Source organism: Streptomyces cinereoruber, from assembly GCF_009299385.1.
Lineage (GTDB): Bacteria > Actinomycetota > Actinomycetes > Streptomycetales > Streptomycetaceae > Streptomyces > Streptomyces bikiniensis.
In genome coordinates, this window is the sequence record NZ_CP023693.1 from 6,877,768 (window position 1) to 6,935,438 (window position 57,671).

46 protein-coding genes (2 of these 46 only partly in view) are annotated in these 57,671 nt (G+C 70.5%); 33 read left to right on the top strand and 13 right to left on the bottom strand.

All coding sequences use genetic code 11. The features are described from left to right. The 4 genes from CP977_RS30910 to CP977_RS30925 form a co-directional block, all read right to left on the bottom strand. A protein-coding gene (locus tag CP977_RS30910; protein ID WP_152371232.1) for a condensation domain-containing protein crosses the window boundary here: on the bottom strand, positions 1–943 show its 5' portion. The gene continues 467 nt to the left of window position 1, outside the view; only the first 943 of its 1,410 coding nucleotides appear in the window; the start codon lies at positions 941–943; its stop codon lies off the left edge, out of view. Between the two features lie 98 nt (positions 944–1,041). Further along, complete coding sequence (locus tag CP977_RS30915; RefSeq protein ID WP_152371233.1) at positions 1,042–2,433, bottom strand: condensation domain-containing protein; 1,392 nt, start codon at positions 2,431–2,433, stop codon at positions 1,042–1,044. Between the two features lie 242 nt (positions 2,434–2,675). After that, entirely contained in the window at positions 2,676–4,247 is a 1,572-nt protein-coding gene (locus CP977_RS30920; RefSeq protein ID WP_152371234.1) for a helix-turn-helix domain-containing protein, read from the bottom strand. Between the two features lie 126 nt (positions 4,248–4,373). Next, a complete protein-coding gene (locus CP977_RS30925) occupies positions 4,374–5,081 on the bottom strand; it encodes a GntR family transcriptional regulator (protein WP_152371235.1) in 708 nt (235 codons plus the stop codon). A gap of 125 nt (positions 5,082–5,206) precedes the next feature. Between CP977_RS30925 and CP977_RS30930 the strand changes: the two genes are divergently transcribed. The 6 genes from CP977_RS30930 (at position 5,207) to CP977_RS30955 (ending at position 12,495) form a co-directional block, all read left to right on the top strand. Beyond that, on the top strand, positions 5,207–5,683 hold the full coding sequence (locus tag CP977_RS30930; RefSeq protein WP_152371236.1) for a MaoC family dehydratase: 477 nt from the start codon (positions 5,207–5,209) through the stop codon (positions 5,681–5,683). A 27-nt stretch (positions 5,684–5,710) separates the two neighbouring features. After that, positions 5,711–7,657, top strand: coding sequence for an AMP-binding protein (locus tag CP977_RS30935; protein WP_152371237.1), 1,947 nt, complete (start codon positions 5,711–5,713; stop codon positions 7,655–7,657). Then, the gene (locus CP977_RS30940; protein ID WP_152371238.1) at positions 7,657–8,820 is read left to right on the top strand and encodes an acyl-CoA dehydrogenase family protein; all 1,164 of its coding nucleotides are present in this window, start codon (positions 7,657–7,659) and stop codon (positions 8,818–8,820) included. The genes CP977_RS30935 and CP977_RS30940 overlap by 1 nt, the downstream gene beginning before the upstream one ends. Positions 8,821–8,952: 132 nt before the next feature. Beyond that, positions 8,953–10,077, top strand: a complete 1,125-nt coding sequence (locus tag CP977_RS30945; protein WP_152371239.1) for a CaiB/BaiF CoA transferase family protein — start codon at positions 8,953–8,955, stop codon at positions 10,075–10,077. Between the two features lie 62 nt (positions 10,078–10,139). After that, entirely contained in the window at positions 10,140–11,333 is a 1,194-nt protein-coding gene (locus CP977_RS30950) for a CoA transferase (protein WP_152371240.1), read from the top strand. Between the two features lie 178 nt (positions 11,334–11,511). Beyond that, a complete protein-coding gene (locus CP977_RS30955; RefSeq protein ID WP_062759840.1) occupies positions 11,512–12,495 on the top strand; it encodes a TIGR03557 family F420-dependent LLM class oxidoreductase in 984 nt (327 codons plus the stop codon). A gap of 146 nt (positions 12,496–12,641) precedes the next feature. Here CP977_RS30955 and CP977_RS30960 read toward each other — a convergent pair whose 3' ends face one another. The 3 genes from CP977_RS30960 to CP977_RS30970 form a co-directional block, all read right to left on the bottom strand. Then, entirely contained in the window at positions 12,642–13,469 is an 828-nt protein-coding gene (locus CP977_RS30960) for an HpcH/HpaI aldolase/citrate lyase family protein (protein WP_152371241.1), read from the bottom strand. Further along, on the bottom strand, positions 13,466–14,335 hold the full coding sequence (locus tag CP977_RS30965; protein ID WP_183953262.1) for an HTD2 family dehydratase: 870 nt from the start codon (positions 14,333–14,335) through the stop codon (positions 13,466–13,468). Before CP977_RS30965 ends, CP977_RS30960 begins: the two co-directional genes overlap by 4 nt. Before the next feature lie 138 nt (positions 14,336–14,473). Further along, positions 14,474–15,421 (bottom strand): LysR family transcriptional regulator, encoded by a 948-nt coding sequence (locus tag CP977_RS30970; protein ID WP_062759842.1) that lies wholly within the window; start codon positions 15,419–15,421, stop codon positions 14,474–14,476. Between the two features lie 275 nt (positions 15,422–15,696). On the opposite strand from CP977_RS30970, the gene CP977_RS30975 reads away from it, so the two are divergent. The 6 genes from CP977_RS30975 to CP977_RS31000 all read left to right on the top strand — a co-directional run bounded on the left by CP977_RS30975 (position 15,697) and on the right by CP977_RS31000 (position 22,921). Then, a complete protein-coding gene (locus CP977_RS30975; RefSeq protein ID WP_152371242.1) occupies positions 15,697–16,881 on the top strand; it encodes a CaiB/BaiF CoA transferase family protein in 1,185 nt (394 codons plus the stop codon). Positions 16,882–16,946: 65 nt separating this feature from the next. Next, positions 16,947–18,113 (top strand): acyl-CoA dehydrogenase family protein, encoded by a 1,167-nt coding sequence (locus tag CP977_RS30980; protein ID WP_152371243.1) that lies wholly within the window; start codon positions 16,947–16,949, stop codon positions 18,111–18,113. Between the two features lie 69 nt (positions 18,114–18,182). Then, complete coding sequence (locus tag CP977_RS30985) at positions 18,183–18,965, top strand: electron transfer flavoprotein subunit beta/FixA family protein (RefSeq protein ID WP_208421508.1); 783 nt, start codon at positions 18,183–18,185, stop codon at positions 18,963–18,965. Between the two features lie 53 nt (positions 18,966–19,018). Then, positions 19,019–19,993: an electron transfer flavoprotein subunit alpha/FixB family protein gene (locus CP977_RS30990; protein WP_152371244.1), complete on the top strand. Its 975-nt coding sequence runs from the start codon at positions 19,019–19,021 to the stop codon at positions 19,991–19,993. An 85-nt stretch (positions 19,994–20,078) separates the two neighbouring features. Beyond that, positions 20,079–22,229 (top strand): (Fe-S)-binding protein, encoded by a 2,151-nt coding sequence (locus CP977_RS30995; protein WP_062759845.1) that lies wholly within the window; start codon positions 20,079–20,081, stop codon positions 22,227–22,229. Next, complete coding sequence (locus tag CP977_RS31000; RefSeq protein ID WP_062759846.1) at positions 22,226–22,921, top strand: nitroreductase; 696 nt, start codon at positions 22,226–22,228, stop codon at positions 22,919–22,921. The genes CP977_RS30995 and CP977_RS31000 overlap by 4 nt, the downstream gene beginning before the upstream one ends. 25 nt (positions 22,922–22,946) lie before the next feature. Here CP977_RS31000 and CP977_RS31005 read toward each other — a convergent pair whose 3' ends face one another. Both CP977_RS31005 and CP977_RS31010 read right to left on the bottom strand, forming a co-directional pair. Next, a complete protein-coding gene (locus CP977_RS31005) occupies positions 22,947–23,813 on the bottom strand; it encodes a helix-turn-helix domain-containing protein (RefSeq protein ID WP_152371245.1) in 867 nt (288 codons plus the stop codon). Positions 23,814–24,026: 213 nt separating this feature from the next. After that, complete coding sequence (locus tag CP977_RS31010; RefSeq protein ID WP_062759848.1) at positions 24,027–25,202, bottom strand: CaiB/BaiF CoA transferase family protein; 1,176 nt, start codon at positions 25,200–25,202, stop codon at positions 24,027–24,029. A gap of 182 nt (positions 25,203–25,384) precedes the next feature. Between CP977_RS31010 and CP977_RS31015 the strand changes: the two genes are divergently transcribed. The 4 genes from CP977_RS31015 to CP977_RS31030 all read left to right on the top strand — a co-directional run bounded on the left by CP977_RS31015 (position 25,385) and on the right by CP977_RS31030 (position 30,155). Then, complete coding sequence (locus tag CP977_RS31015) at positions 25,385–27,193, top strand: CoA-transferase (RefSeq protein WP_062759849.1); 1,809 nt, start codon at positions 25,385–25,387, stop codon at positions 27,191–27,193. Beyond that, positions 27,177–28,355, top strand: coding sequence for an acyl-CoA dehydrogenase family protein (locus CP977_RS31020; protein ID WP_062759850.1), 1,179 nt, complete (start codon positions 27,177–27,179; stop codon positions 28,353–28,355). Before CP977_RS31015 ends, CP977_RS31020 begins: the two co-directional genes overlap by 17 nt. Positions 28,356–28,410: 55 nt before the next feature. Continuing rightward, positions 28,411–29,202, top strand: coding sequence for an enoyl-CoA hydratase/isomerase family protein (locus CP977_RS31025; RefSeq protein ID WP_152371247.1), 792 nt, complete (start codon positions 28,411–28,413; stop codon positions 29,200–29,202). 62 nt (positions 29,203–29,264) lie between these two features. Further along, complete coding sequence (locus CP977_RS31030; RefSeq protein WP_152371248.1) at positions 29,265–30,155, top strand: HpcH/HpaI aldolase/citrate lyase family protein; 891 nt, start codon at positions 29,265–29,267, stop codon at positions 30,153–30,155. 237 nt (positions 30,156–30,392) lie between these two features. On the opposite strand, the gene CP977_RS31035 is transcribed toward CP977_RS31030, so the two are convergent. Beyond that, positions 30,393–31,739 carry an MFS transporter gene (locus tag CP977_RS31035; protein ID WP_062759853.1) on the bottom strand — a complete coding sequence of 449 codons (1,347 nt, stop codon included), beginning with the start codon at positions 31,737–31,739 and terminating at the stop codon, positions 30,393–30,395. Between the two features lie 261 nt (positions 31,740–32,000). Between CP977_RS31035 and CP977_RS31040 the strand changes: the two genes are divergently transcribed. Genes CP977_RS31040 through CP977_RS31050 form a run of 3 tightly spaced genes read left to right on the top strand, consistent with a single transcriptional unit; the run spans position 32,001 to position 36,476 of the window. Further along, a complete protein-coding gene (locus CP977_RS31040; RefSeq protein WP_062759854.1) occupies positions 32,001–33,515 on the top strand; it encodes an aldehyde dehydrogenase family protein in 1,515 nt (504 codons plus the stop codon). Then, positions 33,508–35,010, top strand: coding sequence for an aldehyde dehydrogenase family protein (locus CP977_RS31045; protein ID WP_062759855.1), 1,503 nt, complete (start codon positions 33,508–33,510; stop codon positions 35,008–35,010). The genes CP977_RS31040 and CP977_RS31045 overlap by 8 nt, the downstream gene beginning before the upstream one ends. Before the next feature lie 38 nt (positions 35,011–35,048). Continuing rightward, positions 35,049–36,476: an MmgE/PrpD family protein gene (locus CP977_RS31050; protein ID WP_062759856.1), complete on the top strand. Its 1,428-nt coding sequence runs from the start codon at positions 35,049–35,051 to the stop codon at positions 36,474–36,476. An 89-nt stretch (positions 36,477–36,565) separates the two neighbouring features. Here the strand turns inward: CP977_RS31050 and CP977_RS31055 are convergent, their stop codons facing one another. Beyond that, positions 36,566–37,555, bottom strand: coding sequence for an AraC family transcriptional regulator (locus CP977_RS31055; RefSeq protein ID WP_063915266.1), 990 nt, complete (start codon positions 37,553–37,555; stop codon positions 36,566–36,568). 250 nt (positions 37,556–37,805) lie between these two features. Here CP977_RS31055 and CP977_RS31060 point away from each other — a divergent pair, with 250 nt between their 5' ends. The 11 genes from CP977_RS31060 to CP977_RS31105 all read left to right on the top strand — a co-directional run bounded on the left by CP977_RS31060 (position 37,806) and on the right by CP977_RS31105 (position 51,146). Further along, positions 37,806–39,272 (top strand): aldehyde dehydrogenase, encoded by a 1,467-nt coding sequence (locus CP977_RS31060; protein WP_152371250.1) that lies wholly within the window; start codon positions 37,806–37,808, stop codon positions 39,270–39,272. A gap of 46 nt (positions 39,273–39,318) precedes the next feature. Beyond that, positions 39,319–40,368, top strand: a complete 1,050-nt coding sequence (locus tag CP977_RS31065) for a zinc-dependent alcohol dehydrogenase family protein (protein ID WP_152371251.1) — start codon at positions 39,319–39,321, stop codon at positions 40,366–40,368. 71 nt (positions 40,369–40,439) lie between these two features. After that, positions 40,440–41,441, top strand: coding sequence for an ABC transporter permease (locus CP977_RS31070; protein WP_159057825.1), 1,002 nt, complete (start codon positions 40,440–40,442; stop codon positions 41,439–41,441). Between the two features lie 88 nt (positions 41,442–41,529). Next, the gene (locus tag CP977_RS31075) at positions 41,530–42,612 is read left to right on the top strand and encodes a sugar ABC transporter substrate-binding protein (protein ID WP_062759860.1); all 1,083 of its coding nucleotides are present in this window, start codon (positions 41,530–41,532) and stop codon (positions 42,610–42,612) included. Between the two features lie 103 nt (positions 42,613–42,715). Continuing rightward, complete coding sequence (locus CP977_RS31080) at positions 42,716–44,782, top strand: ABC transporter permease (protein ID WP_167309009.1); 2,067 nt, start codon at positions 42,716–42,718, stop codon at positions 44,780–44,782. After that, positions 44,779–45,897 carry a hypothetical protein gene (locus tag CP977_RS34515; RefSeq protein WP_199834661.1) on the top strand — a complete coding sequence of 373 codons (1,119 nt, stop codon included), beginning with the start codon at positions 44,779–44,781 and terminating at the stop codon, positions 45,895–45,897. Before CP977_RS31080 ends, CP977_RS34515 begins: the two co-directional genes overlap by 4 nt. After that, a complete protein-coding gene (locus CP977_RS31085) occupies positions 45,894–47,435 on the top strand; it encodes a sugar ABC transporter ATP-binding protein (protein ID WP_199834662.1) in 1,542 nt (513 codons plus the stop codon). The genes CP977_RS34515 and CP977_RS31085 overlap by 4 nt, the downstream gene beginning before the upstream one ends. 103 nt (positions 47,436–47,538) lie before the next feature. Next, complete coding sequence (locus CP977_RS31090; RefSeq protein WP_062759863.1) at positions 47,539–48,735, top strand: acetyl-CoA C-acetyltransferase; 1,197 nt, start codon at positions 47,539–47,541, stop codon at positions 48,733–48,735. Positions 48,736–48,785: 50 nt separating this feature from the next. Continuing rightward, positions 48,786–49,241 (top strand): MaoC family dehydratase, encoded by a 456-nt coding sequence (locus CP977_RS31095; RefSeq protein WP_062759864.1) that lies wholly within the window; start codon positions 48,786–48,788, stop codon positions 49,239–49,241. A 53-nt stretch (positions 49,242–49,294) separates the two neighbouring features. Continuing rightward, positions 49,295–50,065, top strand: a complete 771-nt coding sequence (gene fabG / locus CP977_RS31100) for a 3-oxoacyl-ACP reductase FabG (RefSeq protein WP_152371253.1) — start codon at positions 49,295–49,297, stop codon at positions 50,063–50,065. A 115-nt stretch (positions 50,066–50,180) separates the two neighbouring features. Next, positions 50,181–51,146, top strand: a complete 966-nt coding sequence (locus CP977_RS31105) for an MBL fold metallo-hydrolase (RefSeq protein ID WP_244412636.1) — start codon at positions 50,181–50,183, stop codon at positions 51,144–51,146. Positions 51,147–51,254: 108 nt separating this feature from the next. On the opposite strand, the gene CP977_RS31110 is transcribed toward CP977_RS31105, so the two are convergent. Beyond that, the gene (locus tag CP977_RS31110) at positions 51,255–51,596 is read right to left on the bottom strand and encodes a nuclear transport factor 2-like protein (protein WP_062759867.1); all 342 of its coding nucleotides are present in this window, start codon (positions 51,594–51,596) and stop codon (positions 51,255–51,257) included. 205 nt (positions 51,597–51,801) lie between these two features. Here CP977_RS31110 and CP977_RS31115 point away from each other — a divergent pair, with 205 nt between their 5' ends. Beyond that, positions 51,802–53,859 (top strand): ATP-binding SpoIIE family protein phosphatase, encoded by a 2,058-nt coding sequence (locus CP977_RS31115; RefSeq protein ID WP_152371255.1) that lies wholly within the window; start codon positions 51,802–51,804, stop codon positions 53,857–53,859. Between the two features lie 61 nt (positions 53,860–53,920). Here CP977_RS31115 and CP977_RS31120 read toward each other — a convergent pair whose 3' ends face one another. Next, positions 53,921–54,793, bottom strand: coding sequence for a helix-turn-helix domain-containing protein (locus CP977_RS31120; protein ID WP_062759869.1), 873 nt, complete (start codon positions 54,791–54,793; stop codon positions 53,921–53,923). Between the two features lie 248 nt (positions 54,794–55,041). Between CP977_RS31120 and CP977_RS31125 the strand changes: the two genes are divergently transcribed. Then, the gene (locus CP977_RS31125) at positions 55,042–56,436 is read left to right on the top strand and encodes an MmgE/PrpD family protein (protein ID WP_062759870.1); all 1,395 of its coding nucleotides are present in this window, start codon (positions 55,042–55,044) and stop codon (positions 56,434–56,436) included. 73 nt (positions 56,437–56,509) lie between these two features. Continuing rightward, positions 56,510–57,671 carry the 5' portion of an aldehyde dehydrogenase family protein gene (locus tag CP977_RS31130; protein ID WP_062759871.1) on the top strand. 326 nt of this gene lie beyond the right edge of the window, so only the first 1,162 of its 1,488 coding nucleotides appear in the window; the start codon lies at positions 56,510–56,512; its stop codon lies beyond the right edge, outside the window.

Consider the following 57,671-nt stretch of genomic DNA (forward strand, 5'->3'; position numbering starts at 1 on the left):
GCACCACGGAGAGTCCGCGGTACTCGGCGCGGCCGGCCAGTTCGCGGTGGAGGAGGCCCAGCACGGCCATCACGCCGGCCGAGAAACCGGCCCCGTGCCCTCGGCACACCTTGGTGAACGCGTCCGCCTCGGCGCCGGTCAGCAGGTCGAGGTCGAAGGAGCGGCTGGGGCGCGACTCGCCCGCCGGCACCCCGAGTTCGAGAGGGAACGACGGCATCGGGCCGGAGAGCAGGAAGGTGATCCAGCTCTGCACCTCGGGGGAGTCCGCCTGGAGGGCGGCGGCCCGTTCGCGCTCCTCGGCACCGGCGTCGATGTAGCTGCCCGCCTCGGACAGCACGGCCTCGCCGCCACTGACCTCCGCCTGGTATAGGGACCGCAGTTCGTGGAAGACGAGGACGACGGAATAGGCGTCGCTGTGGGCGTGGTCGACGGCGAAGTAGACGGTGGAGGAGGTTTCGCGCAGGATCACGCCCGCGGTGAACGGCGGCCAGGCCAGGGGATCCGTGTTCTCGCGGAACTGCTCGCCCAGGTGCTCCCTGATCGCGTCGCCGGAGTCGAAGTCGCCGACCGCCACGGGCCGGATGTCCACGTCCTCCGCGGTGACCTTGTGTCGCACGAGGGTCGCCTCGCCGGTGGCGTCCGGTTCGGCGGAGAACCAGGTCAGTACGGTCTCGTGGCGCAGCACCCATTTTCTCAGCGCGGCGGCCAGCGCGTCGGCGTCCACCCGGCCGGGAAGGTCGAAGGCGAGGCCCACCCACGGCGCCTGGGGGCGGCCCGCCGCCACATTGGCGAGGCGGCGCCGGAGGTGGTTCTCCTGGACGGGGGAGGGAGGCTCGGGGTGCACGGGAGCGTGCTTCGCGCTCCCGATCACGTGGTCGGGCACCCGCAGTTCGACCAGCGTGCCCGGCCGGGGGCGGTAGTCGCTCAGGAACGTCATCAGCATGGGGTCGGGGATCCTTTCCGTTGCCGCCCCGGCGGGGACGTGCCGGGGCGGCTCGTGGGGGGTGGGACATGGCTCGCGGTGCGGGAGGGAAGCGGTCCTCACAGCCCCGCGGCGATCAGCCGGACGAGGCGACGGGCCTCTTCCAGATAGACGGGAACGACCGTCCGGCCGAGCTCCGAGTCGGGAAAGCGGAAACTGAGGTAGACGCCCTCGTGGCTGCGCACGACCCAGAGGTAGACCTCGTGGGCGTCGAACCGGCGGCTGCGCAGCGCCCGCGCGTTCCAGTCGCTCCACCGCCGGGCCCCCGGGACCCAGCGCGTGTCCATGTACGAGACCATGAACCGCGGTTCGAGCGGATGCCCGAGCGACTCGCCGAGCAGGTCCAGGGGCGCGTCGGCGAGCGGGCGGGCGGTCCGCAGGGCTTCCCCGGCCTCCTTCATCACCTGCGCGAAGCCGTCCTCGGCGTGCACGGGGAGGCTGACCGGCGCGATGCCGACGTACCAGCCCAGCGAGCGGAGGTAGCGCCGCTGGGCACGCGTGTGGACGGGGACCAGCGTGCGGAACCGCTCCTGGCCGTAACGGTTCCGGGCGGTCATGGCCAGACAGGCGAGGATGCCGGAGAAGAGGTCCCCGCCCTTCTGCTTGCAGACCACGTCGAGGGCCCGTGCCTGCGGGGCGTCGAGCAGCCAGTCCAGGCCACCGTTCTGCGCCGTGGCGGGCCGTTCCGGGCCGTCGGTGACCGGGGCGGGGAACTCGGGAAGCCGGCCGCTGCCCTCTGCGACGAACTCCCGCCATCCACGTACGGCGTGGTGTTCGCCGTGCAGCCGGTCGGCGGCCTCCCGCTCGGGGCCCGTGAAGTCCAGGTAGCTGCCCACTGGTGTGAGACCGGGATCGGACTCCTCCACCGCCGCCCGGTACAACTGGACCACCTCGTAGGCGATCAGCAGGACCGAGTAGCCGTCGGCGTTCAGGTGGTCGAGACCGACGCACACGGTGGTCGAGTCGCCGTGCTCCACCGTGAGAAAGACGAACGAGGGCCAGGCTAACGGGTCGGTGTCGCCGTCGAGCACGCTTTCGATCCGGGCGCGCAGGGTACCGGAGTCGGTGAAGGTGCCGAAGTCGTCCCAGGCGAGGTCGACCTGACCGGGCGGCAGAGTGGCGCGGTCGGTCCGGGGGGTGCCCACCCCGTCGATGATGAGGCCCAGCCGGCTGCGGAGCGTCTCGTGGCGGTCGATCCAGCCGAGGAAGGCGGTCCGCAGGGCGTCCGGGTCGAGAGGGCCGGGCAGCTCGAAGGTGGTGGCCAGCCAGGAAGGGCCTCGGCCGCCCTCGGCGGCGGTGCGCAGGGCGCCGCGGAGATGCGCCTCCTGGAGGTGCGAGGCGGGCCGGCCGTCGGGGATCCAGCCGGCCCCGCAGGAGGAGTCGGTCTTGGGCCGCCACGCCGTTAACTGTCCGGGGCGGACGTCGAGGTCCCACATGTCGATGAACTTCATGGACCTGCCTCACTGCTCGGGCGGTACCGGGTGGGGGATTTCGCAAGCCTGAACCGGCTTCGCCACCAGGACTCAGTGGCGTGAGCGCGTCAATGCACGGTCCACGGTAGAAAGGATTTTCGGATGAGTGTGTCCAGAGAATTGGACACGCCTTTCGAGGTTCTCCCGGGCGTGGAAAATGGGCACGCCGAATCGGCGCTCTGCTCATCAGGGCGATTTACGGCAATGGGCCGCAACCCCTGTCAGTAGATGCGGAGCGCCCGCATCCTGTTGTAGAGCGTGGAACGGCTCACGCCGAGAGCGCGTGCTGCTTGGAGCTTGTTTCCGCCCGCGGCCTCGATGGCGGTCAGGATGATCTCGCGCTCCGCCTTGTGGAACGGAGAGGAAGGCTGCGGAGCGTTACGGTGCGAGAACGGAAGATCCGAGGGGGTGATGTCACCGACGGATCGGATATCGGCGAGAGCCTGAACGACTTCGCTCAATTCCGCGAGATTCCCGTGCCACGGTTGTTCGGCGAGAATGCGCACGGTCTCGTTGGTGAGTCGTACTCGGCCGGTGCCGACGATGTCCGCGAGCATCCTCGCCGCGAGCGGGGCGATCTCGTGCCGGCGGTGCCGAAGGGGCACCAGGTCGCGGCGCGCGGCACAGACCGCCACGATCGGCGCGTGCGTGCTCTCCAGGTGGTCGCCCGGTGTGGTGGTGAGCACGACCTCCCGCGGCGTGCCGCGGAGGAACCGCGCGAGCAGCGCCACCAGGCGTTCGGACAGGTACGGGAGGTTCTCCACGACGACCGCCGCCCCCGGGGACCCCAGAAGTCTCTCCGCGGCCCTGGCCCATACCTGTTCACCCTGGTCGACGACGTCCGACGCGTCGAGCGTGCTCGCGCCGATCCCGGCGGCCCGTCGTGCCTCCGTGGTGCGGCCGCTCCCCGGCTCGCCGACGATGAGCAGCGGCCGGGCCGCGCCGAGGGGGCGGTCGGCGTCGCCGCGCGGCACGTTCTGTTCGGGCGCGATGTGGATCAGCACTCCGTCGATCCCGGCCGGTCGGGATCGCTGCAGCAGGACCGTGCGGCCCGAGGCCAGGGTCAGCCGCCGAGCCGTCTCGTCGGGCGGCCCCGTCGTCTCGGCCCAGGCCCGGACGGCCGACTGGTCCGCGGGCTGGAGGAGGTCGAGGGCGGAGGGAGTGGAGAGGACGAGCCCTTGGCCGATCGCCATGACCGCGTGGCCGCGACGGCGCGCCGCCGTCTGGAAGGCGGCGAGGAGGTGCTGCTGCGCGTGGTCCGCGTCGAGCCGTAGACGGTCCTGGATGTCCAGGGCCACACGCCGGCCCAGGGGGCGCAGGAGGGGATGCTCGTTCTCCGTGCGGTAGCTGATGCTGAAGACGCCTTCGAGGCGGTGTGTCACCGGATGGACCACGGGATGCCCGTAGCAGACGAACGGGCTGAAGGCGGCCACGGAGTGCTCGTGGCCGCGCAGGAGCACGTCGCGCCCCGTCACGGCGGGAGTGGCCAGGGCGTTGGTCCCCAAGCGCTCCTCGCCTACCCGGGTGCCCACCGCGATCCCCGCGTCCCGCATCATCCGGCCGACGGCCCGGTCCGCGTACTGGATGTCGATGACCGAGGCCGAAGCGTCACCCAGGACGAGGACTGCCGGAGCGCCGTCGAGTTCGCGCCCCACCTGCTCGAGGACCGGCCGCGCGGCGCGGATCAGCGGGCCGTCGAGGGCGGTTCCAGCAGGGGTGGAAGGTGGGGGTTCGACGATGGGGCATCCGTATAACCGTGAACGCACCCATGACGACTCGGTCTTCGGTCGCATCTGCCCACCGCCACCCCGCGTTTCCGTCCGGCCATCCGTCGGGAACAAGCCCGAAATAAAATATAACAGTTAACGGGAGTGGGGGAGTCCGCCGATCGCACGGGCGGGCGCCGAGCCCTCGTGCGATCAGGCGGGCTCGTCTCCGTCGCGCCAGAGCCCCCGTCCCTCGAGCACCTCGACGAGGCGATCGGCACCCGCCAGGATGTGGCGTTCCATGAGGGCGCCCGCTCGGTGTGCCTGCCGCCTCCGGAGGGAGTCCAGTAGGAGCGGATGCTCGATCCGGGTGGCGGCGACCTGGCCCTCGATCGCGGCGTAGAAGCGGTTGGGCAGGTGCTTGACGACGGAGCCGAGCAGGAGGGTGAGCCGACGAGAGTCCGCCGACAGGTTGATCTCACGGTGGAAGGCGTGGCCCAGGTCGGCGACGAGGACCGCGGCGCCGGAGTCGACGGCGTCCTGGTACGCGTGGTGGGTGCTCTCCAGTCGGGCGATCCCTTCCGGTGAGATCCGCTGCGCAGCGCGTGCGGCAAGTCGCGCGGAGAGCTGCGCCTGGGCCCAGAACAGGTCCCGGACGTCCTGGCGGGTGAACGGCGTGACTACGAACCCCCGGCGGGGGACGAGCCGGACGAGGCCTTCGGCCTTCAGGATGAGCAGCCCTTCGCGGGCCGGCGTGCTGCTGACGCCGACGGCCTCGGCGACGCGTTCGATGCGCAGGAACTCACCCGGTCGCACCGCCCCCGAGATGATCAACTCGCGTACGTGGCCCGCCACCTCGGCGGGGAGGGGGCGATGTCGGGAGGATCGGCCCCTCTCGGTGTCCGCGCGATCGACCGCCATGATTTCCGCCCACCCTTCCCGGGTGATCGCCGGGTGCCCCCTGTGAAGCCGCACCCCACCCTTGCTTGTGCATAATATATTTTGTATCTTCACGTTGCCAGGTAAGCACAGCGAAAGGACCTCCCATGGCCGGCCTCTACTTCGAGGAGTTCGAACCCGGTGCCGTCATCGAGCATGTCAACCGGCGGACGGTCACCGAGACCGACAACGTCCTCTTCAGCACCCTCACGCTGAACCTGGCTCCCCTGCACCTGGACGCCGAGTACAGCAAGAACAGCATCCACGGCCAGCGCCTCGTGAACAGCCTCTTCATCCTGGGGCTCGTCTCGGGCATCACGGTCCCGGAGACGACCCAGGGCACCACCCTGGGCAACCTCGGCTTCCAGGAGATCAAGTTCCCGAAGCCCGTCTTCCACGGCGACACGATCCACGTCCGCACCGAGATCGTCGCCACGCGCGAGTCCAAGAGCCGTGACGACTCCGGCATCGTCACTTTCCGCCACCTCGGCATCAACCAGCGCGACGAGATCGTCTGTGACGCGGTCCGGGTCGGTCTGATGATGAAGCGGCCGGTGGCCGACAAGGCGACGGCGGACTCCTGAGGACGCGGCTCGCGGAGAGGAGTCGGTATGGGAAACACGAGTCCGTTCGGTTCGCCGAAGGCCCCGGTGTGGGTACCCGGCGAGGCCGAACGCGAACGCAGCCGCCTGCTGACGGCCATGCGGCGCTGGGGCCACGACACGATCGAGGACCTGCACCGGGCGTCGGTCGACGACCCCGAGTGGTTCTGGCGGGCCGCGGTCGAGGACCTCGGCATCACCTTCACGAAACCGTTCGAGCGGGTCCGTGACGACAGCGAGGGCAAACCGTTCCCACGCTGGTTCACCGGCGGAGTTCTCAACGCGGCGGAGGTGTGCGCCCACCGTCACGCGACAGGGCCCCTCGCCGGGAAGACCGCCGTGGTCTACGAGGGTGACGGAGGACAGCGGCGCAGCCTGACCTACTCCCGGCTCGACTCTGAGGTGCGGCGGTTCGCGGCCCACCTCACCGCCCTCGGCGTGACGCGCGGGGACCGGGTCGTCCTCTTCCTGCCGGTCGTGCCCGAGGCCACCGTGGCCTTCCTGGCCTGCGCGATGATCGGAGCCGTCTCCGTCCCGGCCTTCACAGGCTACGGCTCGGAAGCGCTCGCCACCCGGCTGAGGGACTCGGAGGCGGTACTCCTGGTCACCGCCGACGGCACCACCCGCCGCGGCAAGCGCGTACCGCTGAAGCGGACCGCCGACGAGGCGCTGGCGTCCGCCCCCTCCGTCCGGCACGCCGTGGTGGTCCGCCACCTCGCCGACGGCGTCGAGATGAAGGACGGCCGGGACCTCTACTGGGACGAGCTCGATCCGAACCCGATCCCGGTCGACACGGTCGCCACCGACCCCAACGACCCGCTGACCATCGTCTACACCTCGGGCACCACCGGTGCTCCCAAGGGCATCGTCCACTCCCACGCGGGCCTGGCGGTCAAGGCCGCCTCGGACTTCGGCTACGGCTTCGACGTGCACAGCGAGGACGTCATCGCCTGGATCAGCGACATGGGCTGGCTGGTCGGTCCTTTGCTGATCATGGGCGGTCTGCAGTTGGGCGCCACTGTCGTCTTCACCGAGGGCGTGCCCAACCATCCCACTCCGAAGAGACTGTGGGAGATCATCGACCGCAACGGCGTCACCGTGCAGGGAGTCGCTCCCACGGCGATCCGCGCGGTCATGGCGGCCGGCGACGACACCTTCGGTGACCTCTCCACCCTGCGCGCCTTCGTCTCCACCGGCGAGGCCTGGGACGAGCCGACCTGGCACTGGCTGTTCGGAACCGTCGGCGAGGCCCGGAGGCCGATCGTCAACTACAGCGGCGGCACCGAAGTCGGCGGCGGCCTCCTCAACAGCTACCCGTTCCTGCCCATGGAAGCGGCCTCGTTCAACGGCCCGCTCCCCGGCATCGACGTCGCCGTGCTCGACGAGGACGGCAAGCCCGCCGTGGGCGAGATCGGCGAACTGGCCGTGCTCAACACCTTCCCGGGCATGACCCATGCCTTCTGGCAGGACCGCGAGCGCTACCTGGAGACGTACTGGAACCGCTGGGACGGCGTCTGGGTCCACGGCGACCTCGCCGCCGTGGACGCAGACGGCACCTGGCGGATCCACGGTCGCTCCGACGACACCATCAAGGTGTCCGGACGCCGCGTCGGCCCGGCCGAACTCGAAGCCGCCATCCTCAAGGACCGCCGGATCGTCGAGGCCGCCGTCATCGGCGTTCCGGACCCGCAGCGCGGCCAGCGCGTGGTGGCGTTCGTGGTAGTCGGCGACCGCGACATCGATCAGGAGGCCCTCGCGGCCACCGCGACGCACAACGTCGGCCGCTCCTTCGCCCCGACCCTGTACGTCGTGGCGACGCTGCCGAAGACCAAGAACGGCAAGATCATGCGCCGCGCCATCCGCGCCCGCCACCTCGGGGGCCCGCCGGGCGACATGTCGTCGCTCGACCCCATGACCCCCCTCACCGACATTCCCGTGTACGAAGGAGACAAGTGATGGCCGTGACCGAACCCGGCGACCTGGAACTGATCCGCAAGTCCGTGCGTGACCTGGCCCGCCGCTTCGACCTGGAGTACTGGCGGGAGAAGGACAAGAAACACGAGTACCCCTGGGAGTTCGTCAGGGCGTTCGCCGACGGCGGCTGGCTCGGCGCGATGATCCCGGAGGAGTACGGAGGCCTCGGCCTCGGCCTCGCGGAGTCGGCCGTCATGATGACGGAGATCGCGGAGTCCGGCGCCGGCATGAGCGGCGGCTCGGCCATCCACTTCTACGTCTTCCCGCCCGCCCCCATCCTGCGGTACGGCTCCGAGGCGATGAAGCGCGAGTTCCTCCCCAAGCTCGCCAAGGGCGAGATCCTCATGGCCTTCGGCGTCACCGAACCCACGGCCGGAGTGGACACCTCCCGCATCCGGACGAAGGCCGAGAAGATCGAAGGCGGCTGGGTGGTCAACGGACAGAAGGTCTGGATCACCAACGCGCAGAACGCCCACAAGATCCTGCTCCTCGCCCGCACCTCGCCGCGCGACGAGAACAAGCCGCTGGACGGCATGACCCTGTTCTTCACCGACCTCGACCGGTCCAGGATCACCGTCCGCGAGATCGACAAGCTCGGCCGTGCCGCGATCGACTCCAACGAGCTGTTCATCGACAACCTCGAGGTCGCCGACGACGAGGTCGTCGGCGAGGTCGGCCAGGGCTTCCGCTACCTGATCGACGGCCTCAACCCCGAGCGCATCGTGGTCGGCATGGAGGGCATCGGCCTCGGCCGCGCCGCCCTCGACCTGGCCAGCAACTACGCCAACGAGCGGGTCGTCTTCAACCGGCCGATCGGCAAGAACCAGGCCGTCGCCCACCCGCTGGCCGACTCCTGGATCCGCTTGGAGGCGGCCGAACTCGTCTGCATGAACGCCGCCCGGCTCTTCGACGCCGAGCAGAACTGCGGCAAGGAGGCCGCCGCCGCCAAGTTCCTGGGCGCCGAGGCCGGCTTCCAGGCGTGCGACCGCGCGATGCAGACCCACGGCGGCTTCGCGTACGCCAAGGAGTACCACGTCGAGCGGCTGTGGCGGGAGGCGCGCCTGCTGCCCAACGCCCCGTTCTCCCAGGAGATGGTCCTCAACTACATCTCCACCAAGGCGCTCGGCCTCCCCAGGGCCTACTAGGGCCGGAGGCCGGCACACCGGACCCCAGGCGACGAGAGAACACGAGGAAGACATGCGCGATGTGCTGATCCGCGTACGGAACGACGGTCCGCGAGGCGGCGGGAGAGACGGTCTCGTCACCGGTGGTCCCGCATGAGCGGCCCGCTGGAAGGCGTGCGGGTGGTCACGCTCGCCGGCATGGGGCCGGTCCCCTTCGCCGGCATGCTCCTGGCCGACATGGGAGCACATGTCGTCCGGGTGGCACGCCCGGCGAACCGGGCCTCCCGCGCCCTGAGCCAGACCGACGGCCTGCGCGAGGAGCACGACCTGGGGAACCGGGGTGTCGACACCGTCGCCGTCGACCTCAAGGACCCCGGGGGAGTGGAGTCGGTCCTCCGCCTGGCGGAGGCCGCCGACGTCTTCGTCGAGGGGTACCGCCCCGGCGTGGCCGAGCGGTTGGGCCTTGGACCGGAGGTCGTGACGAAGCGGAACCCCACCGTCGTCTACGCACGTCTCACCGGTTACGGGCAGGACGGGCCGCTGGCGCGGACGGCCGGTCACGACATCAACTACGTGGCCCAATCAGGGGCGTTGCACGCCATGGCCCGCGAAGGAGAGGCTCCCCGGCCACCCCTCAACCTGCTTGGCGACTACGCGGGTGGCGGCACGATGGCCGCGTTCGGCATCGTGTGCGCCGTCCTGGAGGCGCGGGCCTCGGGACACGGGCAGGTCCTGGACGCCGCCATGATCGACGGCGTGGCCCTGCTGACCGCCAAGATCCAGGGGCTGCGTGCCGCCGGCCTCTACGACGACGTACCGGGGACGAACTACCTCGACTCCGGAGCGCCGTTCTACGACACCTACCGGTGCAAGGACGGCGGCTACGTTGCGGTGGGAGCGCTGGAGCCGGACTTCTACCGGGAGTTCGTCTCGCGCCTGGGCGTGGACGTTTCCGGCTGGCCGGACCAGGAGGACCGGAGCGGCTGGCCGCGACTGCGCGAACTGATCGGCCGTGCGCTGGCGTCCAGGACGCGGGCGGAGTGGGCGGAGGTCTACGCCGGCACCGACGCGTGCGTCACACCGGTCCTGACGTTCGACGAGGCCGCGGGCGACCCGCACAACGCGGGGCGCCGGATGTTCCAGCACGTCGGGGACGCCCTCCATCCCGCGCCCGCTCCTCGTTTCAGCCGGACGCCCGGGCGCCGTCCCTCGGCGCCGAGCGCCGAACGGCTCGACGTCCGTCAGGTGATCCGTTACTGGAACCCCGGGCGGAGCTGACAGAGGCGGCGGCCGTCGCGATCCGCCTCGGCGTTCCCCCGACACATACAGAAGGAATCGGCATGTCACTGTCCTCCGGAGAACCCCACGCCCTGCTGGCAGGGCTCAGGGTCGTGGAGATCTCGAGCTACGTCGCCACCCCGCTGTGCGGTCTCACCCTTGCCCAGCTCGGGGCCGACGTCCTCAGGGTCGAGCCCCTCGGGGGCGCGGCCGACCGCACCAGGTGGCCGCTGGCGGACTCCGGCACCAGCCTCTACTGGTCGGGGCTGAACAAGGGGAAGCGTGCCGTCGCCGTCGACATGGCGTCCGCGGAGGGCCGTCGGCGGGTGGCCGATCTGATCGTCGGGGGCGACCCGTGCGTGGTGGTCAGCAACACCGACCGCTACCCGGAACTCGGCTACGAGGAACTCAGCGTCCGGCGCCCGGACGTCATCCACGTTCTGCTCCAGGGGCGTGCCGACGGTGGTGCCGGGGTCGACTACACCGTCCAGGCCGCCACCGGGTTCCCCCTCGTCACCGGCCCCGCCGAGAGCGCGGCCCCGGTCAACCAGGTGCTTCCCGCCTGGGACATCGCGGCGGGTCTCTACCTTGCCGTCGGGCTCCTCGCCGCCGAACGGGAGCGCCTGCGCACCGGCCGTGGGCGGCGGATCCGGGTCGCGCTCGACGAGGTCGCGCTCGCCACCGCCGGGAACCTCGGCTACCTCGCCGAGGCGCAGGTCACCACTCACGACCGCGAGAAGTCGGGGAACGACGTCTTCGGCACGTACGGCCGGGACTTCACGACGGCGGACGGCGTGCGAGTGATGATCGTGATCCTGACCGGGCGCCACTGGACCAAGCTCCTCGCCGCGACCGGCCTCACCGCAGCCTTCGAGGGTCTCGCCGAATCCCTCGGAATCGACTTCTCCGGCGAGTCGCAGCGCTACGAGCACCGTGAACTCATCTCGACCCTGCTCTCGCGCTGGTTCGCCGCCACGCCGTACACCGAGGCGGCACGGCTCCTCGACGAGCACCGCATCCTCTGGGAGCGGTACCGGAGTTTCGCGGAACTCGGCCGCGACGGCGGTGCCGAGCTGCGCAAGAGCGACCTGTTCGCCGTCGTCGACCAGCCCGGCGTGGGGCCCCACCTCGCACCGAAGTCGCCCATCGTGGTCGACGGCGGACGCCTGGACCCGCTGCCCGCCCCCATGGTCGGCCAGCACGACGCGGAGTTCCTGCCCTCTGCAGGGAAGGTCGAGAGCTCCGCCGATCGCTGATCCGGCCGGCGCTCCGCAAGGAAAGCGAGCCCAATTGTCAGTTCGCCGAGTGACGCTTCACAGCCGGTCCCGAAATTTTCATGGGGGCCGGCCAGGCGTATTCACCTCAAATGAATTACGATTCAATATTCAGCGTGTTCGGTGTTTATTTCGGGTGTGAATGTGTCAGTATATATGCATGGTTAAATTCGGGTACATGTTGATGACCGAGCAATCCGGCCCACGGGAACTCGTCGCGCATTCTGCGGCGGCGGAGCGTGCAGGTTTCGACTTCGAACTGATCAGTGACCACTATTCCCCGTGGCTCAAGGAGCAGGGGCATGCGGCCTATGCGTGGAGCGTGCTGGGAGCGATCACGCAGGCCACCGAACGCGTCGAGTTGATGACCTACGTCACCGCGCCGATCATGCGTTACCACCCGGCGGTGGTGGCGCAGAAGGCGGCTACCGTCGGCCTGCTCTCCGGCGACCGGTTCACCCTCGGTCTGGGGTCCGGCGAGAACCTCAACGAGCACGTGGTCGGGGCCGGCTGGCCGTCGGTCACGGTACGGCACGAGATGCTGTCGGAGGCTTTGGAGATCATCCGGTCACTTCTCGACGGCGACCTGGTCAACTTCACGGGGAAGCACTACCAGGTCGACTCGGCGAAACTGTGGGACCTGCCGCAACGACGAGTGCCGATCGCCACCGCGATCTCCGGAGAACGGTCCATCCACCGTTTTGCGCCTGCCTCCGATGCGATGATCGCCATCGAGCCCAAAGCGTGGTTCTGCCCCGAGTGGGACTCGGTCGCACGCGAAACCGGGCAGCGCAAGATCGGCCAGATCGCGGTCGCATGGGACACCGACCGCGACGCCGCCGTCCAGCGGGCGTGGGAGAAGATGCGCTGGTTCGCCGGCGGCTGGAAGCTCAATACCGAACTGCGCAGCCCGGCCGCTTTCGCCGCGGCCGCCCGGGGCGTACAGCCCGACGACGTTGCCGGCGGCATCCCTTGCGGTGCCGCGGTGGAGCCGATCGTCGCCGCGGCGAGGACGTTCTGGGAAGCCGGCTTCACCGACGTGGCGATCTCCCAGATCGGTGTGGACAAGGATCCGCAGGGCTTCTTCCGGTTCGCGGAGACCGAGCTGCTTCCCGCCCTTCGTGAGGCGGCCACGGGCCGATGACCCGGCGGTCCGCCCCGGAGACACCGGCCGCTCCGCGTGCCGCGCCTCCGGGGCGGACCGCGTTGCGATGGCTCCGGCCACCATGACGGGACACGCTCGGTACGACAGACTGTTCCACCGGGCCCCGGGACCGGTGGAACGGACCGTCAGTGTGGGGCCGGTCGGTCCGCGCAGAGGATCCGGCGGGCGCGTTCGAGGACCGGCTTGTCGACCATGTGTCCGTCCACCACCGTCACCGAGTCGCCCGCGGCCACCACGGACCGGGCCCACTCCCGCTCGCTCTCGGTCGGTGCGAACCGCTCCGCCACGACGGCGACCTGCCCGGGGTGGATGCACAGCTTCCCCGTGAAGCCGAGTCGGCGCGCGTACGCGACGTCGGCGGTCAGGGCGGCGAGGTCCTTCACCGCGGTCGTGACCCCGTCGATCGGGGCGCACAGGCCGACCGCCGCGGACGCCGAGACCAGCCGGGAGCGGGCGTACGTCAGCGCCACGTGGTCGTCGTGGGCGATCCCGAGCTGCCCGGCGAGGTCGACGTTGCCGAGGGCGACCCGTACCGCGCCATTGGTGGCACAGACCTCCACGGCCCGCTCGATTCCCGCCGCGGTCTCCACCAGCGGGATCAGGAAGGACTCTCCGGCGGTACGGCGGGCGACGTCCGCGAGCACGGCCGGGTCATCGGACTTCGGGACCATCACCGGCGCTCCGAAGCGGGTCGCCACGGCCAGGTCGTCGTCGCACCACGGCGTGCCCGGCGCGTTGATCCGGACCACGGCGCTGTTCCCCGTGCCCAGCCAGGCGGCCACGTGCTCGCGTGCCCGGTCCTTGTCCGGGGCGGCGACCGCGTCCTCCAGGTCGAGGATCACCACGTCGGCTCCGGTGGCGACGGCCTTGTCGAACCGGTCCGGCCGGTCCCCGGGCACGAACAGGAAGCTGCGGCCCGCCTGCAGGCGGTCGGCGGTCAGCGGACGGCTCACGCGAACGTCACCTCCGCCGTGGCGTGGCGCTCCTCGCGATGGCTCGCGATGCGGAGGGCGGCTCCCTGTGCCTCGGGCGTTCCCGACGCGAGCAGGCGCTCACCCGCGAACGCGGGGCGTCGCAGCCGGTAGGACAGCGAGCGGACGAGCCGGTCGGGGGAGCCCCGGCGCACCAACTCCAGCATCGCGAGCACCAGGAGGGGGCCGTGGACGACGAGGCCGGGGAAGCCCTCCTCATCGGTGGCATACGGCACGTCGTAGTGGATGCGGTGCGCGTTCGCGGTCAGCGCGCTGAACCGGAAGAGCATCCTGGGATCCGTCTCCAGCGGGATCCGCCAGGCCTCATCCGTCTGTGCAGCCGTGGCCGTATCGAGCTCTGCGGGGTGCTGTGCGGCGCTCCGCCCCGACCGGTAGACGAGGTCCTGTTCCTCCACCAGGCACGTCGTGCCCCGCTGGAGGTACTCGGTGCGCACGGTCACGAAGAGCAGTTCCCCGCTGGAGCCCCGCTTGGTCGTCACCGGGCCCAGGCTGCTGACGCGCCGGGCCGGCTCGCCGATGATCAGCGGTCGGTTCACCGAGCAGCGGCCACCGGCGAACATCCGCTGACGGTCGGGGATCGGAGGGAGGAAACGGCCGTTCAGCGGATGCCCGTCGGAACCGAGGTCCCGCTGCGCGGGCCACCGGAGGAAGTACAGCCAGTGCCAGAGCGGAGGAAGGGGGTCGCCGGTCACGGCGACCGGCTCCGGCCGGTCGAGGACCGCCGAGAGCGCGGCGACCGGAGCGGGGGACAGGACGTCCTCGTCGGTGACGGCTTCGGGGTGCCAGGATTCCACGTACGGGCCCAGCCTGCCGGGCGTGATCTGCATGGCCTCTCCTCAACGACTTGCTCGAAAGGCCCATCATGCTCACTGATAGCTGTCAACAGATAATAGAAAAACGTGATGGGCGCATGTCGGAGGGGCATGGCGGGACCCGGTGGTCCCCGTGCCTGCCGTCGTAGGACGTCAGGTGTCCTTCACGGCCCTGTCCTGTAGCTCGGCGGAGGGCCACCGGCCCTCGCGCACGGCCGAACGGATCCTGTCGGTCAGTTCCGAGGCCACCGCCCGTGTCGCGGGGGAGACGCGACCCGCTCTCGGGGTGCCGAGCACGATCGAGCGCCACACCTCGGGATCGCACAGCGGGGCCGCGCTCAGGGAGCCGTCGGCGACGTCCTGCGCGATCCCGACGCCAGGGAGGATCGTCCAGCCGTGGCCGGCACGCACCAGCTGCTTCTGCACGTGCATCGAGTTGGTCTGCACGACCAGGTTCATCTCCACGCGGGCCTGTGTCGCGGCCGCGTCGATCACGGAGCGCAGCCCGTGTCCCGAAGCGGGCACGACCAGCGGATGGGCGACCGCCTCGCGCAACGGCACCGGTCGGTCCGCCCGCAATCCGGCCGAGGCCGGCGCGACCGCCCACAGCCGCTCACGTACCAGCGGTTCGGCGTTGAGCGACGGAGTGCTGGCGAGGTTGTACAACAGCGTCAGATCCAGGTCACCGTCGTCCAGCCACTGCTGGAGATGACCGGAGTACGCGGTGAGCAAGCGCAGATCGATCCCGGGATGATCGCGCAGGACGGCGGAGGCCAGCGGCTCGGCGAGCAGACCGGTCGCGCTGTCGAGCAGCCCCACCGTCACGATGCCCGTGACCACGCCCGCCGCCGGCCGGATCTCCGCGCGGGCGCGTTCCAGCTCGTTCAGCGCCCGGCGGGCCCGCTCCACCATCGTCGTACCGGCGGCGGTGGGCTGCATGCCCTGCCGGGTGCGCTCGAACAGGATGACGCCGAGCTCCTGCTCCAGCGTCCGGATCTGCCGGGTGACCGCCGGCTGGACCAGATGGAGCAGCTCCGCCGCACGTGTCACGCTCCCCGCCTCGGCCACCGTGACGAGCGCCCTGAGCTGTTTGAGGTCCATGTGTCTCCGCCGTCCTCGGCCATCGCCCCGCACCATCCGCAGCGCGTATGGATCCATCAGAAAACAGTATTTCACGCGATGTCCCATGACCATCCATGATGGATCTGCTGCCGGAATGAGGGTTCCCGGCATGTGTCCGCTCCGCAGGGACGCATGGGGCGGCCCGAGGACGCCCGCACTCGTCCTCGGCGTCGGTGGACCTCGCGTGGCCCCTTCGGGAGGTCCACCGACGACCCGCCCCCTCCCGCACCACGTACGTCCCAGGAGGTCGAACCATGACCGCGCTCCCTCTCTCCGGCGTCACCGTCGTCAGCGTCGAACAGGCGGTGGCGGCTCCCTTCGCCACCCGCCAGCTCGCCGACCTCGGCGCCAGGGTCATCAAGGTGGAGCGCCCCGGCGAGGGCGACTTCGCCCGCCGTTACGACACCACCGTGCACGGCCAGTCCAGCTACTTCGTCTGGCTCAACCGCTCCAAGGAGTCGGTGACCCTCGATCTCAAGACGTCCGCCGGACGGGAACTCCTGGAGGGGATCCTCGCCCGCGCCGACGTCTTCGTGCAGAACCTCGCTCCCGGCGCGGCGGCGCGTCTGGACCTTGACGCGGACGCGCTCACGCGTCGGCACCCGTCGCTGATCCCGTGCGCCATCACCGGCTACGGCTCCACCGGTCCCTGGGCCGACCGCAAGGCCTACGACCTGCTCGTCCAGTGCCAGACCGGCCTCGTCTCGCTGACCGGAACCCCCGAGGAGACCGCGCGGACCGGAGTGTCGATCGCCGACATCGCCGCCGGGACGTACGCCTACTCCGGCATCCTCACCGCCCTCTACGCACGGGCCACCACCGGCGTCGCACGCGCGGTCGAGGTCTCCCTCTTCGAAGCCCTCGCAGAGTGGATGAGCCAGCCCGCCCACTACACCCGTCACGGAGGAGTCCAGCCCCCGCGTGTCGGCACCGGGCACGCGACCATAGCCCCCTACGGCGCGTTCGCCACCGCCGACGGGAAGCGGATCCTGCTCTCCGTCCAGAACGAACGCGAGTGGACGGCGTTCTGCTCCCGGGTCCTCGACCGGCCCGGACTCGCCGACGACCCCCGGTTCGCCACCGGGCCGGCTCGCGTCGCCCACCGCGACGCCCTCGACGCGATCATCGCCGAACGCTCCCTGCGCTCCACCGCCGACGAGCTGACGGCACTTCTGGACGCGGCCGGAATAGCCAACGCCGGGATCAACGACGTACGGGAGTTCGTCGAGCACCCCGTGCTCGCGGCCCGCGACCGCTGGCAGGACGTCGCCGTCCCCGGCGGCGTCGTACCGGCCCTCCGTCCACCGGCTGACCTGGCGGGAATCGCCCCGCGCATGGACCCCGTGCCCTCCGTGGGCGAGCACACCGAACGGGTCCTCATCGAACTGGGCTGCTCGCCAGCCCGGATCGAGGCCCTGCGGGCCGACGGCGTCGTCTGACCCGCCCGACCCCCGTGCCGTCCCGCCCCGCGACACCGAACCACCCGAACCACGAGGAGTACACCGTGAGCACCCTGGACGCCCTCTCCGAGGACGAGCAGTTCGTCGTCAAGACCGTGCGCGACTTCGTCGACAAGGAGGTGAAGCCCGTCGTCCAGGAGCTCGAACACGCCAACACCTATCCCGAGGCCCTGATCGAGCAGATGAAGAAGCTCGGCATCTACGGGCTCGCCGTCCCCGAGGAGTACGGCGGGAACCCCGTCTCCATGCCCTGCTACGTCCTGGTCACCGAGGAGCTCTCCCGCGGATGGATGAGCCTGGCCGGCGCCATGGGAAGTCACACCGTCGTCGCGAAGCTCCTCGTGCACTTCGGCACCGAGGAACAGAAGCGCCACTATCTGCCCCGGATGGCGACCGGCGAGATGCGGGCGACCATGGCCCTCACCGAACCGGGCGGCGGCTCCGATCTCCAGGCCATGCGCACCGTCGCCCGCAAGGACGACGACGGCTACGTCGTCAACGGCTCCAAGACCTGGATCACCAACTCCCGTCGGGCCGGCCTGATCGCCCTGATGTGCAAGACCGATCCCGACGCGACACCGGGGCACAAGGGCATCTCGATCCTGCTCGCCGAGCACGGTCCCGGACTCACGGTCTCCCGTGACCTGCCCAAGCTGGGCTACAAGGGCGTGGAGACCTGCGAGCTCGCCTTCGACGACTACCGTGCCCCGGCCGACGCGGTCCTCGGCGGCGTCGAGGGCAAGGGCTTCGCCCAGATGATGAAGGGCCTGGAGACCGGCCGCCTCCAGGTCGCGGCCCGTGCACTCGGCGTCGGCCGGGCGGCCCTGGAGGACTCCCTCGCCTACGCCCAGGAGCGCGAGACCTTCGGAAAGCCCATCTGGCAGCACCAGGCCATCGGCCACTACCTCGCCGACATGGCCACACAGCTCACCGCGGCCCGCCAGCTCACCCTGTACGCCGCCCGCGAGGCCGAGGCCGGCCGGCGCGTGGACATGGAGGCCGGGATGGCCAAGCTGTTCGCCTCCGAGGCCGGTATGCAGATCGCGCTCAACGCCGTCCGCATCCATGGCGGTTACGGCTACTCGACCGAGTTCGACGTCGAGCGCTACTTCCGGGATGCCCCGCTGATGATCGTCGGCGAGGGCACCAACGAGATCCAGAAGAACGTGATCGCCGCCCAGTTGGTCAAGCGCGGTGGGCTCGACGCCTGACGACGGCGAGCGCACAGGACGGACAAGCGGCCCGGACGAGGGCCGGTACGGAGAAACAGGAGCACTCCCATGGTGAATATCGTTGTCTGTGTGAAGTACGTGCCCGACGCCACCGGCGACCGGCACTTCGCCGATGACCTGACGGTGGACCGCGACGACGTCGACGGCCTGCTGTCGGAGCTCGACGAGTACGCGGTCGAGCAGGCGCTGCAGATCGCCGAGGAGGCGGACGACGCCGAGGTCACCGTGCTCACGGTCGGCCCCGAGGACGCCAAGGACGCGCTGCGCAAGGCGCTGTCGATGGGCGCCGACAGGGCCGTCCACGTCGAGGACGACGACCTGCACGGCTCCGACGTCATGGGCACCTCGCTGGTGCTGGCCAAGGCGATCGAGAAGACCGGCTACGACGTGGTCATCGCCGGCATGGCCTCCACCGACGGCGTCATGGGCGTCCTGCCCGCGATCCTGGCCGAGCGCCTGGGCGTCCCGCAGGTCACGCTGCTCTCCGAGGTGAAGATCGAGGACGGCAAGGTGACCGGCCGGCGCGACGGCGACGCCGCTTCCGAGCAGCTGGAGGCCGCCCTGCCGGCCGTCGTCTCCGTGACGGACCAGTCGGGCGAGGCGCGCTACCCGTCCTTCAAGGGGATCATGGCCGCCAAGAAGAAGCCGGTGGAGTCCCTGGACCTCTCCGACCTCGACCTGGAGGCCGAGGAGGTCGGCCTGGAGGGCGCGTGGACCGCGGTCGACTCCGCCGCCGAGCGTCCGGCCCGCACGGCCGGCACGATCGTCAAGGACGAGGGCGAGGGCGGCAAGCAGCTCGCCGAGTTCCTCGCGAGCCAGAAGTTCGTCTAGGACGCCGCCTCGCGAAGAAGAAGCCCGTCCACATTTACAGGAGTTGTATTCCCATGGCTGAGATCCTCGTCTACGTCGACCACGTCGACGGAGCCGTCCGCAAGCCCACCCTGGAGCTGCTGACGCTCGCCCGCCGCCTGGGCGACCCGGTCGCCGTCGCCCTCGGCAACGGTGCCGCCGACACCGCCCCGGTCCTCGCCGAGCACGGCGCGGTCAAGGTCCTGACCGCCGACGCGCCCGAGTTCGCCGAGTACCTCGTCGTCCCCAAGGTCGACGCCCTCCAGGCCGCCTACGAGTCTGTGTCCGCCGGGGGCTCCCTGGCCGCCGTGCTCGTCCCCTCCTCGGCCGAGGCCAAGGAGATCGCGGCCCGTCTCGCGGTCCGCATCGGCTCCGGTGTCATCACCGACGCCGTGGACCTGGAGGCCGGCGCGGAGGGCCCGGTGGCGACGCAGTCCGTGTTCGCCGCCTCCTTCACCACCAAGTCCCGCGTCTCCAAGGGCACCCCGGTCATCACGGTCAAGCCGAACTCGGCCCCCGTCGAGCTGGCCCCGGCCGCCGGCACGGTGGAGGCCCTGTCGGTCTCCTTCGGCCCGCTGGCCACCGGCACCAAGGTCACCTCGCGCACCCCGCGCGAGTCGACCGGCCGCCCCGAGCTGACCGAGGCCGCGATCGTGGTCTCCGGCGGCCGCGGCGTCAACGGCGCCGAGAACTTCGCGATCATCGAGGCGCTGGCCGACTCGCTCGGCGCGGCCGTCGGCGCCTCCCGCGCCGCGGTGGACGCCGGCTGGTACCCGCACGCCAACCAGGTCGGCCAGACCGGCAAGTCGGTCTCGCCGCAGCTGTACATCGCCTCCGGCATCTCCGGCGCGATCCAGCACCGCGCGGGCATGCAGACCTCGAAGACGATCGTCGCGATCAACAAGGACGCCGAGGCGCCGATCTTCGAGCTCGTCGACTACGGCGTGGTGGGCGACCTCTTCGACGTCGTCCCGCAGCTGACCGAAGAGGTCAAGACCCGCAAGGGCTGATCCGTACGATCCCGTGCTTCCGGCCTGCCGGGTCCCTCTGGACCCCGGCAGGCCGGGCGCGTACGAGTGAGAAGGTGTTCCGCTCATGCAACTCGCCGCGATCATTGTGTCGCTGACGCTGACCGTGGTCGGCGTTGCCCTGCTGGCTCGTGCCATCGGCCAGTTCGTCCGGTACTTCAAGCTCGGCCAGCCCGTCCCGGCCGGGACCCGGACCGACAACCCGTACCAGCGCAGCGTGACCCTGGTCAGGGAGTTCCTCGGCCACACGCGCATGAACCGCTGGGGCATCGTCGGCTTCGCCCACTGGTTCGTCGCGGTCGGCTTCCTGACCCTGCCGCCGACGATCGTCACCGCGTACGGCCAGCTGTTCCAGGCCGACTGGACGCTGCCGGTGATCGGCGGCTTCCTGCCGTACGAGCTGTACATCGAGTTCATCGGCACGATGACGATCCTCGGCATCGCCACGCTGATGGCCATCCGGCTGCTGAGCCTGCCTTCCCGACTCGGCCGCAAGTCGCGCTTCGCCGGCTCCAAGGCGGGCCAGGCGTACTTCGTCGAGTACGTCATCCTCACCATCGGCCTGGCGATCTACGTGCTGCGCGGCCTGGAGGGCGCGATCCACCACGTCGAGCACTACGAGGCCGCGTACTTCGCCTCGTACCCGCTCGTCCTGGCCTTCAAGGGCCTGAGCATCGGCACGCTCCAGACGCTCATCTACTTCACCGCCATGATCAAGCTGAGCACCACCATGATCTGGATGATCACGGTGTCGCTCAACACCAACATGGGCGTGGCCTGGCACCGCTTCCTGGCCTTCCCGAACATCTGGTTCAAGCGGAAGGCCGACGGCTCCACCGCGCTCGGCGCCCTCCAGCCGATGACCGCCGGCGGAAAGGAGATCGACTGGGAGGACCCGGCCGAGGACGCCGTCTTCGGCGTCTCCCAGGTCGAGCAGTTCTCCTGGAAGGGCCTCCTGGACTTCTCCACCTGCACCGAGTGCGGCCGCTGCCAGTCGCAGTGCCCCGCCTGGAACACCGGCAAGCCGCTGTCCCCCAAGCTCCTGATCATGTCGCTGCGCGACCACGCGCACGCCAAGGCGCCCTACCTGCTGGCTGGGGAAGAGATACCGAAGGAGGTCCAGCGTCCGCTGATCGGCACGGTCGAGGAGAACGGCGTCATCGACCCGGACGTCCTGTGGTCCTGCACCACCTGCGGCGCCTGCGTCGAGCAGTGCCCGGTCGACATCGAGCACGTCGACCACATCGTGGACATGCGCCGCTACCAGGTGATGATCGAGTCCGCGTTCCCGTCCGAGGCGGGCACGATGCTCAAGAACCTGGAGAAGAAGGGCAACCCCTGGGGCCTGGCGAAGAAGCAGCGCGTCGAGTGGACCAAGGAGGTCGACTTCGAGGTCCCGATCGTCGGCAAGGACGTCGAGGACCTCACCGAGGTCGACTACCTGTACTGGGTCGGCTGCGCCGGCGCCCTGGAAGACCGCGCCAAGAAGACGACGAAGGCCTTCGCCGAACTCCTCCACATCGCGGGCGTCAAGTTCGCGATCATGGGCGGCGAGGAGAAGTGCACCGGTGACTCGCCCCGCCGCCTGGGCAACGAGCCGCTGTTCCAGCAGCTCGGCGCCGAGAACGTCGCGATGCTGAACATGGCGTTCGGCGAGGATGACGAGGACGAGACGACGAAGAAGCCGAAGTCGGCCAAGAAGATCGTCTCGACCTGCCCGCACTGCTTCAACACCATCGCCAACGAGTACCCGCAGCTCGGCGGCGACTACGAGGTCATCCACCACACCCAGCTGCTCCAGCACCTCATCGACGAGGGCAAGCTGATCCCGGTGACCCCGGTCGAGGGCCTGATCACCTACCACGACCCGTGCTACCTGGGCCGCCACAACAAGGTCTACACGCCCCCGCGCGAGATCATGTCCGCCGTCCCCGGCCTGCGCCAGCAGGAGATGCACCGCCACAAGGAGCGCGGCTTCTGCTGCGGCGCCGGCGGCGCCCGGATGTGGATGGAGGAGCGGATCGGCAAGCGCATCAACAACGAGCGCGTCGAGGAGGCCCTGTCCCTCGACCCCGACATCGTCTCCACCGCCTGCCCGTTCTGCCTCGTCATGCTGACCGACTCGGTCAACGGCAAGAAGAACGACGGCAAGGCCAAGGAATCCGTCACGGTCGTGGACGTCGCCCAGCTCCTCCTCGACTCGGTGAAGGCGTCATGAACGGACCGGTGGAAGGGGAAGCGGCCGTCACCTTCGAGAAGCTGCTCGACGACCGCTGGAGCTGTCGGGCCTTCCTGCCGGACCAGGTGCCCGACGACGTGATCGCCCGGATGTTCGCGATGGCGCAGCGGACCGCGTCCTGGTGCAACACCCAGCCGTGGCAGGTCCACCTCACGAAGGGGGAGGCGACCCGACGGTTCGCCGAGAGCCTGACCGAGCACGTGAGGAGCCGTCCGCCGGCGGTCTCCGACCTGCCGATGCCCGGGGAGTACCACGGTGTCCACCGGGAGCGGCGGCGCGAAGCCGGCTACGCGCTCTACGCGGGCCTGGGTATCTCCCGGGACGACCTGGAGGCGCGTGAGGCGCAGTACCTGAGGAACTACGCGTTCTTCGGCGCCCCGCATGTCGCCGTCGTCACGACCGGTCGTGACCAGGGCGTGTACGGGGCGGTCGACTGCGGTGCCTACGTCACGAACCTTCTCAACGCCGCTACCTCCCTTGGGGTCGCCACGATTCCGCAGGCGGCGATCGCGCGGTACGCGGACCATGTCCGAGGACACCTCGGTGTGCCGGAGGACCGGCTCGTGGTCTGCGCGGTCTCCTTCGGGTACGCCGATACGGCCCATCCGGTCAACGCGTTCCGTACGACGCGTGCGAACGCCGCGGACGTGGTCGTCGTGCTCGACCGCTGACCGCGCACCTCTGCATGCGGTTGGATCAGCGCGAGGCGCCCGACTTCGCGTTCCGGCTGACGAGCGAGGCCAGCATGTCCAGGCGCTCGTGCGACGGTGTGCCGGGTTCCGCGGTCCAGACGATCAACCGCTGGGTGGGGTCGTGGGCACACGTGAGGGCGTCCCAGTCGAGGCTGAGATCACCGACGACGGGATGGCGCATCTCCTTGGTCCCGGTGCTGCCGACGGCCACGTGGTGCTCGTTCCACCACGTACGGAACTGTTCGTCCGCCTGGCACAACTCGTCGACCAGGCGGGCGAGGCTCCTGTCGTGGGGATCGTGTCCGGCTTCCCTGCGGAGCATCGCCACGGAGACCGTGGCGACCTGCTCGAAGTCCCGGTAGAGAGTCCGGAACGCGGGGTCGCGGAAGAGCAGCCACGCGTAGTTCCTGTGCTCCGGCGGGAGCACGGCGAAGTCGGTGAGCAGGGCGACCGCCATCGGGTTCCAGGCGAGGACGTCCGTCCTGCGGCCGATCACCAGGGCCGGAATGTCCGAGAGCCCGTCGAGGACGCGCTGGAGCTGTGGCTGGACGGACTGGCGTTCCGGGACGACGTCCTGGCCGGCCTGTCCTTCGGCCAGCTCGCGCATGTAGATGCGCTCGTCCTCGTTCAGCCGCAGCACGTCGGACAGAATGCCCAGAACCGTCGGGGAGGCCCTGCGCCGTCCCTGCTCGATGCGGGTGTAGTAGTCCGTGCTGATCGAGGCGAGCAGCGCCACTTCCTCCCGTCGCAGTCCCGCGACGCGCCGGCTCGTGCCTTCGTCCGGCAGCCCGACGGTGCGCGGGCTGAGTGCGGCCCGGCGGGCCTTGAGGAAATCACCGAGCTCGTTGGGGGAGGGGCTGGCGGTGTTCATGGCGCGGTACTCGCAGAGAACAGGTCCGGAGTCGTCACCGGTGCTGCGACGGGCATGTCGAGCCGGTCGCCATCAGGATAGCCCCGCCCCGGGCCGATCGGCCCGTTCCACGCCGACGTCCACGACGCGTCACCGCCGACAGCTACCCGGGGCGGGGCTGCGCCGGAGGCCGGGACGGTGCCGCCCGGCGTCCGACGCGATCCAGGTGGGTTCCTACGCGTCCGCGAAGAGGACGCCCGAGGCGAGCAGCTCCTCGATGCGCGACGCGTCGTACACCTCGCCGGCGATCTCGCGCGTGTGCTGGCCGACGCGCGGGGCGACGCCACCGCGGTCCGGCCGGGTGCCGCCGAACCGCCACGGCGGTCGCAGCAACGAGACGCCGTTGTCCTCCGGCTCGAAGAGCTGCAGCCACTCGGTCTGCGGGTGGTTCATGACGCCGGACACGGTCAGGACGGGGGTGAAGGGGACGTCCGCGTCGCCGAGCCGCTTCTCCCACTCCGCCGAGGGCCGGGTGAGGAACTCCGCCTGCACGATCTCCACGAGTTCGAAGTAGTTCCGCTCGCGCTCGGGATACGTGGCGAAGCGGGGGTCCTCCCCGAGGTCGTGTCGGTCCATCGCCGTGAGGAGGCAGTGCCAGAACTTCTGGGAGGAGGACAGGTGGATCGCGATGTCCTCACCGGTGGCGGTCTTGAGGCAGAAGTTCTGTGCCTGGGGGTGCCGGCTCTGCCGACTGGGATTCCGGTGCCCGTCGTCGAAGTACTGGCTGACGGCGTCGGCGGTGAGCGTGGTGACCGCTTCCATGACGGAGGTCTCCACGTGCTGGCCCGCGCCGGTGGCGGCCCGACCCACGAGGGCGGCCAGGACCCCGGCGGCGGTGGAGACGCCGGTGATCAGGTCGGCGAGGATCGTGCCGGACAGTTGGGACTGGCCGGCGTCGCTGAGCAGGGAGTACAGGCCCGCGGACGCCTGCCCGATGGTGTCGTAGGCGGGCCGCTGCGCGAGCGGACCGCCGTTGCCGAAGCCGGTGACGGAGGCGTACACGAGATCGGGGCGCAGCGCGGTGCACTCCTCGGGACCGAGACCGAGTGCGGCGAGCTTCCCGGCGCGCAGATTCTCCAGGACGACGTCGAACCGGGGGACGAGCGACTTGACCAGCGCGATGCCCTCGGGGTTCTTGAGGTCGACCGCGAGGCTGCGCTTGCCCGCGTTGTACTGGACGAAGTACGGACTGCGATCGTTCTTGAGGCGCCGGAAGTCCTCGCCGGTGCCCGGTTTCTCGACCTTCACCACCTCGGCGCCCAGCGCACACAGCAGTGAGCTGGCGTAGGGAGCGGAGATGTAGCCCCCCAGTTCCAGGATCCGGATGCCGTCGAGCGGCTTGTGCTGCATCGGTGACCTCGTTCCACTCGCACGATCGCCAGCTGAGGGGACTATGTAAAATATATGATTTAGGTTTTGTCAAGGGTTCCGGGGCGATGAAAGCTCGTGTGACCAGGACCTCCTTGTCTTCGATGCATGGTAAATATATTTTATGTGAAGTCCGAATGGGTGGTACAGAAGGAGCACATGCCATGGATGAACCCGCACGGCGATCCGTCGACTTCTGCCGCCTGGACGAGGCGGTCTCCCGGTACGTACGCCCCGGAGACGCCGTCCACGTCATGATGGGCCACAGCCGCTGGAGCGCCCTGGTGCGCGAGCTGGTCCGCCAGCACTGGGGGAGGCCTTCCGAGTTCACCCTCATCATGGCGAGCCTCTCCTCCCTGGGGGCCGTCCTCTTCCGTTCGGGGAGCCTCAAGAAGGTCGTCACGGTCTACTCCGGGGACTCCTTCCCGGTCTTCACCCCCAATCCCGTCTTCCAGAAGGCCTACACCTCCGGCCAGGTGGAGGTCGAGAACTGGTCCTTCCTCACCTACATCCAGCGACTCCGTGCCGCCGCCACCGGCGTCCCGGCGGTCGTCACCGGGTCGGTGCGCGACTCCTCGATGGCCGAGAACGACGCGTACGAGGAGATGGACACGGCCTTCGGCCGGGTCGGCCTCGTCGCCCCGCTGGTCCCGGACGTCACGCTGGTGCACGCCGCCGTGGCAGACCGGCAGGGAAACCTGGCGATCGCGCCGCCCATGTTCGAGGGCGTGGTGGGCGCCCTCGCCTCGCGACGCGGAGTGATCGCCACGGTCGAGAAGGTGGTGGACGACCTGCGGCCGTGGTCCACGATGGTGCGGATCCCCGCCCACCGGGTCCTCGGCGTCGTCGAGGCCCCCTTCGGCGCCCACCCCGGCGGCGTCTTCCCCGGACCCTCCGGGGCGAGGCTCCCCGTCCGCGGCTACGTCGAGGACGTCGACCACTGGATCGCCGTCCGCGAGGCGAGTCGGCGCCCCGACTTCGACGACTGGATCGAGGAATGGATCCTGGCGCCGGCCGACCACGACGCCTACCTGGCGAAGCTCGGACCCGAACGGCTCGAAGAGCTGGCCCTCGCGGCCGAGGCCCCCGCCCCCCTGCCCGTCGGGGCACGCAGGGAGGATCCGCCGAACGGCACCGAGCGCGCCGCCGTCTGGCTCGCCGACCTCGTCGCCCGCCGCGTCGAAGAGACCGGCGCCGACACCGTCCTCGCCGGGGCGGGCCTTGCCAACCTGGCGGCCTGGGTCGGTGTCGGACGCGCCAAGGAGGCCGGTCACCGGGTGGCCCTCGCCGCGGAACTGGGCCTCTGGGACTACACGCCCACCCCCGGTGACCCCTTCATCTTCAGCTTCTCCAACTTCCCTTCCTCGACCATGCTCCTCGACACCGAGCAGGTCCTCGGGAACCTGGTCAACGGCCGTTTCCTCCGGTCGATCGCCTGTGTCGGCACGGCCCAGATCGACCGGCACGGCAACATCAACACCACCAGGATCGACGGCGGGCCCTACCTCGTCGGCTCAGGCGGCGGCAACGACGTCATCACCAACGCGGACGAGGTCCTCGTCGTCGGCACCATGGACCGCCGCCGCTTCGTCGAGCGGTGCGGCTACGTCACCAGCCCCGGTGCCCGGGTCGGCACCGTCGTCACCGACCTCGGCGTGCTGTCCAAGCAGGACGGGGAGCTCGTCCTCACCCACGTCGCCCCCGGCCCCGAACCGCTCGCCGATCGGGTCGCCCGGGTCCGGGACCACTGCGGTTGGGACGTGACGGTGAGCCCGCTCCTCCGGGAACTGCGCGAGGTCACGAACGCCGACGTCGCCGAACTCCGCTCCTTCGACCCCGAGGGGTACTTCCTCGGGCGCGCCCGCACTCCGGTCGCGCCCGCCGCCCCCGCCGTACGCGCACAGGTTCCGTCCATCGCCCCCGACACCACAGCCGCAGCCACTGAGAGGAAGACCGATGTCCGCACCCGTTGAGGAGACGGTCAGCGCCGAGGACTTCGCGCAGATCCGCGCGCAGGTCCGCCGGTTCGTCCGGGAGGAGGTCGTCCCCCGGGAGCGGGAGATCGCCGACACCGACGCCATCCCCGAGGACCTGCGCCGCAAGGCCGCGGAGATGGGCCTCTTCGGTTACGCGCTGCCGCAGGAGTACGGCGGTCTCGGCCTCGTCATCACCCAGGACGTCGAGCTCGCCTTCGAGTTCGGTTACACGGCGCTGGCCTTCCGCTCCCTGTTCGGCACCAACAACGGCATCGCCGGCCAGGTGCTCGTCGGCTACGGCACGCCCGAGCAGAAGAAGCAGTGGCTGGAACCGATGGCCGAGGGGCGGTGCCTCGCCTCCTTCGCCCTCACCGAGCCCGAGGCCGGGTCCGACCCGTCGGGCATGCGCACCACCGCCACCTGGACCGGCGACGGCTGGTCGATCAGCGGCGGCAAGCGCTTCATCACCAACGCCCCCCTGGCCGACCTCTTCGTCACCTTCGCCCGCGTCAAGAACCACGAGGCCGAGGGCAAGATCGCGGTCTTCCTCGTCCCGGCCGGCACCCGCGGGCTGACCGTCGGCCCCAAGGACCGGAAGATGGGACAGGAGGGCGCCACCACCGCCGACGTCTACTTCGACGACGTACGGGTCGGCGCCGACGCGCTGATCAGCGGCGAGGTGGAGACCGGTTTCCGCGCCGCCATGACCGTCCTGGCCCGCGGCCGCGTCCACATCTCCGCGCTGGCGACCGGCCTCGCCGAGCGGGCCCTCGACGAGTCCGTGCGCTACTCCGCGCAGAACCTCCAGGGCGGCGTACCGACCGGAGACCGCCAGCTCGTCCAAGCCATGCTGGCCGAACAGCAGGCGCTCGTCATGGCGTGCAGGGCCCTCACCCGCGACGCGGCCCGCCACTACCTCGACGGTTCGGACCGCCGCATCGCACCCTCCGCGGCCAAGCTCTTCTGCACCGAGTCGGCCGGCCGTGCCGCCGACCTCGCCGTCCAGGTGCACGGCGGCAGCGGTTACATGCGAGAGGTCGCGGTCGAGCGGGTCTACCGGGACGCCCGCCTGCTGAGGCTCTACGAAGGCACCAGCGAGATCCAGAAGCTGATCATCGGACGCGAGCTCATGCGCCGGGAGCGCGCCGCCGGCGCCTGAGCCGCCGGGCGACCCGCCGTCCGCACCACGGAGAACGTGAGGGAAAGGAACAGAAATGAGCCGCTACGCAGGCTTCGCCCACCTGAGGGTGGACGGACCGGACGAGGCGGGAGTCGTCGAGCTCGTCCTCGACGCCCCCAAACTGAACGCGGTGAGCGAGGAGGCCCACGCCGACCTCGCCGAGATCTGGCGCGAGTTCGACGCGGACCCCGCCGTGAAGGCCGTACTGCTCCGGGGCGAGGGCAAGGGCTTCTCCGCCGGGGGCTCCTTCGACCTGGTCGAGAAGCTCACCCAGGACTACGACACCCGCACCCGCACCATGCGCGAGGCCAGGGACCTGGTCTACAACATCATCGACTGCTCGAAGCCCATCGTCTCCGCCATGCACGGTCCCGCCGTCGGCGCCGGACTGGTGGCGGGCGTGCTCGCCGACGTGTCCGTCGTGAGCCGGACGGCGAAGATCATCGACGGCCACACCCGGCTCGGCGTCGCCGCCGGTGACCACGCGGCCGTCTGCTGGCCGCTGCTCTGCGGCATGGCGAAGGCCAAGTACTACCTGATGACCTGCCGCCCGCTCAGCGGCGAGGAGGCGGAGCGGATCGGCCTCGTGTCGCTCTGCGTCGAGGAGGACGAGCTCCTGTCGACCGCCCGCGAGGTCGCCCTGGAACTCGCGCAGGGGGCGCCGAGCGCCATCCGCTGGACCAAGCAGTCCCTGAACAACTGGTACCGGCAGGTCGCCGGGTCCATCTTCGACGCCTCGCTCGCCCTGGAGTTCTACGGCTTCGGCGGTCCCGAGGTCCTCGAAGGCCTCGCCGCGCACCGCGAGCGCCGCAAGCCCTCGTTCTGAGCGAAGCCCTCGTTCCGAGCAGGCCCCCACCCCGAACCACGCCGCACCAAGGAGATTCCTCGATGAATCCGTACCGCTCCATGCTCTTCGTGCCGGGACACAAGCCCACCTGGGCGGAGAAGGCCGTCGCCACCGGTGTCGACGCGATCATCCTCGACCTGGAGGACTCGGTCCCGGCCACCGACAAGGCCGACGCCCGCAAGACGGTCCGGGAGACCATCGGCCGGCTGCGCGCCCAGGGAGTCCGCGCCGACGTCTGGGTGCGCCCCAACAGCGTCGACAGCGGTCTCCTCGGCGCCGATGTCGAGGAGGTCCTGGTCGAGGGCCTCGCCGGCCTCTTCCTGCCCAAGGTCTTCACCGCGCAGGAGATCGTCCGCATCGACGCGGTCGTCTCGCACATCGAGGCCCGCGAGGGCCTGGAGGCGGGCTCGATCGGTCTGATCGTCAGCTACGAGACCGCCGTCTCGATGGCGCACTGCGAGGAGATCGCGGCGGCCAGTCCGCGGATCTCCAGCCTGCTCGGCGCCACCGGCCCCAACGCCGACGTGGGCCGCGAGCTCGGCTTCGAGTTCACCCCCGAGGGACTGGAGACGCTCTACCTGCGCAGCCGGATCGTCCTCGCCGCCCGCGCCGCAGGCCTCCACCACCCGGTGGCCGGCGTCTGGCAGGACATCGCCGACCTCGAAGGCTTCCGGCGCTTCGCCGAGGACAACCGCCGCCTCGGCTACCGCGGCATCGTCCTCATCCACCCCTCGCACGTGGCCCCGGCGAACGAGGTCTTCACGCCCTCCCCGGAGGTCGTCGACCACTACCGGCGGATGATCGCGGCCTTCCGGGAGGCCGAGGCCCGCGGCAGCGCGGCCGTCGACTTCGAGGGCCAGCACATCGACCTCGCGCACGCGAAGACGGCGCAGGGCGTGATCGACCTGGCCGAGGCCATCGCGGGGGAGTAGCGGCAGGAGGGAGCAGGGCGGCGGCCCCTCCGGCGGACGAGGGTGCGTGGGGAAGAGTCGCCCGTCCGTACGGTCGCCACTGCGGCGGGGCGACCACCGAGGGGCCGGTACCGGAAATCTCCGGTACCGGCCCCTCGGCTTCTGTGGAGGCCCCGGGGCCGGTTCCGCGGGGAGGCGGTGCACCGGGGGCCGGTCGTCGGGCCCGCCCCGGCGGAGTCGGGACGGGCGGCGCCGGCGTCAGGCGGTCGTGGCCTCCTCCGCGCTCCGTTCCGGGGCGGGTGCCGCGTCGGCGTCCTGCTCCATGGCCGTGTCCCGGGTCTCGCGGAGCGCGAGGGTGCAGCCGAGGCTGATCAGGCACAGCAGAGCGAGGAAACCGCCGAAGGCGATGCCGCCGTACGCCGTCACGATCGCGGCGGCGATCAGCGGGGGCACGGCCCCGCCGAGCACCCCCGCCACGTTGTACGCGAAGCCCGCGGCCGTGTAGCGGTAGCGGGTGCGGAAGAGTTCCGGCATGAACGCACCCACGGGGCCGTAGGCGAAGCCGCTGATGAACGTCGTCACGCACGAGGCCAGGGCGAAGGTCACGGCCGACGCCGAGTCGAGGACCGGGAAGAGCGCCAGCGCCCAGACGACGGCGATCCCGTTCCCCGCGAGGATGACCCGGCGCCGGCCGACCCTGTCGGAGCACGCCGCCCCGAGGACGAGGGCCAGGCCGAAGACGGCGCCCGCCAGGATGCCGATGGAGAGCACGGTGGTGCGGGAGAGGTGGAGCACGGTCGTACCGAAGTTGATCATGTAGCCGACCGCGAGGTAGTAGAAGGAGAAGATCATCAGCATCACGCCCGAAGCCAGGGCGATCTCCCGGGGCTGGTTCCGCAGGGCCTCGACGAACGGTACGGACGAGGTCCCGCGCCGGGCGACCTCGGTCCGGAAGACCGCCGGCTCCTCGATCCTCATGCGGATGAAGAAGCCGACGGCGACGAGCAGGAAGCTGGTGAGGAACGGTATGCGCCATCCGTAGGATTCGAAGGCGGCCGTGCTCATCGTCGCGCCGATGAGGAGGAAGGTGGCGTTCGCGAGGATCATTCCGATGGATCCGCCGAGGGAACCGAACATCGACCAGAAGCCCCGTCGGTCCTTCGGCGCGTTCTCCGCGGCCATGAGCGTCGCCCCGGTCCACTCGCCGCCGACGGCGAGACCCTGGAGGAGGCGCAGCACCACGAGGAGGATCGGTGCCGCCGCCCCGATCGTGTCCGCCGTCGGCATCAGGCCGACGAGGAAGGTCGCCAGGCCCATGACGAGGAGCGTCGTCACCAGGGTGGTCTTGCGTCCGAGGCGGTCGCCGAAGTGGCCGAAGAGGATCGAGCCGAGCGGACGGGCGACGAACGCGACGCCGAGCGTCGCGAAGGAGGCGACGGTACCGGCCGCCGAGCCGAGGGCGGGGAAGAAGGTCTTCGGGAAGACCAGGGCGGCGGCGGTCGCGAAGATGAAGAAGTCGTAGTACTCGATGACCGTTCCGGTGCCGCTGGCGAGCGCGATGCGCCGCATGGTCCGAGGGGTCACAGGGGCGTCGTGTGTCGTCATGGCGTACCTCTCCACGAGGTGGGGGAAGGAGCGCCATGAGGATCGTGCATTAAATTTGATATGTCGATAGTTTCGACAAGATGAAGAGGACGCCGTTCGGGACGAGTGCCTCATGGTCCGGTATCGCCTTGAATCTGCGCTATCTCCCTCGGCGAAGAGGGTGACACGTGACAGGGGGGTAAATATTATCCATGATGTATCTCCCCGTGTGGGGGCTGGAAACACGCCCCTCGGGCTCTCTGCCATTGGAAGGCCATCGACGTGCATGCATCATCACTGGTCGATTCCCCGGGCGCCGCACTCTCCTCCGCCCTCGTCCCGCCCACGGACGGGCCCTGCGTCGAGGTCGTCGACGCCTCGACGGGCCGGATCGTCCATCGCGTCACGGAGTACGGGACGAAGGAGGTCGACGACCTGATCGCCTCGGTCGCCGGGGCCGCGCACCGCTGGCGCGGGCTCGCGGCCTTCGCCCGCACCGAAGCCCTGCTCCGCTGGGCTCGGGAGCTCACGGACCGCCGCGAGGAGCTCGCCGAGTTCGTCGCCCGGGAGACCGGAGCCCTGCGGGCCGAAGCGGCCCTCGACGTCGACCGGGCGGTCGATTGCATCCGGTACTGCGCCGGGCTCGTGGGCAAGGTCGACGGCCGGGTCCTCGCCGGTGTGCCCGGCCACTTCGGGCACACCGTCCGCGAGCCCTACGGCGTCGTCGGAGGCGTCGCCGCACGGAATTCCGCCCTCTCCACGTTCGCCTGGCAGGCCGCCCCCGCCCTGGCGGCCGGGAACGGCTTCGTCCTCCACGCGCACGCCGAGGCTCCGCTCGGGCCGCTCCTGACGGCCCGCCTCGCCGAAGCCTCCGGGATCGACGCCCTGGCCGCCTTCACCGGCCCGGAGTCCCTGTCCACCCACCTCGCGGGGCACCGATCGGTCGGCATGCTCGCGTACGCCGGACCCGCCGACACCGGGCGGAAGGTGATCCGTGCGTCGGCCGGCCCGATCGCACCGCTCACCCTCAACCTCGCCTCCGGCAACAGCGCCTTCGTCCTTCCGAGCGCCGACCTCGCGGCAGCGGTCCCGTCCGTGCTGCACTCCCGCTTCTCCTGCGCGGGACAGAACTGGTTCGGCGTCTCCCACGTGTACGTCCACGCGTCGCTGTACGAGGAGTTCGTGACGCGCGCGGCCGCCCTGGCGCGGCGCATCACCGTCGGCCCCGCCCTCGATCCCGGGGCGCTGATGGGGCCGCTCCCCTCCGAGACCGCCTGCGAGCGGCTGGCGGAGGCGGTGGCCAAGGGCGTCTCGGAGGGCGCCGAGGTCCACGCCGGCGGCAGACGGGTGCCCGGCCTCGAAGGCGGCGGCTACTACGAACCCACCGTCGTCACCGACGCGGGCCCCGCGAACCCGCTGCGCACCGAGCCGGTCGCCGGCCCGGTCCTGACCGTCTCCCCGTACACGGACGCCGACGCGGCCGCGGCGGAGGCGAACGCGACCCGCTCCGGCGGCATCGCCCAGGTCTGGGGCCGCGACGCGGGCGCCGTGAAGGAACTGGCGGACCGGCTCGACGTGGGCACCGTCTGGATCAACACCCACGACGCGCTCTCGCCCGAGATCGCCACGACCGCGTGGCGAGAGAGCGGCCACGGCACCGCGGGAGGCCCGGACGCCCTCGACGCCTGCACCCGCACCAAGATGATCATGTGGGACGTCACGCCCCTCGCGGGACGCGTCCCCGCCTTCACCAAGATCGCGACGAGAACCGACTCCGAAGGGTCCCGGAATGCCTGAGCAGCTCATCCGCGTCGAGGCCGTCGGGGCCGCGGAGTCCTACACCGGCCGGGGCGACCTCCTGGCCCTGGAGAACCCGGCCACCGGAACCACCTACGCGGAGGTGCGAGAGGCCGACGAGGAACTCGTCGACCAGGTCGTCGCCGGCGCGGCCGCCACCTACCGGAACGAGTGGAGCACCGTCGAGCCGCTGGAACGCGCCCGCCTCATGCTCCGCTGGGCCGACGTCCTCATGGACCACCAGGACGAGCTGGCCCGCATCGAGTCCACCGACGTGGGCCACCTCTACCGCGAATCCGCCGCCGACGTCGGCGCCGCCGCCCGGTGGCTCCGCTACTTCGCCGGCGTCGCCGACAAGATCGAGGGGCAGAGCGTCACCTCCCACCCCGACCGCTCGGCGTTCGTGACCCGCGAACCGTACGGAGTCGTGGCGGGCGTCAACAGCTTCAACGGCAACATGCTGATGTTCGGGATGAAGGCGGCTCCCGCCCTCGCCACGGGCAACTGCTTCGTCCTGAAGGCGCCGGAACTGGGCCCCCTCTCCTCCTTCCGCATGGCGGAGCTCGCCGTCGAGGCGGGCATCCCGCGCGGTGTCGTCAGCGTCGTCTCGGGCCGCGGACACATCACGGGCCCCGCCCTCGTCGCCCACCCGGAGGTGGGCATGGTCATGTTCACCGGTGGCCTCAACGGCGCTCGCGGCGTCATCGAGAGCTCGGCCGTGAACATCAAGCCGCTCACCCTGGAACTCGGCGGCAAGAACGCCGTCGTGCTCCTCGACGACGTCGACCTCGACCGGATCGTCCCGCACCTGCTCCACTCCAACTTCGTGAAGTGCGGCCAGAGCTGCGCCGCCGGATCGCGCGTCTTCGTCCCGCGACGCCTCGCCGACGAACTGGCCGGACGGATGGCCGAGGCCGCCCGGCTCATCCGACCCGGAGATCCCTTCGTCCCGTCCTCGGACATGGGCGCCATCATCAGCGAGCAACAGGTCGCCCGCGTCGAGGACCTGGTCCGCCGGGCCGTCGAGGGCGGGGCCGCCGTGCTCGCGGGCGGCAGGCGGGCCGAGACGGGTCCCGCCACGGTGAACGGACACTTCTTCGAGCCGACGGTCCTCGCGGACCTCGACGACGGCAACATCGCGGCACGCGAGGAGATCTTCGGCCCCGTCGTCGGCCTGCTCACCTACGACGGCCTGGACGAGGTCGTCGCCCGTGCCAACGGCCTCGACTTCGGACTCACCGCCCAGATCTGGGGCGACGACGTCGGAGCCGTCCACCACCTGACGCGCGGCATCGAGGCCGGCACCGTCTGGGTCAACACCTACCGGTCGATCCACCCGAGCGCGCCGTACGGCGGCTTCAAACACAGCGGCTACGGGCGGGAGAACGGCGCGGAGGTCCTCAAGACCTACACCCGCGCCAAGACCACCGTCTGGAACCACGGCGCGGCACGGCACCCGTACGGGGACCTCCTCGAAGCACCCGCCGCGCGCTGACGTCGCGCACCCTCCCGAACCAGCAGGAGAAGCAGGCAATGAACGAAACCCTCGTGGAGCGCCTGGCGGCCTTCACCGCCGACAGCGACTTCGACCGGCTGCCCGCCGACGTCGTCGACGAGAGCAAGCGCATCATCCTCGACTCCCTCGGCTGCGCCCTCGGCGCCGTCGACGAGCCGAAGGGGCGCATCGGCATCGAGTACGGCCGGATGACCGGTGGGACGGGAGGCGACGCGACGATCATCGGCGCCGGCGACAAGGTCTCCGTCTTCGGCGCCGCGTTCGCCAACGGCGAGCTGATCAACACCCTCGACGCGGACGCGGTGCTGCCGCCCGGCCACGTCACGCCGTACGTGCTCCCCGGCGCCATGGCCGTCGGGGAGAGTATCGGCGCGTCGGGGAAGGACGTCATCGCCGCCGTGGCCGTGGCACACGAGATGTCGTACCGCATCGGCAAGGCCATGGACTACCTGCGGGACGTCAAGGACGGCAAGGTCTCCCCGCCGCCGGTCTACGGTTACAGCAGCACCGTGTTCGGCGCCGCCGCCGCCGTCATGAAGCTGAAGGACACCGGCCGCGAGGTCCTGTCGCACGGGCTCGGCATCGCGGGCAGCATCGCCCCCGTGAACTCCTTCCGCGCCTGGAGCGAGCACGCCCCGACCTCCACCATCAAGTACCTGCTGGCGGGCGCCCTCACCCAGGCGGCGCTCACCGCCGCCCACATGGGCGAGCTCGGGCACCGTGGCGACCTGCTCGTCCTCGACGACCGGGAGTTCGGCTTCCCGCGCTTCATCGGCACCCGCCGCTGGGAGCCGGACGCCATCACCGACGGACTCGGTGAGGACTGGCGGTTCCCGGCCGAGCAGTCGTACAAGCCCTACCCGCACTGCCGCATCCTCCACGCCCTGCTCGACTCCCTCACCGAGATCGTCACGGAGAACAACCTCAAGCCGGACGAGATCGACGGCATCAAGGCCTGGGTCGAGGGCTTCGTCGAACAGCCGCTCTGGGTCAACCGCACCATCGAGCACGTCCACGACGCCCAGTTCAGCATCGCCCACGGCCTCGCGGTCGGCGCGCACGCACTGCCGCCGACCAAGGCCTGGCAGGCCCCGGAGTTCGTCTTCGGCGATTCCGTCATGGGCCTGATGGACCGGGTGTCGTACGAGGTCCACCCGAACTACGTGGAGCTCATATCCGGCAACGCCGCGAGCCGTCCCGCCAGGATCGAGGTCTCCGCGCGCGGCACGACCTTCGTGGGCGAGCGCCGCTATCCCAAGGGCAGCAAGTCGCCGGAGCCCGGGTCGACCATGACCACGGACGAACTGGTGGCGAAGTTCCGCGGACACGCCGAGGGGGTCCTCGCGGACGCGACCGTCGACCGGGTGGTCGACGCCGTCCTCGACCTGGAGACGGTCGGCGACTTCGGCGACGTCATGCGCCTGGTGGGCCGCAAGGACCGCTGACCCTCCGGTCCGGAGGGCACCCGAAACCCCTGAACGCGCCGCCGGCCCGGTCCCCTCCCACGACGGAGGGGAGCGGGCCGGCGGCGCGTTCAGGGGCGGTGGCCGCGCACCGTCTCCGACGGCAGCACGCCGAACCGCTCCCGGTACTGGTGGGCGAAGCGGCCCAGGTGGAAGAACCCCCACCGCGCGGCCACCTCCGTCACCGAACCACCCGAGCCCGAGGAAAGCTCCCCGTGCGCACGGTCGAGCCGTACGCCACGGAGGTACGCCGTCGGTGACATCCCCACCACCTCTTGGAAGCCCAGCTGGAGCGCACGGGCCCCGACGCCCGCCATCGCGGCCAGGTCCGCCGTGTCGAGGACCGCCGCCGGATGTTCGTCGACGAAGGCCACGACATCGAGGATCCGCGATCGCCGGGTGGGCGGCGGTGTGCCGCGCAGAGTCGGACTCAGCTGGCTCGGCACGGCCATGAGCAACTGCGTCATGAGCAGGGCCTCCAGCTCACGGCTCGCCACGGGCATGCCGGCGAGGCCCCCGGGGCGGGCGAGCTCCTCGTACATGAACCCGACGGTCGCCACGAGGGCCTGGCCGGGCCCGTCCGTGAGGTCGAAGGTGAGGTCGAAGCGCAATGACCCACCGCAGCGGATTCCGGTGAGCTTCGTGGCATGGTCCTCCAGCAGCGCCCGGGGGAACTTCAGGGCGTACTGGACCGCGTCCCGGCTCCATCGCACGCCGAGCGGGGCGTCGGGGACGAAGGCGGCCCCCGACCGACCGGGCGCCGAGGACTCGTGGACGCCGTTCTGCTCGACGGCGGTGCGACCGCTGAGCGGGATGTTCACGTGGTAGCAGTCCCGCATGGGCGGCACGGTGAGCCGCACGTCCGTCCCGTAGGTCAGCTTGCCGAGGGTGACGCGCGGCGCCGGTGCGAGACCGAGACGGAAGTCGAGATCCCGGCCCGGTGCGAGCCGCATGTCGTGCTCCGCGAAGCTCCTGCTGCCCTGTTCACGGGCGACGTCCAGATCGCGTGTGCTGATGTGCAGGGGGCGCCCGGTGGCGGCCCGGTCCTGGTTCTCTGGCACCTGTGCCTCCTCGCGCACCCGGTCGTCGACGGCCTGAGCAGGAGTGACCCGCTGGGGAATATTAAATATCTGTTACTCGTCCCCTGGAAGGCTCATGCCTCCTTCGCTTTGCGGCTGTTCCCGCGCGGCCGATGGATAGTGACCCGGCTCACCCCGGCCGTACCGTCCCCGACGACATAGCGGCCGCCCTTCCGTCGGCGGCTCACGTCCTCCGCGTACCTCACGGAGGAGCTGCGAAAGGGACACCGGCATGGTCTGGCAAGGCAACCACTCCAAGCTCTACATCGGCGGTCGCTGGGAGACCCCGGCCACGGACGAGACGATCGCCGTCATCTCCCCGTACACGGAAGAAGCCGTCGCACACGTCCCCGCCGCCTCCAGGGCGGACGTCGACCGGGCCGTCGCGGTGGCCCGGGAGGCCTTCGACCACGGCCCCTGGCCGAGGACGCCGCTCACGGACCGACTGGAAGCACTGCGCCGCCTCGGCGAAACCCTCGCGGACCGCCACGAGGAGATGGCGGGCCTCATATCGGCAGAGATGGGCACCCCCATCTCGCTCTCCCGCACGATGCAGACGACCGGCGCCCGACTGCTGCTCGACAGCTTCGTCGAGCTCGCGCCCCGGTACGAGTGGAGCACCGTGCGCCGCTCCGGCACGGGCAACGCGCTCGTCACCCGGGAACCCGTCGGCGTGGTCGCGGCCGTCGTGCCCTGGAACGCGCCCCTGCTAGTGACCCTGCTCAAGCTGGCGCCCGCACTCCTGGCCGGTTGCACCGTCGTCCTCAAGCCCTCGCCGGAGGCCCCGCTCAACGCGTACCTCTTCGCCGACATGCTGCACGGGACCGGACTGCCCGAAGGCGTCGTCAGTGTCCTTCCCGCCCACCGCGAAGTGAGCGAGTACCTCGTCACCCACCCCGGCGTCGACAAGGTGTCGTTCACCGGATCCACCGCCGCCGGCCGTCGCATCGCCGCCCTCTGCGGGCAGGACCTGCGCCGGGTGACGCTCGAACTCGGCGGCAAGTCCGCCGCCCTCGTCCTCGACGACGCCGACCTCGACGTGGTCGTCGAGTCCGTCCGGACGCTGTCGATCCGCAACAACGGACAGGCGTGCAGCAACAAGACCCGGATCGTCGTCTCCCGCGCCCGCCGGGCCGAACTCCTCGACCGGGTGACCGAGATGATCCGCGGACTCGACGTCGGCGACCCCGCCGACCCCTCCACGCACGTCGGCCCCGTCGTCAGCGCCCGCCAGCGCGCGGCCGTCGAGGGCTACCTGGAGATCGGCCGCAACGAGGGCGCTCAGGTCCTCGTCGGCGGAGGGCGACCCGCCGGCCTCGATCGCGGCTGGTTCGTCGAACCGACCGTCTTCACCGACGTCGAACCCTCCATGCGGATCGCCCGGGAGGAGATCTTCGGACCGGTCCTCTCCGTCATCACCGTCGACGGCGAGGACGAGGCCGTGGCCGTGGCCAACGACTCCGACTACGGGCTCAACGGCTCGGTGTTCACCGCCGACCCGGAGCACGGACTGGCCGTCGCGCGCCGCATCCGGACCGGCACCGTCGAGATCAACGGCCACGGGGTCGGCTTCCACGCCCCGATCGGCGGCTTCAAGTCCAGCGGCATCGGCCGGGAGGCCGGCCTGGAGGGCTTCGACGCCTACGTGGAGCTCAAGTCGTACGGCCTCCCCGCAGGACTGGCCGACGCCCTTTCCTGACCCCTACCTCATCGAGCACGCCCCCTTCCCCATAGAGGAGTGAACCATGCGCGGAGTCGTCTTCCAGGGCGAGCGCACCCTGCAGATCACCACCTTCGACGACCCGGCCCCCGGACCCGACGACGTCGTCGTCGAGATCAAGGCGTCGGGCCTGTGCGGCAGCGACCTGCACTTCTACCGTTCCACCGGCGGCCAGGCCCTGGCCTCCTTCGGCATCGAGGGCGACGACGGCGGCTTCATCGCCGGACACGAACCCTGCGGCGTCGTCGCCGCCGTCGGTGCGAACGTCGACGCCCGCGCCGTACGCGTCGGCGACCGCGTCATGGTCGGCCACTACCAGGGCTGCGGCTTCTGCGCCCAGTGCCTCACCGGCTGGGAGCAGCTGTGCGAACGCGGCGTGACCATCTTCGGCGCGTCCGCACACGGTGGCCACGTCGACTACCTCAAGGTGCCCGCGAGGAACGTCGTCCCCCTGCCGGACGAGGTGGGGTTCGCCGCCGGAGCGGCCATCTCCTGCGGCACCGGAACCGCCTACGGCGCCCTCGTACGGCTCGACCTGACCGCCCGGGACACCCTGGCGGTCTTCGGCCTCGGCCCGGTCGGCCAGTCGGCCGTCCAGTTCGCCTCGGCGATGGGCGCCGAGGTGATCGCCGTCGACGTCGCGAGCGAACGCGTCGCGCTGGCAGAGGAGTTGGGCGCCGCACACGCCGTCGATTCGCACACCACCGACCCGGTCGAGGCCATCCGCGAACTCACCGGCGGCCGGGGCGTCAGCCGGGCCGTCGACTGCTCCGGCGCCTCCGCCGCCCGGTCGGCGGCGGTCCGCTCCGCAGCCGTCTGGGGCCGGGTCGCGTTCGTGGGGGAGGGCGGCGACGTCACCCTGAACGTCAGCCCCGAGATCATCCGCAAGCAGCTGACCGTCATCGGCTCGTACACCTTCTCCCTCACGCGTCAGGCGGAATGCGCGCGCTTCGTCGCCCGCCACGGCGTCGACGTCGACCGGTTGTTCACCCACCGCTGGACCCTCGACGACGCCGCCGAGGCGTATCGCGAGTTCGACCGGCAGACCGGCGGCAAAGCCGTCTTCGAGTTCTGACCCCGTCCCTCCGCACCTTCCAGCACATTCGACCCCTCGGATTGGCGGTATCACTCATGGGAGTGGCTGCTGTGGAAACGAGGCCCCGCCTCTCTCCACGCGATCGTCTCGCCCGCGTCGAACAAGGATTCTTCGTCCTCGGCATCACCGCCGTGCTCTGCCTGGCCGGCGCCGCGACGACCGAGGGATTCCTCGACGGAGGCAACGTCGAGACCCTGCTGAGGCTCTCGGCGGCCTTCGGCATCCTCGCCGTCGGCGAAGCCTTCGTCGTCCTCGGCAAGGGCATCGACCTCTCCGTCGCCGGCGTGGGCCTCGGCTGCGCCCAGGCCACGCTGGCCTTCATGGCGAACGGCATGACGGAAGGACGGGCCGTCGCCCTGCTCGTCGGCCTCGCCCTGCTCGTCGGAGTCGTCAACGGTGTCCTCGTGGCCTATCTGGAGGTACCGGCGCTCTTCGCGACGCTGGCCACGGGGCTGCTCACCATCGGCGGCGTGGACATCCTCCTCCTGGACCGGAACTTCTACGCCCTGCCGGAAGGCTCCGTCCTCTCCGCGCTGAGCAGCGGTTCGGTCCTCGGTGTCCCCCGGGCGATCTTCGTCGCGGGAGCCGTCTTCCTCCTCGCCTGGTTCCTCGTCTCCGGCACGTCGTACGGCCGGCTCACCCGCGCCATGGGCGACAACTTCGAGACGGCCCGCTCCTCCGGAGCACCGGTCCGTCCGCTCCAAGTGCTCGGATACGTCGTGTCCGCGCTCTTCGCCGTGCTGGCCGGCTACATGACGGTCTCCGTCCAGGGCAGCGTCCAGACGACGGCGACCTCCTTCGACCCTCTGCTGTTCACGGCGCTGACCGTCACCGTCATCGGCGGCGTCTCGCTCGCCGGCGGTCGCGGCACGGTCCTCGGCGTCCTCGCCGGAACGCTCTTCGTGGGAGTCCTGAACAACCTTCTGATCCTGCGCGGGCTGAGCTCGTCCCTCCAGGACCTGGTGCGGGGCGGCGTCCTCATCGCGGCGATCGCGCTCGACGCCTGGCTCCACCCACGGGACGAGGAGACGGCCAAGACGGACGAGCTGTGAGCTCCTCCCGCACCCGTGCCCGTCCCCGTCGCGAACCTTCCCCTCGCACGTCCCTCCACCCCCTCGCTCGGCACAAGGAGCCCCGGAAATGAACAGAAGAACCACGGCCCTGCTCACGGTGGCGGCCACCTTCATGGCCGCCGCCGGATGCACGGTGAACGGCGGCGGCACGTCCTCCGGAGCCCGGGGAGGCGCCGGCGACGGCAAGCAGACCTTCGGCCGGACCGTCCAGCTCTTCGACGCCCACCAGAAGACCCACGACGCCATGAAGGGCAAGCGCATCGCGTTCGTCCCCATCCTCTACAAGGGCTACAACCTCACCCTCAACTGGGGCAGCACCATGGAGCGGGCCTTCGGCAACCTGGGGGCGGACTTCCGGGTGTACGACGCCAACTTCGACACCGACAAGATGGTCAAGATCATCAACGATCTCGTCTCCCGACGTGCCGTCGACGTCCTCATCCTCCACAATCCCGACGTCGGCGTCCTCACCAAGCAGATCGAAGCCGCGGAGAAGGCCGGGATCCACACGATCGTCGTCAACATGGTCTCCAGCCGGCTCGGCGACGCCTTCATCGGGGTCGACTCGGTCCACGCCGCCGAGGACATCACCCGCCGCGCCGTCCAGGACTGCGCGGGGCGCGGCGGCCCCAAGCGCATGGCGGTCATCGACGGCCCCGGCAACGACGGCGCGTCGCTCCAGTGGTCCAGGGGCGTCCACAACGTCCTCGACCCGGCCGGGTACGAGGTCGTCACCACTGCCCACACCCAGTGGCAGAACTCCCTCGCCCAGCAGGCCGCGTCCTCGATCGTCCAGCAGCGGAAGGACGGCATCTGCGGCTTCCTGGTGGCCTACGACCTCAACGCCATCGCCGTCGGGGACGCCGTCGCGGACGCCGTCGAACGGGGTGTCGTCCGCCCCGGGGCCATCGGCGTCTACACGATGGCCGCCGACGCCCAGTGGTGCGACGCGCTGAGGGCCGGCAAGGTCACAGCCTCGGCCGCGTACGACGTCCAGGGCGTAGGGGCGGCGGCGGTCGTGACGGCGCAGCAGCTGGTCCAGAGCGGCGCCCCGGCCGGCAGCAACCACACCGTGGCGTACGTCTCGCACACCGTCGTGGACCGGACGAACGCCGACACCACGACCATCGCCTGCTACCGGGGCCGGTGACGACGTGTTCCTCTTCGCGGCACGTTCCCGGGGGATCGACGCCTTCCCCCTCACCGGCGGCCGGCGGCGCGACCGTCTCGCTCCTTCCCGTACCCTCTCCGAGTTGTTCGGGCAGCGGTGGACGGAGGGCGCGGTCCCGCTCGCCCTGGCCGTCCTGCTCAGCGTCCTCGTCACGATCGTCACCCCCGTCGGCGCGGGGGACGCCCCCCTCGTGCTCGACGAGGTGGCCGAGAAGGGCCTCGTCGTCGTAGGTCTGACCCTCGTCCTCGTGGGCGGTGGCATCGACCTGTCCGTCGGCTCCGTCGTGGGACTGGTCTCGCTGGGCGCCATGGTCGCCTCGCGGGCCTGGAACTGGCCCATGGCCCTCGTGATCCCGGCAGCGGTGCTCGTCGGCGCGGCTCTCGGCGCCGTCAACGGGTTCCTGATCGCCCGGGTCAACATGCGCCCCTTCATCACCACCCTGGTCACCCTCGTCGCCTTCGGCGGGGCCGCCGCCGCACTCCAGAGCGCCTACAGCCTCCCCTTGGGCCTGCCCCGGGAGGACATCGTCTGGGACTTCCTCGGCGCGGGCGCGGTGGCCGGCATCCCCACCGGCTGGTTCGTCTTCGCCGTCGCCCTCGTCGTCGTCCACGTCGGGCTCACCCGCACCCGCTGGGGCTGGTGGATCGCGGCCGTCGGATCCGACCGGCGCTCGGCCCGCCGCAACGGCATCCCGGTCACGCACGTCGTCTTCGCCACGTACGTCCTCTCCGGAGCCCTCGCCGGCGGGGCCGGGCTCCTCACCGCGGCCCGTCTCGGCCGCACCGATCCGGACGTCGGCCAGGGCTGGGAACTGATGGCGCTCACCGCCGTGGTCCTCGGCGGCGTCAGCCTCAAGGGCGGCCGCGGCTCGGTGCTGCGGGCGACCGTCGGCATCGTCGTCGTCCAGGTGATCCAGCAGGGCACCATCGCCGCGGGTGCCGAGGGCTCCGCGTACACGGTGATCCTCGCGGCCGCCCTGCTGCTCTTCGCCGTCCTCGACCTGAAGTGGGGCAAGTACCGGCGGACCACCGCCGAGAAACTCAGGATCGACCCCGGCCGCGTCACGCTCGGCCCGCTCGCCGACGTGACGGAACCCGGCACGGTGTGGACGGTCAACGACCGGACGACCGGCGCGACCCCCATCGGCCTCGGCAGGATCGAAGGGGCGGAAGACTGTGCGGTGGACCGTGAGGGGCGGATGTACTGCGGTGACCGGCGAGGCTGGATCTGGCGATTCTCCGGCTCGGAGGACACCGAGGGGGAGGTCTTCAGCAGGACCGGCGGCATGCCGCTCGGCCACGCATGGGACCGCGAGGGCCGACTGCTCGTCGCCGTCGGCGGCATGGGCGTCTACCGCGTCCACGCCGACGGCGACACCGAGCTCCTCGCCAACAAGGTGCGGCGCAGCCCGTTCTCCCTGCTCGACGACTCCGGCCTCCGCGCCGTCGACGACCTCGACGTCACCGCGGACGGCGCCGTCTACGTCTCGGACTTCTCGACCCGCACCAACGCCGCCGAGTACATGGTGGAACTCGTCGAGTCCCGGGCCAACGGCCGGGTCGTCCGCATCGACCCGGACGGCAGCACCGAGGTCGTGATCTCGAACCACGTCTTCCCCAACGGCGTCTGCACCTCCCACGACGGCATGTCGATCCTCGTCGCCAGCACCGGTCTCTGCCGGGTCGACCGGCTCTGGACCTCAGGACCCAAGCAGGGACGGATGGAACCGGTCCTCGAGAACCTTCCGGGACACCCCGACAACATCAACCGCTCCTCCGACGGGAACTACTGGCTGCCGTTCGTCTCCATGCGCACGCCGATGTCGGACCTCCTCACGCGCTATCCGGCCGTCCGGCGCCGCATGACCCGGGAAGTACCGCTGGACAGCTGGGTCGTGCCCCAGCTCAACGTCTCCTGCGTCATGAAGTTCAGCGACGAGGGCGAGATCCTCGACGTCCTGTGGGACTCCACCCTCGCGAACCACCCCATGGTGACCGCGGTGAAGGAACACGACGGGCACCTCTACCTCTGCGGCGTCAGCAACAACCGCGTGGGCCGGCTCGCGCTCCGTCCCGAGGAGATCGGCCCCATCGATCCCGCTGCCGTACCCGGTACGAAGGCCGCCGTCGCCCCGGAGGTGCACCGATGAGACGAGCCCTGTCGGTGATCGGCGAGTGGATCAACCCCGGCGGAGCGCGCCACCGCACCGTCCCGCCCATGGAGGCGGGCCTCCGTCCCAACCGGAGGCTCGACGAGGCCCGTGAGCTTCTTCCGGAGGAGGGACATGAACCCGACGACGTGGTGCTGACCGCGTCGGGCGCCCTGTTCTTCTCCAGCGGGGACACGCTCTTCGAGTTGCGCGCCGACGGGCCCGCCCGCCCCGTGGCCGTGCTCGACGGTGAGATCGGAACGCTGCTGCCGTGCGGTGCCGGGGGAGAGGAAGGAGTGGTCGCGGCGGTCGAGGGCGTGGGCCTGGTGACCGTCCACGTGACCGGCGCCACGGAGCCGTACTGCACGGACCCCCTCGTCACCTCCTGCGTCACCGACGCGACGAGCCTGCCCGACGGTTCGCTCCTCGTGACCGTGGGGTCCCTGCGCGAGTCCGTCGCCGGCTGGGCCCGCGCGCTGGTGAGCGACGACAGATCCGGTCGCATCGTCCGGATCCACGGCGGTGCCGCCCGGGTCGAGGCCGAGGGTCTGCCCTGGCCCTCCGGCGTCGAGGCCGTCTCCACCACCGAGGTCCTGGTCTCCCTCAGCCTCGACCACCGGATCGAACGCCGCCGGACGGCCGCTCTCGACGACCCCGGTGCTTCGGTCATCCGCAATCTGCCCGTGTACCCGGGGCGACTGACGGCCACGGACGACGGATGCTGGGTGGCCGCCCCGTACGCCCGCAACCGTTTCACCGAACTCCTCCTCGACGAACCGGAGTTGTCTGCGGAGATGATGGAGAGTCTGTCCCCGGAGGACTGGTTCGTCCCGCGTCTGCGCTGTACCACCCCGTACACCGACACCCTCCAGATGGGGCAGTTGCGGGTGCTCGGAGTGATCAAACCCTGGGCACCGCCCCGCTCGTACGGCCTCGTCTTCCGCCTGGACGACTCGGGACGCGTCGCGGAGAGCGCGCACTCCCGCGCCGACGGCCTACGCCACGGGGTGACGGGAGTGGCCGCGCGCGGCGGCCGCCTGGTCGTCGCCGCCCGGGGGTACCGCAACCTGCTTCAGCCGCAGCATGTAGGAGAGGAAAGGACGGTGACACTGTGACGACGTCCGTGTACGAGGAGGGCGCCGGGGCGCCGGAAGGCGTCCCCGTCCCCGAACCGGTGATCCGGCTGAGCGGCGTCAGCAAGCGCTACAGCGGCACGTACGCGCTCCGCTCGATCGACTTCGACGTCCGGCCCGGAGAGGTCCACGCCCTGCTCGGCGAGAATGGCGCCGGCAAGTCCACCCTCGTCAAGGTGGTCGCGGGGGCCGTCAAACACGACAGCGGGACGCTCGTCGTCGACGGCCGGGAACGGGTGTTCTCGGCACCGAAGGAGTCCACGGCCGCCGGAATCGCGATGGTGTACCAGGAGGGTTCGCTCGTCGAGTCGATGACCGTCGCGCAGAACCTCTTCCTGGGGCGGGAGAAGGCCTTCAACAACCTCTCGCACCTCAACACCGCCGCCCGCGAACTGCTCGAGTCCCACAACTTCCACATCCGCCCGGAGGTCCCCGCGGGGTCCCTCGGCATCGCGCAGAAGCAGATGGTGGAGATCGCCCGCGCGGTGCACCGCAGGGCCAAGCTCGTCATCCTCGACGAGCCGACCTCCTCCGTCACCCCCGAGGAGCGCCTTCAGCTGTTCCTGTCGATGCGGCAGCTCAAGCGCGACGGCATCGGCGTCGTCTTCATCACCCACATGCTCGACGAGGCCCTCGCGGAGGCGGACCGCATCACGGTGCTCCGGGACGGCGAGGTCCGGGGCACGCTCGCCAGGGCGCAGTTCGACCGCGACGAGGTCGTACGGATGATGGTGGGACGTGACGTCGAGTACGGGCGCGTACCGCCGGGCCGCGCGGCCGACCCCGTTCCGGTCCTGGAGGTGGAGGACCTGACACTGCTCCCCGCCGTGCGGTCCATGTCGTTCACCGCCCGTGCCGGAGAGATCGTCGGCATCTACGGGCTCGTGGGCGCGGGCCGCAGCGAGACCGCGATGATCATCAGTGGGATCACCAAGCGGCGCCGGCTGCGGGGAGGGAAGATCCGACTCGACGGCCGGGAGGTGCGATTCCGCACCCCGCGCCACGCACGCCGGGCCGGGATCGTCCACATCACGGAGGACCGCAAGGCCTCGGGCTTCTTCAGTCACTTCACGATCGCCGAGAACATCCACCTCGGACACGTCTGCGGGGCCCGGCGGCTGCCGTTCCTCCTGAGGCCGGGGGAGCGGGCTTCGGTGGCGCGGCGCTTCGTCGAGCGGTTCCAGGTGCGGACACTGCGGCCCGAGCGCGCGAAGCTGGTCGAACTCAGCGGAGGCAACCAGCAGAAGGTCGTCCTCGCCAAGGGGCTGACCAGGAAACCCCGGGTGGCGATCATCGACGAGCCCACCCGGGGTGTGGACCTCGGGACGATCGTGGAGATCCACGCGATGATCCGGGCCCTCGCGGACGACGGTGTCGCGGTCGTGGTCATCTCCTCGTACCTTCCGGAGATCCAAGCCCTGTCGGACCGCATCCTGGTCGCGAAGCAGGGGGCCGTCGCCGCCGAGTTCGATCCGGCGGAGGCGGACGAGGAAGCGCTGATGTTCGCCGCCGTCCACTGACCGCCTTCCCACCCGCACCTCCCGTACGAGGGGGTGGCCTTGTCCGGAGAAGTGCAGATCAGATATTTTATTTTAAGTATTTGTCGAGCGGAAGGGCGCAGCCATGCGACGCGCAGCCATTGTCAGCCCGGTGCGGACACCCGTCGGATCCTTCGGAGGCGCCCTGAGGCCGGTGGCGGTCGAGGACCTCGCCGCCACCGTCATCAAGGCGGTCGTCGAGCGAACCGGGATCGACCCCGAGCGGATCGACGACGTCGCCATGGCTCAGTCCTACGCGAATTCCGAGACGCCCTGCATCGGCCGCTGGGCCGCCCTGCACGCCGGACTGCCGCTCTCGGTGCCCGGTCTCCAGACCGACCGCCGCTGCGGCGGCGGCCTCCAGGCCCTGGTCACGGCCGCCATGATGGTCCAGACCGGAGCCTGTGACGTCGTCCTCGCCGGCGGCGTCGAGAGCATGTCGAACATCGAGCACTACACCACCTCGATGCGCTGGGGGAGCCGCTCGGGCAACGTCGAGATGTACGACCGGCTCGACCGCGGCCGCGAGCGGTCCCAGCCCGAGCACCGCTTCGGGAAGATCTCCGGCATGGTCGAGACCGCCGAGAACCTGGCGCAGCGGTACGGCATCACCCGCGAGGCCGCCGACGCATACGCCGTCGCCAGCCACCGTCGGGCCGCCGCGGCCTGGGACAATGGCCTCTTCAAGGACGAGGTCGTGCCGGTGAGCGTGCCGCAGCGGCGCGGGGACGCCCTGATCGTCGACCGGGACGAGGGCGTCCGCCCCGACTCCTCCGTCGAGGTCCTCGCCGAGCTGCGCACCGTGATGCCCGGCGGCACCGTCACGGCGGGCAACGCCAGCCAGCAGAACGACGCCGCCGCCGCGTGCCTGGTGGTCGCCGAGGACAAGCTGGAGGAGCTCGGCCTGGAGCCGCTCGGCTACCTGGAGGGCTGGGCCGCGGCCGGCTGTGACCCGGCCGTCATGGGCATCGGTCCGGTCCCGGCCGTGGCCAAGCTCCTCGCTCGTACCGGCAAGACCTTCGACGACCTCGACCTCGTCGAGATCAACGAGGCGTTCGCCGTCCAGGTCCTCGCGGTCCTCGCCGAGTGGGGCTGGCACGACACCGACCGCCTCAACGTCAACGGTTCGGGCATCTCCCTCGGCCACCCCATCGGCGCGACCGGCGTGCGGATCATGACCACCATGCTCCACGAACTGCGTCGCCGGGACGGCCGTTACGCCCTGGAGACCATGTGCATCGGCGGCGGCCAGGGCATGGCGGCCCTCTTCTCCGCCGCGTGACCGCGGCCCGGCCCGATCGACACGACACCCGAGTTCCGACAGGACACCCGATGACCAAGGTCTTCCCTTCCCCCGACGCGCTCGCCGAGGCCGTCGGCACGCACATCGGCACCGGCGACTGGACCACCGTCGACCAGCAACGGATCGACCTCTTCGCCGAGGCCACCGGCGATCACCAGTGGATCCACGTCGACCCCGAGCGCGCCGCCACCGGGCCCTTCGGCACCACGATCGCCCACGGCTTCCTGACGCTGTCCCTCCTCCCCGTCCTGGTCAAGCAGGTCTACCGGACCGAGGGGGTCGGCATGGCCGTCAACTACGGCCTCAACAAGGTCCGTTTCATGCACCCGGTACGGGTCGGCTCCAAGGTCCGGGCCTCGGTGGACCTCGTCTCCGTCGAGGAGGTGCCCGCCGGCCGTCAGGTCGTCTCGCGGGTGACCGTCGAGATCGACGGTGTCGACAAGCCGGCCTGCGTCGCTGAGACGGTCACCCGCCTCTACGGGTGAGACCGCCACCACCGTTCCACCTCTTCCGCCATCACCGCCCAAGGAGTACGACCGTGTCCGCAACACCCCAGACTGAGCAGCGCGTCGCCATCGTCACCGGCGCGGCCCGCGGCATCGGCGCCGCCACCGCCCTGCGCCTGGCCCGCGACGGCTTCGCCGTCGCCGTGCTCGACCTCGACGAGGCGGCCTGCGCCGACACCATCGCCGCCGTGGAGAAGGAGGGAGGGCGCGCCCTGGCCGTCGGCGTGGACGTCGCCGACGCCGCACGCGTCGAGTCCGCGGTGGCGCGCGTGGCCGCCGAACTGGGCCCGCCCGCCGTCCTGGTGAACAACGCCGGAGTGACCCGCGACAACCTTCTGTTCAAGATGGACGAGACCGAATGGGACGCCGTCATCGGCGTCCACCTGCGCGGCGCGTTCCTGATGACCCGCGCCGCCCAGGCCCACATGACCAAGGCCGGCTGGGGGCGCGTCGTCAATCTGTCGTCCGTCTCCGCGCTCGGCAACCGCGGCCAGGTGAACTACTCCGCCGCCAAGGCCGGTCTGCAGGGCTTCACCAAGACCCTCGCCATCGAGCTGGGCAAGTTCGGCATCACCGCCAATGCCGTCGCCCCGGGCTTCATCGTCACCGAGATGACCGCGGCCACCGCCGAGCGGCTCGGCGTGCCCTTCGAGGAGTTCAAGGCCCAGCGCGCCGCCGTCACCCCCGTACCGCGTGTCGGCGAGCCCGACGACATCGCCCACGCCGTCTCCTTCTTCGCGAGCGAGGGCGCGGGCTTCGTGACAGGACAGGTCCTGTACGTCGCCGGCGGTCCGCGCGGCTGAGCGACCCGGCTCCGGCGACACGCACCACCAGCAAAGGAAAGACATGACAGCACGGTTCGACCAGGGCGCCTGGGCGGAATCCGGTGTGCAGACGGTTCAGCCTGGAGTGCACCGAGTGCCTCTGCCGCTGCCCAACGACGGTCTGCACGCCGTGAACGTCTACCTCCTCGAAGGGCTGGCCGAGGACGGTCGGCTCGTCATGATCGACGGCGGGTGGGCCATCCCGGAGGCGCGCAAGAAGCTGGAAGAAGCCCTGGCCGTCATCGGGCGGGACCTCTTCGACATCGGCCACATCCTGGTGACCCACGTCCACCGCGACCACTACACGCAGGCGGTGGAACTGCGCCGGCTGCTGGGCGCGCGCGTCTGCCTCGGAGCGGGGGAACGTCGGGGCCTGGAGCTGCTCAACGAGATGCGGGGCGGACTCGGGTCGGCCCTGAGGACCCTGCGGCGGGCGGGGGCCGAGGAGCTGGCCGAACTCGTACAAGTCACCTACCCCGACCTGTACGAGCCCGGCCACTGGGAGGCACCGGACCGGTGGCTGGGGGCGGAGACGCTGCGCTTCGGCCCGCACGCGCTCCGGGTCATCCCGACCCCCGGCCACACCCGGGGCCACGTCGTCTTCCTGGACGAGCGGCGCCGGCTGATGTTCTCCGGCGACCACGTGCTGCCGCGGATCACGCCGTCCATCGGCTTCGAGGCCTCCGATCCCGGGGGCAGACCGCTGGCCTCGTACCTGGAGTCCCTGCGGCTGATGACCGACTACGCGGACACTCGGCTGCTGCCGGCGCACGGGCCCGTCGGCGAGAGTACGCACACCCGGGTCGCCGAGCTGGTCGCGCACCACGACGACCGGCTGGCCAGGACGCTGGCCGTCGTCGGGGACGACACGCGTGACGCCTTCTCGGTGGCCCGCGGCCTCGTGTGGACCCGCCGGGAACTCGCGTTCGGCGCGCTCAGCCCGCTCAACCAGATGCTCGCGGTGAACGAGACGGTCGCCCACCTGGACGTCCTGGCCCTCCGGGGCCGGGTCGCGGTGTCCTCGGTCGGGGGAGTGAACCGGTACACGCGCATGCGGTGACGGCGCGCCGTCGTCCGCGTCGACGAGCGAGCCGCGGAACGGAAGGAAGTCCCGGACCGCCGGTCATCGTGCCGGGCGGTCCGGGACTTCCGCGCGTCGCGGGAGGTGTCAGACGGCTATGTTCATTTCGGGACCGATGTACTCCTCGGCCGAAACGACCTGGCCGCCCTCCACGGTGGCCACCTGGATGATGTGCACGTTCGTGCCGTCGAGGGTGGTCGACGTCTGCACGATGAAGCCCTTGTCCGTCAGCGTGTACCGCGAGTTCCGGAACGGCGGGAGGCCGCCCCGGCTGTGCACCGCGTCGATGGCTCCCTTCAGGCTCATCCACTTGTCGTCGGAGCTGTGCCACACCCTGCAGTCGGGCGCACAGAACTCGTAGAAGAGATCGACGTCGGACAGGGCGCGGAGCCAGCTCTCGGCCAGCTCCTTCGGGGTCTTCTCGGGCATGCTCGGGCCTTCCTGCTCAGAACGCAACGAGGTGGTGTGATCTGCACCGAGATCGATAATCATGCATCATATAAAAAATGACAAGAGCTTTCGCTGTGCTCGGCGAGTGTTCGGCGACGCGCGGGGCGCACCTCCCGAAAGCGCGCGGACCGGCTCGGCGGACGTACCGTGAGGACAGGCAGGGCCGTCGAGCCTGAGGAGCGAAATGGTCGGGTGCACCGCCGCCGACGCGGCAGCGACGTCTCCCTTCGCGGCCGCTGTCCTCGACGACCGCGGCATCGTCCTGCGCTGGTCCAAGGCCGCCGCCGATCTGCTGGACCGGGCCGCCGAGGAGGTCTGCGGCCGCTCCTTCGCCGCCCTCCTCGCCGACGACGGGGCCCGGGAGCGCTTCGCCGGCTTCCTCGCGGAGGGCCGGCAGAGACTGCTGCACCGCACCGGGCCACCGGTCGAGGTGAACCTCCGTGCGCTACGGCTGGAACCGTCCGGCGAAGTTCTCCTGCTCCTCGTACCCACGCACGCCGACGACGAGGACCGCGTGGAGGAGGAGCGCCGGCTCCGGGCCCACCGGGACCGGGATCTGCTGCACGAGGCCGCCGTGCGCATCGGCGGCTCCCTCGACGCGGCGCGCACCGCCCAGGACCTGGCCGACGTCCTCGTCCCCGCTCTGGGGGACCTGGCGAGCGTCGAACTCGCCGACGGCGTGCTCGACGGGGACGAGCCGCCGGAGACCCACGGCGGAGGGGACCTGCGTCTGCGCCGTACGGCCGTGGCCTCGGCCACCGGCACCTGGCCGACCCATCTCGTACAGCCCGGCCAGCGTATTCCTCCCATGGTCTCCACGGGCGAGCTGCGGGACGTGCAGCACGGGCGGGCCGCCGTCTTCGACCCGGCGAAGGTGAGGGCCCTCTTCGAGGACCCGTCACAGCACCTTCCCGAGCACATGCACACGGCCATGTGGGCGCCGCTCTTCGCCCGCGGGCTGGTGCTCGGCACCGTGGCCGTCTGGCGCACGGAACAGCGGGAACCGTACGACGAGGAGGACGCGGACCTGCTCACCGAGATCGTGTCCCGGGCCGCCCTGGGCGTGGACAACGCCCGCCGCTACACCAGGGAGCGCCGGTCGGTCCTCGCGCTCCAGCAGCGCCTGCTACCGGAGCCCACGACCGACGCGCCCGCCGCCGAGACCGCGGGACTTTACCTGCCCACCGGCAGCGGAGCCGGCATCGGCGCCGACTGGTACGACGTCATCCCCCTGCCCTCCTTCCGGGTCGCCCTCGTCGTCGGTGACGTGGCCGGACACGGCCTGTACGCCACCGCCACCATGGGCCGGCTGCGCACGGCCGTCCGCACGCTCGCCGACCTGGAACTCGACCCGACCGAACTCCTCACCCACCTGGACGACCTGGTCCAGCAGTTCAGCAGCCGTGCCGACCCGGTGGGCCCGTTCGTAGCCACCTGTCTGTACGCCGTGTACAACCCCGTGGCCCGGCGCTGCGCCCTGGCCAGTGCCGGCCATCCGCCGCCCTTCCTCATCACTCCCGGTGGCGTCGCCGAGGCGGTCGACATCAGCCCCGGGCCGCCCCTCGGCGTCGGCGGACTGCCGTTCGAGACGGTCGTCGTCGACGTGGAGCCGGGCAGCGTCCTGGCCCTGTACACCGACGGCCTGGTCGAGCACCGGGCCGGTGACGCCGACGGCGGGACGCACTGGCTGAAGGAGAGACTGTCGTCCTCGTACGCCCCCGGCCGCCCCTTGGAGGAGACCGGACGCGCGGTCCTCGGCGGCCTCGGCGACGAGCCTCCACGCGACGACGTCGCCCTGCTCCTGGCCCGCGCCCGTGCCGTTCCCGAGGACCACACGGCGAGCTGGGACTTCCCGGCCGACCCGACCATCGTGTCCACCGCCCGACGGGTCGTCGCCGAACAACTGGTGGCATGGGGGCTGGAGGACCTGGTCTTCAACACGGAACTGATCGTCAGCGAACTCGTCACCAACGCCGTGCGGTACGCGGGCGGCCCCGTCGGGCTGCGGCTCATCCGGGAGACCTCGCTCGTCTGCGAGGTCACCGACCCCAGCAACACCCAGCCGCGCCTGCGCCGGGCCCGCTGGAGCGACGAGGGCGGGCGCGGCCTGTTCCTGGTGGCCCAGCTCACCAGCCGGTGGGGGAGCCGTCACGGCCGACACGGCAAGACCATCTGGGCCGAGCAGTCCCTCGTGCCCGAGGAGCTCGGCCTCGTGGAGTTCGACCTTGCGGACCTCCTGTGAACGCCGGGCCGTCGTGGGGGCGGCGGTGCCACTGCCGAGACCGATCGAAGGCCTCGGTGGATCAGCTCGCGGTCTCGGCCCCTGCCGTCGTGTCCGCTTCGGCGGCCCAGGAGGCGAGGAAGCGCAGACCGTCGTGGGAAGGGCTGCCCGGTTCCGCCGTCCAGGTGACGAGGGACTGGTCCGGGTCGGTGGCGCAGGTCAGCGTGTCCCAGTCGAGGGTGAGATCGCCGGCCACGGGGTGGCGGAACACCTTGGTGCCCATGCCGCGCACGGCGACGTGGTGGGCGCCCCACCACTGACGGAAGTGCTCGTCGCGCACGGACAGCTCGCCCACGAGGGCGGCGAGCCGCTGGTCCTGCGGGTCGCGTGCCGCCTCCATGCGGAGCTGGGACACGCCGGTGTGGGCGACGTTCTCCCAGTCCGGGTACAGCGCCCGTACGGCGGGGTCCGTGAATACCAGACGCACGTAATTGCGCTGCTTCTCCGGAATCTTCGAGAAATCCGTGACCAGGGCGGCGGCCAGGGAGTTCCACGCCAGAATGTCCATACGGCGGCCCAGGACGACGGCGGGCACGGTCACCAGGTCGTCGAGCAGTCGCCGCAGTTGGGGGTGGACCTTCTGCACGGCCTGCCGCCGAGGCCGGGCGGCGTCCTTGCCCGCCAGTTCGAGCATGTACTCGCGCTGGTCCCGGTCGAGCCGGAGGACCCGGGCGATGCTGTCCAGGACCTGCGGCGACGCCGTCCGGCGTCCCTGCTCGAGCCGGGTGTAGTAGTCGGTGCTGATGGAGGCCAGCAGCGCCACTTCCTCCCGGCGCAGACCCTTCACCCGGCGTCGGCCCCCCATGTCCGGCAGCCCGACCTCCGACGGGCCGAGCTCCATGCGGCGGGCTTTGAGGAAAGCGCCTAGTTCACTGCTGTGCGCATTTCGTTCCATACCTGTCAGTCTTGCAGGCCAGGAGTAATTTGTGAGGGGGCCGGTGGTGTCCTAGGACAGTGTTGTCCGGGGCTGTTTTCCGCCCCTTTTCAGTTTCCTGGTGATGTGTGAGCGTCGTGAGCGCGGGCCCCCTGGTCCCCTGCCCGGAGCCCTGAGCGCGCTGAGCAGAGGTCTGGTCAAAGCTCACAGTATAAAATATATTAAGCATCCTTCTTGAGGATACTTTCGCCGGAAGCGAGGCGCACGACGTGCAGACCACCCTCCCAGTCGAAGCAGCTGCCGCCCGGTTGGTGGCGGAGCTGGACCACGACTCACTCCCGCCCGAGGTGGTACGGGGCGCGCGGCGGCTGTTGCAGGACCAGTTGGCGGTGCAGATCGGCTGTGCGGACCTGCCTTGGAGTCGTGCCGTACTCGATCTGACGCGGAGCCGTCACGTACCGGGGGGATCACGTGTGGTCCTCACCGGCGACATGATGAGCGCGGCGGACGCGGCCTTCGTCAACGCCACCTTCGGCCACGGGTTCGAGTACGACGACGCCCACCGTGCCAGTTCCAGCCATCCGGGCAGTTGCGTGGTCTCGACCGCCCTCGCAGTCGGCGAGGAACTCGGCGCCACGATGCGGGACGTGCTGCTCGGAATCGTCGCGGGATACGAGATCTACACCCGGATCGGCGTCCTGGCCGCGCCGGAGCTCCTGGAGCGGGGCTTCCACCCGCACGCGGTCCTGTCGAACCTCGGTGCCGCCGCGGTGGTCGCGAAGATGCGCGGCTTCGACCTGGAGCGCACCATCCACGCCCTCGCCATCGCGACGAGCCACTGCTCGGGCACCACCGAGTACACCTCCTCGGGCGGTTCCGTGAAGCGCGTGCACGCGGGAATCGGCACCCGGAACGGGATCCGCGCGGCCGAGATGGCCGAGGCCGGCATCACCGGCCCGCTCGCCTTCCTCACCGGCTCCAAGGGGTTCTACCGGACCTTCGTCGGGCGCGAGGTCGCCGCGGACGCCGCGGACGCCTTCTCCCCGGACGCCCCGTTCGAGATCGAGCGCGTCTGGATCAAGCCCTACTGCTGCTGCGGGATCAACCACGCGTACATCGACGGCGCACGGCGGTTCTCGGACCGCGTCGAGCTCATCGAGAGTGTCGAACTGGACATCCAGACCGGCGGCAACGTCATCGTCGGGACCCGCAACGTCAACGCCTACGCACCGCAGAGCATCGAGAACCTCCAGTACAGCCTGCCGTTCCAGTTCGCCCTGTCCCTCCTCGGCCGCGGCAACGGCTACCTCACCCACCGCGCCTACCTGGACGGCGAGCTCGACCTCTCCTCGGGTGGAGAGGTGGCGGAGCTGGCCCACCGGATCCACATCACGCCCAAGCCCGAGCTCGACGCGAGGTACGCAGGGAAGTGGGTCGGGAACATCACCGTCACCTACCGCGACGGTTCCACGGAGAGCCTCTTCGTCGAGAGTCCGCTCGGCACTGCCGAGAACCCGATGCCGCAGGCCGACCTCGACGCCAAGTTCCGCGACCTGACGGTGACGGTCATGGGCGCCGAGCAGAGCGAGGAACTGCTGCGGACGATCACCGAGGGCGACAACGACGTGCCCGCCGCCACCCTGACCAAGCTCCTGGTCGTCTGACGGCCATCCGTTTCCCCGCTTTCTCCCCGTAGAGCCGCTTCTGCTCATGGACGAAACAGAGAAGAGAACGCGCATGACCACCTCGTCAGCTGCTACGCAGGCGATCCCGGAGTTCGTCACGGGCCACAAGAAGCTCCTGATCGGCGGTGAATGGGTCGACGCCGCCTCCGGCAGGCGGATCGACGTCGTCAACCCGGCCACGGGCAAGACGCTCGGCACCATCGCCCAGGGCGACGCCACCGACATCGACCGGGCCGTCAAGGCCGCCCGGCGCGCCTTCGAGGGGGAGTGGAGCCGCTGGACGCCGCACCAGCGCCGCAAACTCCTGCTGAAGGTCCACGACGTCGTCCTCGACCACTTCGACGAACTCGCCCTGATCGAGACGCTCGACATGGGAGCGCCCCTGGCCAGGACGAGGAACCTCGCCGAATGGACCTCCCAGGTCCTGCAGTTCTTCGCGTCGCAGTGCGATTCCGCGGGCGTCGCCACACCGCAGAACTCGCTCCCCGGCAACTTCCTGACGCTGAAGCACCAGGCCCCCGTGGGTGTCGTCGGTGGCATCATTCCCTGGAACGGCCCGCTGATCGGCCTCTGGTGGATCTTCGGCCCGGCCCTGGCCACCGGCTGCACGGCCGTCCTCAAGCCCGCCGAGGACGCCTCCCTCTCCGTCCTTCGCGTCTCAGAACTGCTGACCGAGGCCGGTGTGCCCGACGGCGTCGTCAACGTCGTGACCGGGTACGGTGCCGAGGCGGGCCAGGCCCTGGCGGAGCACGAGGACGTCGACCGCGTCGCGTTCACCGGCTCCGTCGGCACCGCGCGGGCGATCGTCAAGGCCTCGGCCGGCAACCTCAAGCGGCTGCAGCTGGAGCTCGGCGGCAAGTCGCCCGACATCGTCTTCGCCGACGCCGACCTCGACAAGGCCGTACCCGGTGCCGCGATGGGCGTCTACACCAACAGCGGCCAGGTCTGCGTCGCCGGCACCCGGATCCTCGTCCAGCGCTCGGTCCACGACGAGTTCGTCGAGCGCATGCGGGAGTTCACGAAGACGATCCGGGTGGGGGACGGGCTCGACCCGGACACCCAGCTCGGCCCCCTCGTCTCGGAGCGCCAGCTCGAACGCGTCATGCACTACATCGGTGTGGGTGGCGACGAGGCCCGGCTGGCCGGCGGCGGCAGCCGTCTCGGCGGCGACCTCGCGGGCGGTTACTTCGTCGAACCGACGATCTTCGCCGGAG

What these genes read in the sequence shown, in the direction of transcription:
- CP977_RS31045 (WP_062759855.1), top strand. Translation starts at nt 33,508, where the DNA reads ATGCCTGAGCAGCTCATCCGCGTCGAGGCCGTCGGGGCCGCGGAGTCC.
- CP977_RS31020 (WP_062759850.1), top strand. Translation starts at nt 27,177, where the DNA reads ATGTCCGCACCCGTTGAGGAGACGGTCAGCGCCGAGGACTTCGCGCAG.
- CP977_RS30990 (WP_152371244.1), top strand. Translation starts at nt 19,019, where the DNA reads ATGGCTGAGATCCTCGTCTACGTCGACCACGTCGACGGAGCCGTCCGC.
- CP977_RS30985 (WP_208421508.1), top strand. Translation starts at nt 18,183, where the DNA reads ATGGTGAATATCGTTGTCTGTGTGAAGTACGTGCCCGACGCCACCGGC.
- CP977_RS30965 (WP_183953262.1), bottom strand. Translation starts at nt 14,335, where the DNA reads ATGCAGATCACGCCCGGCAGGCTGGGCCCGTACGTGGAATCCTGGCAC.
- CP977_RS31015 (WP_062759849.1), top strand. Translation starts at nt 25,385, where the DNA reads ATGGATGAACCCGCACGGCGATCCGTCGACTTCTGCCGCCTGGACGAG.
- CP977_RS31115 (WP_152371255.1), top strand. Translation starts at nt 51,802, where the DNA reads ATGGTCGGGTGCACCGCCGCCGACGCGGCAGCGACGTCTCCCTTCGCG.
- CP977_RS30975 (WP_152371242.1), top strand. Translation starts at nt 15,697, where the DNA reads ATGACCGCGCTCCCTCTCTCCGGCGTCACCGTCGTCAGCGTCGAACAG.
- CP977_RS31075 (WP_062759860.1), top strand. Translation starts at nt 41,530, where the DNA reads ATGAACAGAAGAACCACGGCCCTGCTCACGGTGGCGGCCACCTTCATG.
- CP977_RS30930 (WP_152371236.1), top strand. Translation starts at nt 5,207, where the DNA reads ATGGCCGGCCTCTACTTCGAGGAGTTCGAACCCGGTGCCGTCATCGAG.
- CP977_RS30935 (WP_152371237.1), top strand. Translation starts at nt 5,711, where the DNA reads ATGGGAAACACGAGTCCGTTCGGTTCGCCGAAGGCCCCGGTGTGGGTA.
- CP977_RS31010 (WP_062759848.1), bottom strand. Translation starts at nt 25,202, where the DNA reads ATGCAGCACAAGCCGCTCGACGGCATCCGGATCCTGGAACTGGGGGGC.
- CP977_RS31025 (WP_152371247.1), top strand. Translation starts at nt 28,411, where the DNA reads ATGAGCCGCTACGCAGGCTTCGCCCACCTGAGGGTGGACGGACCGGAC.
- CP977_RS30915 (WP_152371233.1), bottom strand. Translation starts at nt 2,433, where the DNA reads ATGAAGTTCATCGACATGTGGGACCTCGACGTCCGCCCCGGACAGTTA.
- CP977_RS30950 (WP_152371240.1), top strand. Translation starts at nt 10,140, where the DNA reads ATGTCACTGTCCTCCGGAGAACCCCACGCCCTGCTGGCAGGGCTCAGG.
- CP977_RS30945 (WP_152371239.1), top strand. Translation starts at nt 8,953, where the DNA reads ATGAGCGGCCCGCTGGAAGGCGTGCGGGTGGTCACGCTCGCCGGCATG.
- CP977_RS31110 (WP_062759867.1), bottom strand. Translation starts at nt 51,596, where the DNA reads ATGCCCGAGAAGACCCCGAAGGAGCTGGCCGAGAGCTGGCTCCGCGCC.
- CP977_RS31000 (WP_062759846.1), top strand. Translation starts at nt 22,226, where the DNA reads ATGAACGGACCGGTGGAAGGGGAAGCGGCCGTCACCTTCGAGAAGCTG.
- CP977_RS31065 (WP_152371251.1), top strand. Translation starts at nt 39,319, where the DNA reads ATGCGCGGAGTCGTCTTCCAGGGCGAGCGCACCCTGCAGATCACCACC.
- CP977_RS31120 (WP_062759869.1), bottom strand. Translation starts at nt 54,793, where the DNA reads ATGGAACGAAATGCGCACAGCAGTGAACTAGGCGCTTTCCTCAAAGCC.
- CP977_RS34515 (WP_199834661.1), top strand. Translation starts at nt 44,779, where the DNA reads ATGAGACGAGCCCTGTCGGTGATCGGCGAGTGGATCAACCCCGGCGGA.
- CP977_RS30925 (WP_152371235.1), bottom strand. Translation starts at nt 5,081, where the DNA reads ATGGCGGTCGATCGCGCGGACACCGAGAGGGGCCGATCCTCCCGACAT.
- CP977_RS30955 (WP_062759840.1), top strand. Translation starts at nt 11,512, where the DNA reads ATGGTTAAATTCGGGTACATGTTGATGACCGAGCAATCCGGCCCACGG.
- CP977_RS31005 (WP_152371245.1), bottom strand. Translation starts at nt 23,813, where the DNA reads ATGAACACCGCCAGCCCCTCCCCCAACGAGCTCGGTGATTTCCTCAAG.
- CP977_RS30970 (WP_062759842.1), bottom strand. Translation starts at nt 15,421, where the DNA reads ATGGACCTCAAACAGCTCAGGGCGCTCGTCACGGTGGCCGAGGCGGGG.
- CP977_RS30940 (WP_152371238.1), top strand. Translation starts at nt 7,657, where the DNA reads ATGGCCGTGACCGAACCCGGCGACCTGGAACTGATCCGCAAGTCCGTG.
- CP977_RS31035 (WP_062759853.1), bottom strand. Translation starts at nt 31,739, where the DNA reads ATGACGACACACGACGCCCCTGTGACCCCTCGGACCATGCGGCGCATC.
- CP977_RS31030 (WP_152371248.1), top strand. Translation starts at nt 29,265, where the DNA reads ATGAATCCGTACCGCTCCATGCTCTTCGTGCCGGGACACAAGCCCACC.
- CP977_RS31095 (WP_062759864.1), top strand. Translation starts at nt 48,786, where the DNA reads ATGACCAAGGTCTTCCCTTCCCCCGACGCGCTCGCCGAGGCCGTCGGC.
- CP977_RS31060 (WP_152371250.1), top strand. Translation starts at nt 37,806, where the DNA reads ATGGTCTGGCAAGGCAACCACTCCAAGCTCTACATCGGCGGTCGCTGG.
- CP977_RS30920 (WP_152371234.1), bottom strand. Translation starts at nt 4,247, where the DNA reads ATGCGACCGAAGACCGAGTCGTCATGGGTGCGTTCACGGTTATACGGA.
- CP977_RS31090 (WP_062759863.1), top strand. Translation starts at nt 47,539, where the DNA reads ATGCGACGCGCAGCCATTGTCAGCCCGGTGCGGACACCCGTCGGATCC.
- CP977_RS31050 (WP_062759856.1), top strand. Translation starts at nt 35,049, where the DNA reads ATGAACGAAACCCTCGTGGAGCGCCTGGCGGCCTTCACCGCCGACAGC.
- CP977_RS30995 (WP_062759845.1), top strand. Translation starts at nt 20,079, where the DNA reads ATGCAACTCGCCGCGATCATTGTGTCGCTGACGCTGACCGTGGTCGGC.